Source organism: Streptomyces sp. NPDC016845 (assembly GCF_044332585.1).
Classification (GTDB): Bacteria; Actinomycetota; Actinomycetes; order Streptomycetales; family Streptomycetaceae; genus Streptomyces.
In genome coordinates this window covers 1-54,224 of record NZ_JBIRPI010000022.1, presented here as the reverse complement: position 1 = coordinate 54,224, position 54,224 = coordinate 1, and the positions used below count along the sequence as shown (strand labels likewise).

The window sequence follows — 54,224 nt, the reverse complement described above, 5'->3', positions numbered from 1 at the left end:
CCGTGGTGGCCGTGGCGGTTTCGAGCGCCGCGACAACGACCGTGGTGGTTTCCGCCGCGACAACGACCGTGACAACCGTGGTGGCGGCTTCAACCGTGACAACCGCGGTGGCGGCTTCAACCGCGACAACGACCGCCGTGACGACCGTGGTGGCCGTGGCGGTTTCGAGCGCCGCGACAACGACCGTGGTGGTTTCCGCCGCGACAACGACCGTGACAACCGTGGTGGCGGCTTCAACCGCGACAACCGCGGTGGCGGCTTCAACCGCGACAACGACCGTCGTGACGACCGTGGCGGTTTCCGCCGCGACGACCGTCCGTCCGGCGGCCACCGTGGCAGCGACCGCCCCTTCAACCGCGACCGTCAGGGCGACCGCCCCGCCACCGGCCACCGCCCCTACGGCCGCCGCGACGACCACCGCGGCGCCGGCTCGGGTTCGGGCTCGTCCTTCGGCCGCCGCGACGAGAAGCCGCGCTGGAAGCGCAACGGCTGAGGCCAGGCAGTGAACTGAGGGCCCGGGAGACGTACTTCGTCTCCCGGGCCCTTCGCCGTCCTGGCCGACTGTTAGGCTCCGAATGCCCTGCATGTCAGGGACATGTACATATCGAGGGGCCCCACACCCTCCGTTCCTGTGTGACTTGGTGAGGGGTCCTTTTCGTGCGTCGACGTACTGTGCGCAGATCTGTCATGGCGGCCGGTGCCGCGCTGCTGCTGGCGGGGACGGTCAGTCCGCTGGTGGGTTCCGCGGCCGCGCAGACACCGGGTGAGGCGGTTCTCGCGCCGTACGGCGGCACCATCAAGCGGGAGTACGTGGCCGCGGCCGGCCGGACCGGGTTCCTGCACAAGGCGTCCGGTGGCCAGTACCTGTGGACGGAGTACGCGAGCGGGCGGTCCGTTCCCTTCCAGCCACCCGCGGGAACAGTCCGGATCATCGACACACACCTGGACACCGTCGCCTTCACCACGGCCACGGCCGGCGAGGTGCTGTTCGTCGCGCCTGCCACGGGGGCGTCGCACAAGGTCCAATTGCCCGCCGGTTTCGGTCTGCGGTCGGTCGCGGGCGACACGGTGCTGGCGAGCGCGGGCGACACCTGCCACCTCTTTAGGCTCGACGCCGAAAATCAGCTGACGGACCGCACGGTGACGGGGTTGCCCGAAGGAGCACGCTGCACATGGCTCCCCGGCAGCGGGATCCCGTCGGACGCCGGGGACGGCACCAACGCTGTGCTGCGGTATTCCACCGACGAACCCGCGGGCGCGTTCGGCTTGGTCGACCTGCGAAGTGCCGAGGTCGCTCCGTTGCCCGTACCCGCAGGCGGTTACCCCGTAGGCCTGCAGATCTCCTCTCGGGCCGTAGCCTGGCGCGACCAGTCGACGAACGTCGTCCACGTCGTACCGCGGGACGGTTCGAAGCCCGCATGGACGGTGCCGACCACCGCGGACGGGCTCTCCAAGACGTTCGGCCTCGTCGGTGACCACCTGCTGTGGCTCAACGGCGGCAACGGCCCGGTCACCGCGGTCGCCCCGGACGGGACGAGGACACAGGTACTTCGTTTCGGCTACGGCGACAGCCAGGGAACGGTGCCCGGCCCCGACGGGTCGCTCCTCGTGTTCGGCGTCAAGGGCGTCGGCGGTGACTATGCCATCCACCGCTTCGACGAGAACACCGACGGCACGCTGACCGACGAAGCAGTCGTGACGGCGCCCTGGTACAGGTCGAGGACCAGCTCCCTCGCGCTGTCGCACGGCCGGCTGGCCACCTCCGACACGTACGACGGAGGCAGTTCATCGCTGCATGAACGCAAGCTGGCGCTCACCGGCGTCCCGAAGGCGGTGACCCAGGAGGTCCTCGGGTCGCTCGGTGTCTGCTCCTCGGGCGGCTGCCCCACTCCGTACCCGACGGGCGACGGCCGTGTCCTGTATCAGGTGGACGGCGACACCCTGGGGCTGGTCAGCAAGGCCAAGCCCGTCCCCGGCACCACGATCGAGCTCGGCACCGAGGCCACCGTCCTGGATGTCTCCGGCCGCTACGTCGCCTACCGCACCGCCACCGCGACCGAGGTCCGTGACCTCGACACGGGGAAGGTCGTGCGTACCGGCTCCGGGTCGGGCCCCGCAGCACTGTCGGGCAGCACCCTGTGGCGGCCGGCCGGCAGCGGCAAGGTGTCCGCCGCCGAGGTAGCCACCGGCACGGTGTCGCGCACCCTGTCCCTCGGTACGTCCTGCTCGCTCGGCTCGCTGCAGGTCGCGGGCCGCTATCTGTACTGGGAGTGCGCCTCGGCCGCCGACGGCGCGGGCGTGATAGCTCTCGCCGACGGCAAGGCGCGCCCCGTGCGGGTCACGGGGCACGGGATGCTCGGGGACGGGTTCGTCGCATACGTCGGGGCGGACCGCGCGGTGAGCGTCGTCGACATCACGGCGGCGACGCCCACGGTCCGTACGGTCGGCACCGCACGAGGCACCACCGCTTCCCGGGACTGGACGGCGGACGCGAGCAGCGACCGGGTCGCCTTCGTCGACGCCGACGAGAACGTCCATGTCGTGCCCACCGGCACCGGGGCGGCCCCGCTCGCACAGACCGACGCGGCGGTGCCGACCAGCTCCCGCGTCGAGATCGACAACGCGTTCTGGCGGCCTCGCTGGTGGGTCTCCAAGCCGGTCGCGTCCTGGACGCTGACGCTGAGGAACAAGGCCACCGGCAAGACGGTGCGCACCCTTGAGGGCGGCGAGAGCCGGGGCATGATCACCGCCGAGTGGGACGGATGGAACGGCGGGAGCTCCACCGATGTGCCCGGAGTGCCCGACGCCCCGTACACCTGGACCCTGACCGCCCGCCCGGCCGACGGCCAGGGCGCCGCGCTCACGAAGACCGGCACCGTGGCGGTCCACGGCGCTCGCGCGGCCCTGCGCGACATGGTCGGCCGGGACGGCACCGGCGACCTCCTCACCATGAACTCCTCCGGCGCCTTCACCTACCAGCACGGCACCGGCAACGGCACCTTCTCCGGCAAGACCGCGGCGAGCGGCTGGCCGACGGCGACGGTCGCGGTGCCATTCGGTGATGCGGACTCCGACGGCGCCAACGAGACCCTGGTCAGAACCGCCTCAGGCGAACTGCGCTCCTGTCGCACCAGCGGCGGCGCGCTCAAGCCCACCACCCCGTACACCAAGATCGGCCCCGGCTGGAACAACTACGACAGTCTCGTCTCCCCCGGTGACCTCACCGGTGACGGGCTGCCCGACCTCCTCGCCCGGAACATCTCGACCGGTGACCTCTACTCCTATCCCGGCAAGAGCGACGGAACGCTCGGCACGCGGAAGAAGATCGGGCCCGGCTGGGGCGGCTACACGATCATCGCCGCAGGTGACGTGGGCGGCGACGGCATCGGGGACGTCTTCGCGCGCCGCAAGGACGGGACGCTGTTCCGGTACGAGGGCGCGGGCGACGGCGCGTGGAAGCCGCGGGTCCAGATGTTCCGGAACTGGGGCAACTCGTACAACGTGATCGTCGGCGCCGGTGACCTCACCGGGGACGGGCGCGGTGACGTGATCGCCCGGGACACGTCCGGGAACCCGTACCGCTACGACGGGATCGCGGGAGGCTCCTTCAACCCCCGGGTGAAGATCGCCAGCGGCTGGAACGTCTACAAGGGCGTCTTCTAGGGCGACAAGCGGCGTCCCGCCCGGCTCCGTCCGCATGGTGTGCCCCCGGCGAGGGAATCGCTGGGAGCATGACAAGAGAAGCGGATGGCCTCGCCGGCCGGGGAGCCGCGTCCAGCGCGCCCGGTACGGACGAGGAGCGGCTCGCTCAGCTCGGGTACACGCAGGTGCTCGCCCGGCGCATGTCGGCGTTCTCCAACTACGCCGTCTCCTTCACGATCATCTCGGTCCTGTCCGGCTGTCTGACGATGTACCAGTTCGGCATGGACACCGGCGGCCCGGTCCTCATCACGTGGGGCTGGGTCGCCGTCGGGCTCATGACCTTGTTCGTGGGGCTCTCGATGGCCGAGATCTGTTCGGCGTATCCGACCTCGGCGGGCCTGTACTTCTGGGCGCGCCAGCTCGCGCCCGAGCGTTCCGCGGCCGCCTGGGCCTGGTTCACCGGGTGGTTCAACGTGCTCGGCCAGGTCGCCGTGACCGCCGGTATCGACTTCGGCGCGGCGTCCTTCCTCGGGGCCTATCTGAATCTGCAGTTCGGGTTCGAGGTGACCCCCGGGCGGACCATGCTGCTGTTCGCCGCCATTCTCATCCTGCACGGCCTCCTCAACACCTTCGGCGTCCGCATCGTCGCCGTCCTCAACAGCGTGAGTGTGTGGTGGCACGTGGGCGGGGTCGTCGTCATCGTCGCCGCCCTCGCCTTCGTGCCCGACCGGCATCAGTCCGTCTCGTTCGTCTTCGGCGAGTTCGTCAACAACACCGGGTGGGGCAGCGGCGCGTACGTCGTCCTCATCGGGCTGCTCATGGCCCAGTACACCTTCACCGGCTACGACGCCTCGGCCCATATGACCGAGGAGACGCACGACGCCTCGACGGCCGGCCCGAAGGGGATCGTGCGGTCCATCTGGACGTCGTGGATCGCCGGGTTCGTGCTGCTGCTCGGCTTCACGTTCGCCATCCAGTCCTACGACGGCGCCCGTGAGACGGCGACCGGCGCGCCCCCGGCGCAGATCCTGCTCGACGCCCTCGGCGCGACGGCGGGCAAGCTGCTCCTGCTCGTCGTCATCGGCGCCCAGCTGTTCTGCGGGATGGCCTCCGTCACCGCCAACAGCCGCATGATCTACGCCTTCTCGCGCGACGGGGCGCTCCCGTTCTCCCGGCTCTGGCACACGGTCAGCCCCCGTACACGGACGCCGGTCGCGGCGGTGTGGCTGGCGGCCGGGGGTGCGATGGTGCTCGGGCTGCCGTATCTGATCAACCGGACGGCGTACACGGCGGTGACCTCGATCGCCGTCATCGGGCTCTACATCGCGTACGCCGTCCCGACCTTGCTGCGGCTGCGCAAGGGAAGCTCCTTCGAGCGGGGGCCGTGGCACCTGGGCCGCTGGTCGGGCGTGGTGGGCGTGGTGGCGGTGGTCTGGGTCGGGGTGATCACCGTGCTCTTCATGCTGCCCCAGGTGTCGCCAGTGACCTGGGAGACCTTCAACTACGCGCCGGTCGCCGTCCTCGTCGTGCTCGGTTTCGCCGGGGTGTGGTGGGGGGTGTCGGCCCGCCACTGGTTCCTGCGCTGACGCTCTGACACCCCGTGTTGGCGATACCCGATCGGAGTCCCGGCGCCGTCCGGCTATGCTCGGGGGTGCGTCGGCCGCGGCCGGCGTGTGGACCCTTAGCTCAATTGGCAGAGCAGTGGACTTTTAATCCATTGGTTGTGGGTTCGAGTCCCACAGGGTCTACCGCATGAGAAGCGCCCCCACCTGCGGCGAATGCCGCGGGCGGGGGCGCTTCGGCTTCGGCCTGGAGTCAGTTCTGCTCGCAGTTGTTGCCGAAGGCCGGGTTCAGCAGACCGACCACGTCGATCGAGTTGCCGCAGACGGCGACCGGGACGTTCACCGGAACCTGGATGTTGTTCCCGGAGACCACACCCGGGCTGTTCTGGGCGTTGCCCGCGGCGGTGGAGCCGCCGCCGGGGCCGTCCTCGGCGGAGGCCATGGCGGCGGAGCCCAGAACCGTGGTGCCGGCCAGAACAGCGGCGGCGGCGAATACGCGGAGTCGCATCGAATCTCCCTGAGAGATGAGGAAAAGGGGATGACTCGACTATCACACCGGTTATAGGTGCCCAGCCCGTTCTATTGGTCCATATGAGGACATGTCATGAATGGGGGCTCCCGGCGCGCGGTCAGTCCTTCTGCAGCGCGCGTGCGATCCGCGGTCCGAGCCAGCGCTTCAGCGAGCGCAGCGCCTGCGTCCGCTCGATCGCCCGGTCGACGCGGTAGTACAACTGCGGCGGTACGTACGGGAGCAGCGGCGAGTGGCGCTGGCCGAGCAGCGCGAACATCTGGTGCGGTGCCAGGCCCACATAGCGCGGCAGGTTCTCGTACCAGCCGGCGCTGTGCCGCGCCGCGCTCTGCTGCGGGAGCAGGGCCCGCTTGCGCTCGCGCTCGTAGGCGCCAAGGGCCGCGGGGAGGGGGGCGGGGGTCCGCAGGGCGGCCGCCAGGGACATGGCGTCCTGCATCGCCAGGGTGGTGCCCGCGCCGATGGAGTAGTGGGTGGTGTGGGCGGCGTCGCCGATGAGGACGAGGTTGTCGCGGGACCAGACGCGGTTGGTGACGGTGGGGAAGGTCTGCCACTGCGCCGGTCCCGCCACGTCCGTACGGCCGATGAGCGGGTGCCCTTCCAGCGGCGCGGCCAGGAGCTTCTCGAGCAGCCGCAGCGCCTCGCCGCGCTCCATGGTGTCTAGGCCGAGCCCCGACCACGTGTCCGGGGCGCACTCGACGATGCAGGTGCTGTGCTCGCCGTCGAAGCCGTACGCGTACGACCAGAGCCAGCCGTGCTCGGTCTCGGCGAAGGCGAAGGTGAAGGAGCGGAAGACTCTGGTGGTGCCGAGCCAGATGAACCGGTTGCGGCCCGCCGCGATCCGCGTGCCGAAATGTGCGGCGTGCTGGTCGCGCAGGGCGCTGCGGGCGCCGTCCCCGGCCACGACGAGGTCGGCGTCGAGCAGCGGGTCGCCGGGGGCGACCGTACGGCCGAAGTGGACGGACACGCCCAGGTCGACGGCGCGTTCGGCCAGGATACGGAGGAGTTCGTGGCGGCCGACGGCGAAGCCCTCGTCGCCGTGGTGGACGGTGACGAGGTCGCGGACGTGCGCGACGCCGTCGCTCCAGCGCGCCGAGTGCTGGGCGATCGCGCGGGCCGACGGCGCGTCGTGCGCCATCAAGATGTCGAGCATCGCGGGCCAGTAGGTGACGCCCCAGCCGTACGTCGAGCCCGCCGGGTTCTTCTCGAAGACGCTGATGTCGCGGGCGGGGTCCTGGGCCTTGAGGAGGATGGACAGGTACAGGGACGCGGGCCCTCCGCCCACGCAGACCACCTTCATACGGTTCCTCTCGTCGGGCGCGCCCGCGGCTTGGGCGCACTTGTTCTCCTTTTCAGGATGTATCCCGGTATAGCCCGTTACTGGCTCCGCGCCGCGCCGTTGAACAGGTGACGGCTGCGACCACGTGGCCGCACCTGCCAAGCAGAAGGAGAACGTGATGTCTCGCATCGCGAAGGCCGCGGCTGTCGCTGTCGGTACGGGTGCCATGGTGCTCGGCGGAGCCGGGCTGGCCATGGCCGACGCGGACGCCGCGGGCGCCGCCGCCAACTCGCCGGGCGTGCTCTCGGGCAACCTGCTCCAGGTCCCGGTCAACATCCCGCTCAACGTCTGCGGCAACACCGTGGACGTCATCGGCCTGCTGAACCCGGCGTTCGGCAACAGCTGCGCCGACGACGGCCAGGACGACGACGACCACGGCCACCACGGCGGCGGTCACCACCATGGCGGCCACGACGACGGCGGCCACGACGACGGTGGCAACGGCGAAGGCGAGAACGGCGGCTACGGCGACTGAGCCCGACGCCTTCCCGACGGCCCTCGGCGCGGCGGTGCCGGGGGCCGTTCGCCGTGCCGCGCGCGCATGGCCAAGGGCCCGCTCACTCGTACGCGTACCGGGACCGGTGCTCCAGCATGTCCCTCAGGGGCGTGTCCCACGGCGGCATGGTGTCGCCCACGGCGAGAACGTGACGGTGGTGCTCACCCGGCAGGTACGGGTCCGCCTCCGGATGGCGCTCGCACCAGCGCGACCAGCACAGGTCGACGAAGGCGTGGTGCAGCCAGAAGACCGGGTCGTTGACGGAACCGGCGCCCAGCATGTGGCCGCTGACCCAGCGGTGCACCCGGTTGTGGTTGTACCAGGTGCGGTCGCCGCGCCGGGTGGGCCAGCCCTCGAACCTGTTGCGGAACCCGGAGGACGCGACCGAGTTCCACGGGTCCGCGTCGTACACCGGCTCCCGCATCGCGCCCTCCAGCTCCGCCTTGGACGGCAGGTCCACGGGGTCCTTCGGGCGGCCGAAGTCGCGCATGAGGAAGTCGCCGTCCGTCACGGCCACCTTGATGTCCCAGTGGCCGTGCTGGTGGGCGAAGGGGCCGGTGGTGACCTGGTGGTCGGAGCGGCGGCCGTTGCCGCCCAGGAAGCCGGCGCCCCACAGCGACGCGCCCGGCGTACGGTCCACGGTCCAGTCCCAGTACGGCACCGTGACACCCGGATCGGCCTTCCGCAGGGCCGACTCGAAGTCGAGCAGGAACTTGCGGTGCCAGGGGAAGAAGGACGGAGTCATGTGGGCCACGCGCAGAGCGCCGTCGCCGTCGCCCCGGTAGAAGTCGATGTGCGTGCCCACGAAGTCGTCGTAGCGGCCGGTGCGTTTGAGCGTGAGCACCGCGTCCACGAAACGCTTCTTCTGGCCTTTGCCCAGCGTGCGCTGGTTCTGGCGGGTGTGCGTCACCGCTCACGCCTTCCGGGGGTGCGGTCGCAGGGCCTGGCCGCCCAGCTCCGCGACCGCGCCGCGCGCGGCGGCCAGCGGGCCGTCGTACGCGTCGTAGTGGTCGACCATGGACAGGTACGAGCCGTCGGCGCGGCGCATGAGGTGCAGCGGGCGGCCGTCGACGGTGACGTGCCAGGCGCCGTCCTCGCCGGGCTGCCGCCTCCCGGAGATCCGGCGGCCCAGATGCACCTCGTCGAACGAGCCGGACGAGCCGGACGAGTCGGACGCGTCGGACTCGGGCCGCGAGGCGGCGGACAGCACGCGCGGCAGGGCCGTGGCGGTGGTGGCGGTGCCGAGGAGGATCAGGGCGGCGCTGCGGCGGGTGAGATAGGTCCTGGGGTTCATCGTCGGCTCACCCGTCAGCTCGTCCAGAAGTCCCACCAGCGCGTGAGGACCAGCATCCCCACGGCGCCGATGTGCACGACGGGCAGCACCCAGGGGAACTCGGCGCAGAAGGAGCGGGCCGAGGACGGGGCGGGGAGCCGGCCCTCGCGGACGTTGACCGCGGTCACCGACCAGAACAGGGTGATCGTCGCCGACCAGGCCAGACAGCACCACAGGCACAGCGAGTTGATCCGGTACAGCGACTCGAACTGCAGCCAGGTCACGAAGGAGACGCCGAAGCCACAGCCCGCGTTGAGGGTCAGCCAGTACCAGCGGGGGAAGCGGGCGCCGGTCAGCAGGCTCATCCCGACGCAGATCACGGCCGCGTAGGCGGCGAGCCCGAGCATCGGGTTGGGGAAGCCGAAGACGGCGGCCTGCTCGCTCTTCATGATGTTGCCGCAGGACACCACCGGGTTCAGGCTGCACCCGGGCGTGAAGTCCGGGTCCTCGAGCAGCTTGAACTTGTCGAGGGTGATGACCCAGGACGCCAGGAGACCCGCGGCGCCGGTGACGACGAGGACCAGCGCGAAGGCCAGGCCGCGCGTCCGGCCCGGCAGGGGTGACGGACCGTTTCCGCCGCCGGGCCCGGCCTGGGCCGGTACGGACGCGGCGGCCCGCTGGACGTGGGTGCTCACTGGGCCTCCTCGGCGCTAGGCACGGATCCGGCGGACGGGCAGCAGGCAGTGCGCCGCGGCCGTGAGGGTCGCCTCGTCACCGGCGAACGCCGTCAGCTCCTCCTCGGTGACGGCCTGGCCGGGCACGGCGGCGGGCCAGGGGCGCGTGGTGCAGACGAGGTAGGCGACGCCCTTCTCCTCCGCGGCCGCGAGCCACTCGGGCGGCGCCGGGCACTGAGCCTTCAGCGGCGGCATGGTGAGGACGGCCTGGCCCGCCTCGACGAGCAGGGAGACGGGGAAGCTCGGCCGGCGCACACCGCTGTGGACGGCGTCGCCCACGGTCAGCCCGTTGTTGCCGAGGAGCGCGCGCAGGGCGGTCTCGGCGGCCTCGGGCCCCGCCGGGGAATCGCCCGTGGAATAGGCGAGGAGGAATGGCGTGTCGCCTTCGCCCTCGGCGCTTTCACCGCTCCAGGCGAGCACGGCCACGGTTCCCAGATCTGCCGCGCGGAACGGGGCGGCATCAGTCGGCGTAGAAGTCACCGGGCAACCCTAGCCATACGCTTTCGGGCCCCGGCCGATATCTCACTCGTACGGTCGAAAGCGAAAGCCGGTTCGAGAAAGGGAATTCTCGAACCGGCTTTCGAAGTGCGCTTTTCTCGGTGCGTTCCGGGCGGCCCGTCACTTACCGAGCGGGAGACCGCCGAGCAGTCCGGACGGAGCCCCGGGCGCGCTTCCCGGGTTGAGGACCTTGGTGGCCCCGGTGAGGCTGCCGACCAAGCCCTTCTTGTGCTTCGGGTCGAGCAGGTTGGTGTCCACCGGCGAGCTGAGCGTCGGCGTGTTGGTGATCTGCGTCAGCGCGTCGTTCAGGCCGCCGTTCAGGCTCATGGGAGGGAGGTCCGACGTGTCCGCGGCGAACGCGGGAGCGGCGGCACCGGCGATCACCAGGGAACCGGCTGCGACAGCGGCGGCCTTCAGAGCCTTCATGGTTTTCCTTCTTTCGACGGAACTGGGTCTTCACCTGCTTCAACGAGCGGCTTCGCCGACGGAAACGGAGGTCAGGGCTTCTGGGCGCCGTCGAGCCACTGCGAGGTGATGGACTCGACCAGGTCGGACACGGCGCTGCGCAGGTCGGTGCTCGCGTCGGCGGTGTCGCCCGTCACCGACGCCTTCACGTACTCGTTGATCGCGTCCCGCAGGCCGGCCATGGCCTCGCTCTGGTCCGCGGTCGCGTTCTTCGGGAGCGCCTTCTCGATCGCCGTGGTCTGCTCCTGCGCCTGCGCGTCCAGCGGCTTCAGCTGGGGACTCTGCTCGGCCGGCTCGGCCGGCTCGGCGGCGAGCGGGGCGGGCTCCGCGGCCTGCGGGGCGGGCGCGGCGGCCTGCGGCGCGGGCTTGGCGGGTTCGGCTGCCTGCGGTGCGGGCTGGGCGCCGCCGAGCAGGCCGCCGAGCAGGCCGGTGACCGGTGCGAGGAGGGTGGCCAGGCCACCCTCCGGCGGCGCCGGATCGGCGGCGGCCAGGCCGGAGGTGACGAAGGTGGAGCGGGCGGGCGCGGCGACGGTGTCCGCCGCGAGCGCGGGCGCCGCGGCACCGATCAGGAGGGACGCGCAGAGTGCGGTGGTCGCGAGACGCCGTACGGGCAGAGCGGACATGTTTTCGCCTTTCGAGGAGGGTGTGGCTTGAGATCACCGTGGGACGCCCCACACCGCCCTGCAACCGAACCGCCCTCATACGGGCCAAACGGCGACGGCCGCCCCCCGAACGGGGAGCGGCCGTCGCGGAAGAGCCGACTGGTCGTCAGTCGTTGACGCAGGTGTTGCCGAACGCCGGGTTCAGCAGACCGATGACGTCGACGGTGTTGCCGCACAGGTTGACCGGGATGTGGATCGGGACCTGGACGGCGTTGCCCGAGATGACACCCGGGGAGTTGCTGGCGGCACCCTGCGCGCCGGCGTCGGCGGCGGCGATTCCGGCGCTGCCGGCCATGGCGGCGGCTGCCACCGCGGAGAAGACGACTGCCTTGGCGGTACGCGACATGAACATGCTCCTTGGGGGTCGTTCTGTTCGGCCGGGGCAGGTGCCCGGCTTGTGGTGCAACGGAGCGGCGATGGTCGGGGTTGCGGCTCCGAACGGGTGAATAAGCGTTAGGGCATTGAAGTGCGTCACGGAGCGTCCCCGTGAGTCGGGCAGTAATTTCACAACTCCAACACACATCGTGTATCAAGTGAAATCCGCATTCCGGTCGCGACGTGACTGCCCTCGTTCGGGGGGCTTGGTTCTGTGCGGCTTGACGGATAAGTATGACTTTCTTATGTGCTCCGTGAAAGGGAAGTCGGCCGTGCGAAATGCCGTGCGAAATGTCAAAGGCTGTTTCCTGCGTCGGATGATCGTGGGCCTGCTGTCCCTCGCGGCCGTGGCCCTGCCCTGCCAGGCGACCGCGACCGGGACGGCGCCGGTGGCCGAGAAGCCCCGCGCCCCGTTCACCACGCGCTACGAGGCCGTCCTGCACGGCGGGATCGTGCGCGCCGCCAACGCGTCGGTCACGTGCAGCGACGCGAAGCCGGAGAAGACCGCCGGGACGAAGACCGGCTGCACCGGGGCGCGTGCGGGCGCGGCGGCGGCCAACGGCAACTTCGCCATGGCCTACACGGACGTCGACCGCGACCCGAACACCTACAACTCGTCCCGGGCCGAGCTCCGCGTCCCCGGCGGCGCGCGGATCACCTACGCCCGGCTGTACTGGGGCGGGAACCTGCGCGTCGGGGAGCGGAAGCCGCCGCGCGACAACGGGCGGGTGCTCGTGGCCGAGCCCGGCGGGCGGTACAAGGAGGTCCTCGCCGACCGCGCGATCGGACACCGGGCGGCGGGCGGCGCGGACGCGTTCCAGGCCTCCGCCGACGTCACCGACCTGGTGCGCGGCGCGGGTCCGGGCCTCTACACCGTCGCGCAGATGAACATCGCGAAGGGGCGCTCCGACGCCGGGGCCTGGGGCGGCTGGACGCTCGTGGCCGCGTACGAGAAGGAGTCCGCGCCGCTGCGGCACGTGTTCGTACGGGACGGCTTCGACCTCTTCGACAAGAAGCACCCGAGCCAGGGGCTCCGGGTGCGGACGGCACCGGCCACCGGCACGGGCGGCTACCTCGGGCTCGTCGCCTACAACGGCGACCGCGGCCGGACCGGCGACTCGCTGACCGTCGCCACCGGCCGGCACAAGCCGGTGGCGCTGACCGACCGGGCCAACCCCGCCCACGACGTCCTCAACTCGACCGTCAGCGAGCCCGGGAGGCGGCCCGCCCGGCGCGTCCCCGCGCACGGCAACACGCTCGGCTACGACTCCGACGTGTTCCCGCTGGGCCGCGCCGTCACCCGCGGCGCGAAGGCGCTGGACATCCGCCTCGTCTCCCGTACGGACGCGGCCTGGACCGGGGTGTTCTTCGGCACCGTCGACGTCGCCCGTCCCTGATCGCCCTCCCTACTTCAGCCAAGGACGCTCCTCTGTCAAGGAAAAGGCGATGCTCGTGACGTCCGCACCCCCGCCGCCGCACGTTCTGCATGTGACGCAGCCGGTCGACGGCGGAGTCGCGCGCGTGGTGGCCGACCTCGTGCGCGGGCAACTGGCGGCCGGGATGCGGGTCTCGGTGGCCTGCCCCGCCACCGGTGACCTGCCACGCCTGCTGGCCGCCACGGACTGCGACGTCCTGGCGTGGCAGTCGGCGCGGTCCCCGGCCAAGGGCCTGCTCGGGGAAGGGCGACGGCTCGCCCATCTGTTGGCGGCCGTCCGGCCCGACGTCGTCCACGCCCACAGCGCCAAGGCGGGCCTGATCACCCGGCTCGTCGTACGGGGCCGCGTCCCCACCGTGTTCCAGCCGCACGCCTGGTCCTTCGAGGCGGTGCGCGGGGCGGGCGCGCGGGCGGCCCTCTTCTGGGAGCGGCTCGGCGCCCACTGGGCCTCGCGCGTCATCTGCGTCTCCCGCGCCGAGCAGCGCGCGGGGCAGAGCCTCGGCATCAAGGCGGAGTGGCGCCTCGTGCCCAACGGCGTCGATCTGGAGCGGTTCCGGCCGGCTGATACGGGCTCGACCCCGTACGGCGACGGGCCGCTCGTCGTCTGCGTCGGCCGGCTGTGCCGCCAGAAGGGGCAGGACCTCCTCGTCGAGGCGTGGCGGGACGTGGTGCGCGCGCTGCCGAAGGCGCGGCTCGTCCTGGTCGGCGACGGGCCGGACGGGGAGCGGCTGCGCGCCGCGGCACCCGGCTCGGTCACGTTCGCGGGGGCCGTCGACGACCCGGCGCCCTGGTACCGCGCGGCGGACCTCGTCGTCATGCCCTCGCGGTGGGAGGGGATGGCGCTCGCCCCCCTCGAAGCCATGGCCTGCGGAAGTCCGGTGCTCGTCACCGACGTGGCCGGGGCCCGCGAGAGCCTGCCGCCGCACTTCGCCGCCGCGTGCGTGGTGCCGCCGGGGGAACCGGCGGCGCTCGGCCGCGCCCTCCTCCGCCTGCTGCGCGACCCCGAAGGGCTGCGCGTGCGCGGCCGGGACGGCTACCGCCACGTGCACGCGCACCACGACGTACGGCGCGCCGCCGCGGCGGTCGCGGAGGTGTACGGCGAACTTCTGGGCCCGGGGGACACCGCCTCCGCGGTCCCGGGCCCGGCGACCACCGCAGACAGAGAGCCGATCACCACGTGACCCAGGACCAGACCGTTGCCTCCGCCGCCGTGGTCGTCCCCCGGCGGACGACCGAGAGCGGCCCGCTCGCCCTGATCGGCGGGCCCGCCCGGGACCACTCGCCGCGCACCCTCCTGCTCGCGGCCGACGCCACGGCGGCCCTGCTCGGCACGGTCGCGCTCACCTCGCTGCAGCGCCAGCCCCTGCTCGTGGCCGCCTTCGTCGTCCTCGTCCTCGCCCTGCACCGGGCCGGCGGCCTCTACCGGCGCCTGGACGGGCGGCACATCCTCGACGACTGTCCCGCCCTCGTCGCGCGCGTGGCGCTCGCCTGGTGCGTGCTGACGGCGGCCGCGGCGAGCCTGCCCGGGCTGCACGAGGTCCCGCCGCGCGCGGTGTTCACGGGCTGTGCCGTGCAGGGCGCGTGCACCGTCGCCGCCCGCGCGCTCATTCTGCGGCGGCACCGGACGGCTCTGCTCCGCAGGCCCTGCGCGACGCTCCTCGTCGGCCCCGAGGCGACCGCGACCCGGGTCGCCGCGGCGCTCCAGCGCCACCGGCCGAGCGGCATCCGCCTCGTCGGCATCGTCGGCGGCGACACGGCCGACCGGCGGACCGACGCCGGGGAGCCGCCGGTGCCGGTGCTGACGAGCGCCGCCGACGTACGGCGCGCGGTGATCCAGAACGGGGTGCGGCGCGCGATCCTGCTCGGCGGCTCCAGCGCGCCGGAGCACCGGCCGTGGCTGCACAGCCTCGCCGAACTGCGCTGCGAACTCTGGGAGCTCGACCCCGACCCGTCGGTGTACGTGCCCGAGCACCGCGGCGCCGAGACCCACCTGGCCGGCTTCCGCTGCCGTCCGCTGACCGGGGCGGCCCACCGGCTGCACCCCGGCAAACGCGCCCTGGACCTGGCCGTCTCTGCGGTCCTGCTCGTCCTCGCCGCCCCGGTCCTCGCGGTCTGCGCGGTCTGGCTGCGCGTCAGCGAGGGGCCGGGCGTCGTGTTCCGGCAGGAACGTGTCGGCAAGGACGGGCGGCCCTTCACGCTCCTGAAGTTCCGTACGCACCGCCCGGCCGACCCGCTGGAGTCAGCGACGCGCTGGAGCGTCGCGGGCGAGCACCACATGCCGTGGTTCTGCCGGTTCCTGCGCCGCACCTCGCTCGACGAGCTGCTCCAGCTGTGGAACGTCTTCCGCGGCGACATGAGCCTCGTCGGACCCCGCCCGGAACGCCCGTACTTCGTCATGAAGTTCAGCGAGACCTACCCGGGCTACGGCGACCGGCACCGCGTGCCGACCGGCATCACCGGGCTCGCCCAGATCAACGGCCTGCGCGGCGACACCTCCATCGAGGACCGCTGCCGCTACGACAACGCCTACATCGACAGCTGGTCGCTCTGGGGCGACCTCACCATCTTGGCGCGCACGGCGACCGAGTTCTTCCGCCCTACGGGGAGTTGACGCAGTGACCGCAGCACCCGCCCTCACCGGCGCGCGCACCACCTGGACCGCGGCGCCGCTGCCGCGGGCCGTGCGCCGGGCGGGCCCCGTCCTCCCCCTCCTGCCCCTCCTGTCCCTGATCGCCATGCTGGCCCTCCCGCTCGGCCCCGGCGGCCAGGACGGGGGCGGCGGCCTCACCCCGGCCGACGCGGTCTCCGGGCTCGTGGTGGCCGTCTGCGCCGTGCGGGCGGTGCGCGGCGGACAGCGCCCGCTGACCCGGACCGCGTACGTGGTCCTCGCTCTGCCCGTACCGGCGATCGCGGTGGCCGCCCTCGGCGCGGGCTCGGCGTCGGACTCCCTGCAAGGGATGGTGCGGTACTGCCAGATCTTCGTCCTCGTCCCGGCCGCCGTCCTGCTGCTCGTCCGGGACCGCCGCGACTTCCGCCTCGTCGGCTGGGCGCTTGTCGCGCTCGGCCTGTACCAGGGGACGATCGGCGTCTATCAGTACCTGACGGGGACCGGCGCCTCGTACGCCGGGGAGGACGTGCGGGCCGTCGGCACGTTCGGGGCCACCGATGTGATGGGCATGTCGACCGTGGTCGCGTACGGGCTGATCTGCGCCGTCGCGCTCGCCCTCGGTGACGGCACCCGGCGCGTCCGGCTCACCGCCCTGGCCTGCGCGCTCGGGCTGCTCGTCCCGCTCGCGCTCTCCTTCAGCCGGGGCGCCTGGATCGCCACGGCGGTCGCCGTCCTCCTGCAGATCGTGCTCGCCGGTGTGCGGCGCGCGGCCCGGCTGCTCCTGGTCGGAGCCGCCGCGGCGGTCGTCCTGGTCGGCGGGTTCGGCGTCGGGACGTCCATGCTCCAGGAGCGGCTGAGCAGCATCACGCAGGTCACGGCCGCCCCCGACCAGTCCGTGACGGACCGGTACACGCTGTGGGCGGCGGCGGCCGACATGTGGCGCGAGCACCCCGCGACCGGCGTCGGGCTCAAGGACTTCCCCGCCCACCGCGACGGCCACGCCTCGATCGCGCTGTCCGCGGGGAGCGATGTCGCGGGCGCGGGCGCCGCCTTCCACCGGCAGCCGCTCCTCTCCCCGCACAACATGTACCTCCTGGTCCTCAGCGAACAGGGGCTGCTCGGGGTGTGCGCCTTCGTGGGCGCCTGGGCCGCGCTCCTCGTCCGCGGCCTGCGACGGCTCGGCGCCGCCCACCGCACGGGGCGCGGCCTCGACTGCGCGCTGCTCGCGTGCGCGCTGCTCACCTGGCAGCTCATCGACTTCGCGTACGCGGACATCGGCGGGCCCTCGACCGTACTTACTGCCGTGGTGTTCGGCCTGGTCGCCTGGTGGGCCCTGGCCCCGGCCGCGCTCGACGCCGAGCCGGGGGCCGGGCGATGACGGCCGGCCCACCCGTCGACGGGGACGAGACCGTACGGCCGTCCACCGTGCCGGCCCAGCAGGCGCCTGCCCTCAAGACGGCCCACGAGTCCACGTCCAACAGCTTCCTCGCCCGCGCCGCCCTGCTCACCGCCGTGCTCTCCGCCGCCGGATCGCTGCTCGGCCTCGGCCGGGACCAGGCGCTCGCCCACCTCTTCGGGGCGGGCAGCGAGACGGACGCCTTCCTGGTGGCGTGGACGGTGCCCGAGGTGGCGACGACGCTGCTGATCGAGGACGGCCTCGCGTTCATGCTCGTCCCCGCCTTCAGCGCCGCGATCGCGGCTCGCTCGGCCGCACCGGAGCTGACCCACGACCCGGTGCGGGCCCTGGTCGCGGGCTCGCTGCCCCGGCTCACCCTCGCCTTCCTGGCCTCCGCCGTGCTGCTGATGATCGCCGCGCCCCAGCTCGTCACCCTGCTCGCGCCGGGCCTGCCCGACCCGCGACTGGCCGTCGACTGCACCCGGCTCACCGCGACCTGCCTGCTCACCTTCGGGCTCACCGGGTACTGCAGCGCGGCCCTGCGCGCCCACAGCAGCTACCTCGCACCGGCCGCGATCTACGTCGCGTACAACACCGGGATCATCGCCACACTGGTGCTGCTCGCCGACCGGTGGGGGGTGCGCGCCGCCGCCGCGGGCGTGGCCGTGGGCGGTTGTCTGATGGTGCTCGTGCAGGCGCCGGTGGTGCGCCGCAGGCTCCGGGGCGAGGCCCCGGCCGACCGCGCGGCCGACGGCAAGGCGGCCAAGCGGCAGTCCATGAACATGGCGCTGATCGCGACCGTCCTGCTGTTCGCGCTCTGCCGCCAGTCGCAGGTCTTCGTCGAGCGCTTCCTCGCCTCGTCGCTGCCGTCCGGCGCCATCTCGCACCTAAACTACGCGCAGAAGGTCGCGCAGTTGCCGATGGCGCTGTCCCTGATGCTGTGCACCGTCACCTTCCCGGTCGTGGCCAAGGCGCTGGCGCGTGGTGACACCGAACGGGCCCGCGACCGGGTGGAGCGCGACGTCGCGCTCGCCGCCTGCATCGTCCTGTGCGGCGCGGCCCTCGTCTTCGCCTGCGCCCCGCAGATCATCGAACTCCTCTTCCAGCGCGGCGCCTTCACCGGCCGGGACACCGCCGCCACCGCGTCGATCATGCGCGTCTACTCGCTCGGGCTGCTCGGACACTGCCTCGTCGGCGCCCTGGTCCGCTCCTACTTCTCCGCCGGGCTGCCCACCTGGTACCCGGTCGCCACGATGGCCGCGGGCATGGTCCTCACCGCGGGGACGGGCACCTGGGCCGTCGCGTTCTGGGGCGTCGGGGGCATCGCCGCCGCCAACGCGCTCGGCATCACCTTCACCGCCGTACTGCTCCTTGCCGGAATGGACGGGCGCAGCGTCCCCGTACGCCTCTCCGTGGTGCTGCCCGAGCTCGCCAAGACGCTGCTCGCCGCCGTGGCCGCCACCGGCGCGGGCCTCGCGGCGGCGCTGCCGTTCGCGCACCCTCTGGCCGGTCTCGGCGTGGCCGCACCGGCCATCGCGGCCGTCTTCCTCTTCTCCCTGTGGGCCCTCAACGTCCGGGCCTTTCTGCCCGCCGTCCGCATCGCGACCAGAAAGCTCCGCAATGTCAGCTGAAACAGCGGTCCAGGAGTTCCCCGGGCCCGCCGCGCGAGGCCGGCCGTCAGGGCCGTCCCCGTGGGTGGCGATGTACCACTCCGTGGACGACTGCCCCGACGACCCCTACAACGTCACCGTCACGCCCGAACGGCTCGGCCGGCAACTCGGCTGGCTGCGCGCCCGCGGCCTGCGCGGCGTGAGCGTCGCCGAACTCCTCGACGCACGCGCGCGTGGAGCCGGTCGCGGCCTGGTCGCCCTCACCTTCGACGACGGCTACGGCGACTTCGTCGACAACGCCCTCCCGCTCCTGCGCCACCACGGCTGCACGGCGACCGTCTTCGTCCTGCCCGGCAGGGTCGGCGGCGACAACGCCTGGGACGCCGAGGGCCCCCGCAAACCGCTCCTCACCGCCCAGGGCATCCGTACGGCCGCCGCGGCGGGCATGGAGATCGGCTCGCACGGCCTGATGCACGTCGACCTCACGCGCGTGGGCGAGCACGAACTCCGCGCCGAGGTCGAGGACAGCAAGGCGCGCGTCGAGGAGCTGACCGGCCGCGAGGCGCGGGGCTTCTGCTACCCGTACGGCCACGTGGACCAGCGGACCGTCCGGGCCGTGCGCGACGCGGGCTACCGCTACGGCTGCGCCATCTCCCCGGGCCCGCTCACCGGCCTGCACGCCATGCCGCGCGTTTACGTCGGCCAGCGGGACACGCCCTTGCGGCTCGAACTGAAGCGCCGCCTGCACCGGGTGCGAAGACGGGAGTGGCAGCCAGGGGAGGACGCGCGGTGAAGGTCCTCCACGTCATCACGGGCCTCGGAGCGGGCGGCGCCGAGCAGCAACTACGCCTGTTGTTGCGCCACTTTCCGCCGGGCCACGACGTCGTGACCCTGACCAACCCCGGGCAGGTCGCCGAAGGGCTGGTCCGCGACGGCGTACGCGTCACCGACCTCGGCATGGCCGGCAACAGGGACGGCCGCGCGCTGCCCCGCCTTGCGCGCATCGTCCGCGGCGGCCGCTACGACCTCGTCCACACGCACCTCTACCGGGCCTGCCTGTACGGGCGGGTGGCGGCGCGGCTCGCCGGTGTACGGGCCGTCGTCGCCACCGAGCACTCGCTCGGCGACGCGCAGATCGAGGGGCGCCCGCTCACGCGCGGGGTCCGCGCCCTCTACCTGGCGGGGGAGCGCCTCGGCCGCGCCACCATCGCGGTCTCCCCGGCCGTCGCCGAGCGGCTGCGCGGCTGGGGCGTCGCCGCGCACCGCGTGCACACCGTCCCGAACGGCGTGGACGTGGCCCGGTTCGCCTTCGACGAGGCGGCCCGCGCCAGGGCGCGGAAGGCGCTCGGACTGCCCGCGGACGCCTTCGTCGTCGGCGGTGTCGGACGCCTGGTGCCCGGCAAACGGTTCGACGTCCTGGTCACCGCCTTGCGCGACCTCCCGGCGGACGTGCGCCTCCTGCTGGTCGGCACAGGACCCGAGGAAGCGGCCCTGCGCCGCGCCGCACAGCAGGCGCACGTCCTCGACCGGGTCGTCTTCGCCGGGGAGCGCCCGCACACGGCCGAGGGCGCGCACGCCGTGGACCTGCCCGCGCTGCTCTCGGCGATGGACGCGCTCGCCTCCCCGTCGGCCGACGAGGCCTTCGGCCTCGCGGTCGTGGAGGCGCTCGCCGCCGGACTGCCCGTCCTCTACGTCGCCTGCCCGGCCGTCGACGACCTGCCCGCGGACCTGACCGGCGGCGCGGTCCGCATCCCGTGCCAGGCCGCCCCGTTCGCGCGCGAGATCCGAGAACTCAGCACAGCACGACAAGCCCGCGACCGGCCGCCGTCGCGGGCCGCCCTGCAGTACGACATCGCCCGCAGCGCAGCCCGCCACCTAGAGGTGTACGCGGCGGCCATGGGCGCCCCGAACCCCCAGGAGTGAGTACGCGATGACCGAAGCCGCCCAGGAGAGGGCCACCGCCCCCAGGCCGCTGGCCGCCCGCATCGGCACCCGCACGAGGAGCGCGCCGCACTGGTGGCCCCTGCCCGCGGCCCTTCTGCTCGGCGCGCTCGTCGGCGGGGTGTACGGCGCGGCGAGCACCCCCGAGTACACGGCGACCAGTTACGTGATCGCCGTGCCGACCTCGCAGACCGACCCCACATCGGCGGCGGGCTTCGCCCAGGCCTACAGCCGGGTCGCCACACAGGTCGCGGTGTTGAGCGACGCGCAGGTCGCAGCGGGCGTCCCGGTCGAGACACTGCGATCGGGCATCCGCGCGGAGACGTCGCCGGACGCGCCCATGGTCGCGATCTCCGCCTCGTCGCAGAAGCCGGACACCGCGATGGAGATGGCCAACGCCGTCGCCCGCGCGCTGACCGCCAACGCCGCCCACGTGAAGAAGGACACCCACGTGGAGCTTCTGCGCTTCACGCGCGCGGTGCGGCCGGCCGAGCCCTCCTCGCCCTCCACAGGCCTGACGACCCTGGTCGGCGCCTGCGCGGGCGGCCTGCTCGGCGGCCTGGCGCTGCTGCTCCGCCCCCGGCGGGAGGCGACGCACGCGACGCCGACCGTGCCCGCGCCCGCCGCGGCCGCACAGCGGGGCGGTGCCTGATGGCGAGCCTCGGACCCGCCCCGGCCGTCCTGACGCGGCCGGACCCCGTCGCGCCCGCCCCGGCCGTCACTGTCTGCACGGACTCCGCCGAGTTCGGGCGGCTGCGCGAGGAGTGGAACCGCCTGCACCGCGCGTGTGCGGCCGCGACCCCGTTCCAGAGCCACGCCTGGCTGCACTCCTGGTGGCTCTCCTACGGCCGCCCCGGGCGGCTGCGCGTCGTGCTCGTACGCCAGGAGGGCCGCCTCGTGGCGGCGGCGCCACTCATGCTGCGCCCGCTGCCCTTCCCCACGCTGACGCCGCTCGGCACGGAGATCTCCGACTTCAGCGACGTTCTCGTCGAGGACGCCCCGGCGGCCTCGCCGTCGCGGGCGGTCGACGCGCTCCGTGCCGGGCTGTGGCGCCTCGCCCGGACCGCAGTCGTCGACTTCCGCGAGGTGCGCCCCGGGAGCACGGTGGAGGCCCTTTACGCCCGCTGGCCGGGTCCGCGCCGCCGCCTCGACGACTCGCCGTGCCTCGAACTGCCCGCCCTGCCCATGGATGAGCTGGTGGGGCGGCTGCCGCGGCCCCGCGCCCAGCGCGCCCGCGCCAAGCTCCGCAAGCTGGACGCGCTGGGCATCGAGCGCCGTGTCGTGCCGGCCGCCGACGTGGACGAGTCCGTACGCCGCCTCCTCGACCTGCACCGGCTCCAATGGCAGGACCGCAAGGTGACCACGGAGCACGTCAGGCCGCGCTTCGCCGAGCACCTCACGCGCGCGGTGGCCCAGATGGCGCGCACGGGCGACGCCGTCGTCACCGAGTTCACTCTCGACGGCTCGGTGGTCGCCGCCGATCTGACGTTCCTGTCCCCGCGTCTCGCGGGCGGCTACCTCTACGGCGCCCACCCGCAGCTCAGGGAACGCAAGGTCGACGTCGCCACGATGCTGCTCCGCTCCTGCGCGGAACATCTGCAAGGCGGCTCGCGGGACAGCGTCCTGAGCCTGTTGCGCGGCACCGAGCCCTACAAGCTGCACTGGCGCCCCGAGCATCGCGTCAACCAGCGCTACCTCCTCGCCCGCCACGCCACCGCCCCGCTGATCGGCGCGGTCCTCGCCGACGTGCGGGCCCGCTCCTGGGCGAAGCGGGCCCGCACGGCGTGGAAGGAGCGCGGTGCGGGCCCCGGCTAGAGCGGGCGCCGCCTCAGGGCCGGTGCACCCAGTCCCTGAGCCGCACGCACACCTTGCCGCCGATCCAGCGCTCCACCCACTGACCGAGATCGACGGTCGAACACTTCGGCGGCTGAGCGGGCTGAGCGGGCTGAGCGGGTTGTGCCGGCTGCGTGGGCTGCGCGGGCGTGGCCGCCTTGTCGCGTCCGGTCAGCATGGACCGGTAGACCTTCGCCGCCCTCGGGTTCTGCCGGCACTGCCACACGCCGTGCGGGCAGTAGTCGGTGAGCGTGTTGTAGAGCGCCTTGTGCTCGTCCATCCAGGCGAGCATGCGCCGCATGTACTCCGCGTTGTCCCCGTTGCGGAACAGCCCCCACTCCGGGTACGAGACCGGCTTGCCGTGCTCCTTGGCGAAGTCGACGTGCTTCCGCAGCCCGTACGGCTCGGACACCTGCTGTTCGAAGGGGAGCCCCTCGGGCTGGTCGTACGCGTCCATGCCGATGATGTCGACCACGTCGTCACCGGGGTAGCAGTCGGTCCACGGCACGGCGTCCCGGCCCCGGCTCGGTGTGAAGTCGAAGCGGAACTCCTGCCCCGGCACGGACCGCATCGCCGTCACGATCCGCGTCCAGTACTTCTTCCACGCCTCGGGGTCGGGCCCGCACCGGTGCGTGTAGGTGATGCCGTTCATCTCCCAGCCGAGCACGAGGACGGTGTCCGGCACCTTCAGCTCGACCAGGCGCTTGGCCAGGGTGCGGAAGTGCTCGTCGAAGTCGCCCGCGGCCCCCTTGTGCAGCAGGCCGCGTACCTCCGCGTCCGGCACCCGGCCCTCGTTGCGCTCCAGCATCGGTACGTTCAGTACGAAGAGCCGGTCATCGCGGTAGCGACGCCACTTGGCCCAACTGTCGAGGAACGTCGGGGCGCCCTCGATGTTGCTCCACCTGTCACCGGGAAGATAGGTGTGCCCCACGCGCAGGTCGGCGCCGCCGAGCCAGTCCGACAGCCGTGTCATCCGCGTCACCCCGCGCGGCCCGAAGTCCAGGTAGGCCCCGAACGAGGGGAACCTGGCCGCCTCCACTTCCGGGAGCGGACTCGGGGACGCGGCCGGCGGAGTGGCGGACGGTGTCGGTGTCGGGATCGGTGCCGGTGTTCCGGTCGGCGTCGGTGTCAGGGTCGGCGTCGGTGTTCCGGTCGGCGTCGGGTCGGGCACGTTCGCGGCGGCCGGGATCCGTTCGGCGCGCGGCGTCGCGTCCGCGTACTCGATGGACACGGAGCCGCCCGCGACCACCGCCGAGACCAGGGCCCCCACCGCGATCAGCGTCAGGCGTCCGCGTTTCCCGCTCCGGCGTTCTAAGACCATCTCTGCTCCTCGTCCCGCGCTCGCACCATTCCTGACACTCAGTCACACGAACGGTCGCGGCGCCAATCGTGGAACAGCCGATGGCCGCCCTCTCACCCGCACGGGTCAGTCCCTCCTGGTCCGCCTCCTAGTTCCTCGAAAGGAACCGACACATGCTCGATCCCTGTGTCCCGGTCGTGCTGCTGCGGATCGACCCCAACCCGTTCCACCACGGGACGCTGGGGGCGGTCCGCTCCCTGGGACGCTGCGGGGTGGAGGTCCATGTGGCGGCCGCGCCGGACGGCTCTCCCGTGACCCGTTCGCGCTACGTCACCCGGACGCACCCCGCGCCGCGCCCGGGGGCGCCGCTGCACGAGATCGCCGCCGGACTGCGCCGGACGGCGGCACGGGTCGGCAGGCCCGCGGTGCTCATCCCGGTGGACGACGCGGGGGCCATCGCGGTGAGCCGGCTGCGCGAACCGCTGACCGAGTCGTTCCTCCTGCCAGAGCAGCCCGAACACCTGGCCGAGTACGTCGCCGACAAGGCGCGCCTGCCCGAACTCTGCCGCGCCGTCGGCATCGACCACCCCCGCACCCTGCTGCCGCGCGACGCCCACGACGCCTACACCGCGGCCGAGGACCTCGGCACCCCCGTCGTCGCGAAGTGGAGCCACCCCTGGCTCCTCCCACGCGACGCGGGCCTGCGCAGCACCTGCCTCCTCCGCTCGCCCGAGGAAGCGATGCGCCTCTACGAGAAGGGCGCGGCCACCGGCGCCGAACTGCTGCTGCAGCAGTACCTGCCCGCACGCCCGGGCGGCGACTGGTTCTTCCACGGCTACGCCGACCGGCACGGCGCCCTGCACGGCGGCGGCGCCGGGACCAAGCAGCGGGCCTGGCCGCGCGGCGCGGGCCTCACCGCGGCCGGCCGCTGGGCCCCCGCCCCGGAGCTGCGGACAACCGTCCGGCAGCTCATCGACGCGCTCGGCTACCGGGGCATCTTCGACATCGACTTCCGGGTGGACGCCACGACCGGCAGTCACTACCTGCTGGACTTCAACCCCCGGCCAGGAGCGCAGTTCCGGCTCTTCGCGGACGGCACGGGCCTGGACGTCGTACGCGCCCAGTACCTCGACCTCACCCACCAGCCGCTGCCCGCGGGGCGCGCCCTGCCGGGCCGCACCTTCGTCGTCGAGAACTACGCGCCGCTGACCGCGCTCCGCGCCCTGCTGCACCCGTCCGCCGCCCCGGAGTTCGCCTGGCACGCCCAGGACGACCCCGCGCCCACGCGCGCCATGGCGGCCGCCTGGTCCCGGCACGTGGCAGCGCGGCTGCTGCGCCGGGCGCGGCCCGCCCCCGTCGGCGTGCCCGCCCAGGCGTCGGGCGACCCGACCGAATCCGCGACCGCCGCCCCGGCCGCGACGGCTGAACGAAAGGCAAGCTGCTGATGCACGACCTGATGGTGGTGGGCGCAGGCCCCTACGGCCTGTCCATCGCCGCACACGCGCAGGCGCGCGGACTCGACACCCGGGTCCTCGGCCGCCCGATGGCGTCCTGGCGCGACCACATGCCCCACGGCATGTTCCTCAAGTCGGAGCCCTGGGCGTCCCACCTCTCCGCGCCGGGCGGCCGGTTCGGGCTCGACCGGTACTGCGCCGGCGTCGGCGTCACCGCCGAGCACGGCCGCCCGCTCCCCGTACGGACGTTCGCGGACTACGGCCTGTGGTTCGCGCGCGAGGCCGTGTCGCAGCTGGACGAGCGGATGGCCGAGAGCATCGACGCGGCGCCCGACGGCTTCGACCTGCGCACCCGGGACGGAGAAGTCCTGCGCGCCCGCGCGGTCGCCCTGGCCACCGGACTGCTCCCGTACACGCACCTTCCGGAAGCGCTGCGGAAGCTGTCGGACGAGCACGTGTCGCACAGCAGCCACCACAGTGACCTGAGCCGCTTCCGCGACGCGGACGTCACCGTGGTCGGCGGGGGCCAGGCCGCCCTGGAGATCGCCGCGCTCCTCGCCGAGCAGGGAACCCGGGTACGGATCGTCGCGCGCGCCGCCGGGCTCGCCTGGAACACGGTTCCGCCGCCCTGGGTACGCCCCTGGCGCCAGAGCCTGCGCGCCCCGCACAGCGGCCTCGGCAGCGGCTGGCGCAACTGGTTCTACTCGGAGCGGCCCGGCGCCTTCCGGCGGCTGCCCGAGCGCACCCGGGCCGCCGTCGCGGAGACGGCGCTCGGCCCGGCGGGCGCCTGGTGGGTCAGGGACCGCGTCGACGCGGCCGGCATCGACCTCCGCATGGGCCGCACCATCGTGGACGCCCTCCCGTCGGCGGGCCGGCTGCGGCTGCGCACGGTCGGTACGTCACAGGGCCTGGAGGACTTCGAGACCGATCACGTCATCGCGGCGACCGGGTTCCGGGCGACCTGCGCGCGGATGACGGTCCTCACGCCCCGGGTCCGCCACATGCTGGCACCGAGCCCCGCCCACACCCCGCGCGTCGGCCGGGGCTTCGCCTCCGCCTACCCGGGGCTCTTCCTCGCGGGCCTGGTCACGACCCCCGACTACGGTCCCGCGATGCGGTTCGTGCACGGGGCGACGTACACGGCGCCCGCCCTGGTCGCCGGGGTCGAGCGGTACCTGGCGCGGCAGTCGGGCCGGGGCCGCGCATATGCCGCCTACGGCCCCATTGGGGTGAAATGCCTGGCAAACGGGTGAACCGGTGCATCCAAGGCGCCGGTTCGGTGGTCGACTGTCGGCTGTCATGAGATGGGCCGCGCTGCCTCCCTCCCAGCCGTCGGCGTCACGCCGTTGGTAGGCAGCGTTCACCGCGGCCTCCTCTGTGGGCCGGGAAGAGCGCCGAGGCTGCTCTTCCCGGCCCGGCCTCACCGCCGCAGCGCGCCCGTCCGGGTCCTGCGGTAGAGGACCGCGCCGCCGAGCACGAGCGCGGCCCCGGCCCCCGCGGCGGCCGGCAGGTTCTCCCCGGCCCCCGACTCGGCGAGCCGCTCCCCGTCCGCCCGCGCGCGTACCGCCGTCTCCGGCGCATCCTCGCGTACGTCTTCGGCGGCGGGCGGAACCGACCGCGGCTGGGACGGCGGCGCGCCCGGAGCCTCCCGCGGCTCACGGGGCGGCTCGTCCGGCCGCTGCTGTTCATGCTCCCGCGCGTTTTGGGGAGGGGACGGCAGGCTCGGCTTCGCCCCATTGCCGCAGCGGTCACCCGTCGCCGGGTTCAGCCCACCGACCGCGTCGACGGAATTGCCGCACGCGTTGGCGCCGATGGTGACGGGAATCGACACCGAATTGCCCGACAGCACACCGGGAGAACCGCTCGCTCGTCCCTGATCGCCCGACAGGGCGAGGGCGCCCGTCGCCGGCACGGACAGAATGCCGGTCGCCGCGACGACCGTCACGGCCCCGATTCTCAGTGCCTGCCTCACTGTTCTTCCTTTCCCGCTTCAATTCGAAGCCGACCCCGGTGCCGGAAGGCACCGGGGTCGGCCGGGAGAAACACCGCGCGGTCGCGCGTCAGTCGTTGGCGCAGGGGTTGCCGAAAGCGGGGTTCAGCAGACCGATGACGTCGACGGTGTTGCCGCAGAGGTTGACCGGGATGTGGATGGGGGCCTGCACGTTGTTGCCCGAGAGCACACCCGGGGAGTTCACGGCCGCACCCTGCGCACCGGCGTCGGCGAATGCCGGGGCCGCGATACCGAAGGCCATGACGGCACCGGCCGCGATCGTGACGCTCTTCTTGAGAGACATGCTTTTCTCCTTCTTACCGAGGAAAATTCTTGGGACTCCGCAAAGCAAACGAGCCGGCACCGGCTGAGGAAACTGTGCCGACCGGGCGACGAAGCGGACCGACGCCCGGTAAAAAGGCCCGAACCGCCCGCGGTCGAACGATGCGGGCGGCCCGGACCGGGTGCGCAGCTGAATCAGTTGTTCTGCGTGCCGTTGGAGGAGAGAACCGGGATGTCGTCGAGGACGTGCGACAGCGGCTCGTCGCCCTTCGCCTGCGTCGAGTTCTCGACACACTGCTGGTTCTGCGGGGCCGACAGGATCGGGATGTCCTGGATGCCGACGTTGACCAGACCCACGATGTTCTGGATGTTGGCCTTGACCGGCAGGCCGACACAGGGCTTGTTCAGGGAACCCTGGACCAGGCTGAGCTGCGGGCTCATGTCGCCGTCGGTCGAGGAGTTGCCGAATGCCTGCTGCGCGCCGTTGCCGCTGGCCGAGGTGGTGCCGTTGTCGTCGCCGTTCGCGAGCGCCTGGGGCGCGGCCGCCGCGGAGATGCCGACTACGGACACGGCGACTGCAGCTGCAGCCATTGCCTTCTTGAGCATTTTTTCTGTTCCTTTTCTGACAGGCACCGGTTACTGCGAAAAGAACAACTCCCCGGGAACGCGATGGTTCCGCAGATTCACCCGTTGTGCCGAGAGTCTGATTATCCGCATGGCGTGCGGTTCCCCGTCCGAGTGAATTCGGGCAACCAAACCGGCTCGCGCGTAGTTGATACGGATGCTCTCGGAAACAACTGAAGGGGAATCTCTCATGATGAAGAAGGCTGTGGCGGCTGCCGCCGTCACCGCGTCTCTCGTCGGCATCTCCGCGGCGGCCGCGCCCCAGGCGCTGGCGAACGGGGACGACAGCCCGACGACCTCGTTCAGCGGCAATGGCGCGTCGCAGGCGTTCGGCAACTCGGCCACGTACGGCAACATGAGCCCGCAGATGGCGCTCATCCAGGGTTCCCTGAACAAGCCCTGCATCGGCCTGCCCGCCAAGGCGAACATCCAGAACATCGTGGGCCTCGTCAACGTCGGCATCCAGGACATCCCGATCCTGTCGGCCCCGCAGAACCAGCAGTGTGTCGAGAACTCGACGCAGGCGAAGGGCGACGAGCCGCTGTCGCACATCCTGAACGACATCCCGGTTCTCTCCTCCAACGGCACCGGTAACAACTGATCCGTACGCCGCACGCGTTGGGCCGCCACAATCGGCGGCCCAACTTTGTTTTACCGGGGCGCATGACTAACCCGAATGGGTCAGGGTTCGCAACCGTAGTAATTCTGGCCAGTTGTCTAACCGTGACTCCGTCAACGGAGTTCGGTCATGAAGGGAATTCACATGAAGAAGCTGTGGGCAGCCGCAACGATCGCCGCCTCCGTCGCCGGCCTGTCGGCGGTGGCCGCTCCCCAGGCTCTGGCCAGTGGTGACGACAACGGCACCAACTCCGCCAGCGGCAACGGGGCTCAGGACGCGTTCGGCAACTCCTCCGCCGACGGGGACCAGAGTCCGCAGCTCACCCTGGTGCAGGGCACGCTGAACAAGCTCTGTGTCGGCCTGCCGGTCAAGGCGAACGTCCAGAACATCGTGGGTCTGGTCAACGTCGGAGTCCAGGACATCCCGGTCCTGTCGGCGCCGCAGAACCAGCAGTGTGCGGAGAACGCCACGCAGGCCAAGCAGGACGAGCCGCTGTCGCACATCCTGGACGACATCTCGGCGCTGTCCGCCAACGGCACGGGGAACAGCTGACACACCTGAGGGGCAGCTGCTGAGCGCAGCTGCCCCTCTCGTGTGTCCGGATACCTCGCCGGGAGCCGTTACGCCCCGAGCAGGCCGGTGACCGGCGCCACCAGGTCCGTCAGCTGGTGCAGCTCGCTCAGCTTGTTCAGCTGGTTGAGGCCCTGGAGCTGTTCGGCGGTGCGGGGCACCTCGTCACGGTGCGCGGCCGGGATGGCCATGGTGGTGACCGCGTCAAGCGTGGCGGTCGGGGAGATCATGTTGCCCGCCGCGTTGGGCGTGGTGTCGGCCTGCGCCGCCGGGGCCACGATCGCGGTGGCGCCGACAGCGAGCAGGACAGCGGTGAGGGCTCGTCGTGTTGAGGTCATGTCCTCTTAACGCCACTCGGGAGGCGCCGGACACGGGCGCGATTGGCATTCATCGTCCCTGATGGCGTAGTGTTGTGTTCACCGACGCGGGGTGGAGCAGCTCGGTAGCTCGCTGGGCTCATAACCCAGAGGTCGCAGGTTCAAATCCTGTCCCCGCTACTGAAGGCCGAGGCCGGAATCTTCCAAGATTCCGGCCTCGTTCCGTTTTCGGCGCGCCTGCGCGGCCCTTCCCGCATTCCCGCCCTGACCCGGACGGAGCAGTACCGGTCGCCCCCCGGCCTCCTCCCCGGGAACCCTTTGGTGAGACGCCGGACAGCGGGCGCGGACGGCAGGAGACACGTGGTGGGGCAGCGAGGAGGGCGGCACAGGCATCCGGCGGACGCCCCCGGCACGCCCTTCTTCCTGCGGATCCTGCCCCTGCTGCTGATCATCGGCGGCGCGGTCTACGAGTACTGCACGCCGTCCGGGTTCGCCGGCTCGCCCCTCTTCAGCGCGGCGCCGCTGGTCGCCGCCCCGTTCTTCTCGCTGGGCAGCACCATCGCCGCCGGAGTCGCCTCGATCGCCGCCATCGTCGCCGTACACCTCAGATACGAGCTGTTCCACAGCGGCGTCTACACCGAGATGGCGACCGTCGCCACCGTCTGCCTCCTGGCCTGTTTCATCAACCGGATCAAGCGCCGCAGCGACGAGGAGCTGGCCTCCGCGCGGCAGATCGCGGCGGCGGCCCAGTTCGCGGTGTTGCCGCGCCCGGCCGGACGGATCGGGGGTCTCGCCATCGCGGCCCGCTACGAGGCGGCGCAGGCCGACGCGTTCATCGGCGGCGACCTGTACGCGGTGCAGGACACTCCGCACGGCGTACGGATGGTCGTGGGCGACGTACGCGGCAAGGGCATGGGCGCGGTCGCCGCCGTCGCCGTCGTCATCGGGGCGTTCCGGGAGGCCGCCGAGCAGGAGGACAGCCTGGAGGCGGTCGCCCAGCGCCTGGAGCGGGCGCTGGCCCGGGAGGGGTCGCGGCGGCGCGGCATCGACGACTTCGAGGGGTTCACCACCGCCGTGCTCGCCGAGATCCCGCACGGCGGCGATCTCCTGCGCATCCTCAACCGCGGCCACCCCGAGCCGGTCGTGCTGCACGGCGACGGCCGGGTCCGGGTGATCAGCCCCGCCGAGGCGGCGCTCCCGCTCGGCCTCGGCGAGCTCGGCTCCTGGCCGGACCGGGCGACCGAGGCGGAGTTCCCGCCCGCGGCGACGCTGCTGCTCTACACGGACGGGCTCTCCGAGGCGCGGGACGCGAAGGGCATCTTCTACGACCCCGCGGCCCGGCTCACCGGACGCGTTTTCCCGGGGCCCGACGAGCTTCTCGCGACGCTGGCCGACGAGGTGCGTCTGCACACCGGGGGAGGGGCCAGCGACGACATGGCGCTGCTGGCCGTCCGCCGTCCTTGATCGACGTCACCAGGGGTGACCGAACGGCGTCGCTCCGCATAACAATTGACACTAGGTCAGAAACTGTGAGGTTTAACGGGGCAGGAACGGCTTGGAATTACTGTCCGCTGTCTATTAACGTTCGATAACGCAGCGCGGTCGTCCCAGCCGTCACAAGCGACGGCTCCGTGCGCACGCGCCTAATCCCGCAAGGGAGCCGGGGAACCACCAACTTGGGGTGAATCAGGCATCGTTCCGACGCTTTCCGGGCGCCGGACCGTGCTCGTAGGAGACCTTCCTGCTCCGAACCCGTCAGCTAACCCGGTAGGCGAGAAGGAAGGAAAGGAGAGCGCCCCCGTGGCGTCGAACCGTCCTGCCCCCGAACTCTCCGGGTACCCCGCCCAGCCGGCCGACGACGGCGGCTTCGGTGCCCCGCGCACGAGCTTCGACGAGTGGAACCCCACCGAGGAGTCCGTCCGCCCCGTCCGCGGCAAGCACCGCGTGGCCCGCCAGCGCGGCGGCCTCGCGCGCAGCTCCACGGTCCTCGGCGTCGGCGTGATCGCCGCCGTCGGCGCGGGCGGCATCGCCACCGCGCAGGGCGGCAAGCCCGCCGTCCAGATATCCCTGCCCGACCTCTCCGCGGTCACGGACTCGCTGCCGGAGGCCACGTCGCTGCCCGGCGTGGGCGCGCTCATGGCCGACGACCCCGCCCCCTCCGCCGACACCGCCGAGACCGCCCCGCTCACCGCCATGAGCGGCGGGCAGGCGGACGCCGGTGAGGCGCTGCGCACCCGCATCATGCAGCAGGCCGAGACGCAGCAGGACGCCGCCGACGCCAAGGCGCAGGCCGCCGCCGAGGAGGCCGCGGCGAAGAAGGCCGCCGAGGAGGCCGCCGCGAAGCGGGAGAAGGCCGAGGCCAAGGCCGCCGCCGACAAGAAGAAGGCGGAGGAGGAGGCCAAGAAGAAGGCCGAGGCCGAGCGCCTCGCCAAGCTGGCCAGGAGCTTCAAGCTCCCCGTCGCCTCCTACACGCTCACCGGAACGTTCGGGCAGCCCGGCTCCATGTGGTCCTCCGGCTACCACACGGGCCTGGACTTCGCCGCCTCCACCGGTACGCCGATCTACGCCATCCACGGCGGCACCATCACCGAGGCCGGCTGGGCGGGCGCGTACGGCTACCGCACGATCCTCACCCTCGACGACGGCACCGAGCTGTGGTTCTGCCACCAGTCCTCGATGAACGTCAGCGTCGGCCAGCAGGTCTCGACCGGCGACGTCATCGGCCGCGTCGGCGCCACCGGCAACGTCACCGGAGCCCACCTCCACCTGGAGGTCCACCCCGGCGGGGACGCGACCGGCGTCGACCCGGCGGCCTGGCTGCGCGGCAAGGGCCTGGCACTCTGACGGCCGTATGACCGAACACTCGCTTCCGCGGGGGCGTTGAATGACCACATGACTTCTTCTCCCCTGCGCAAGCTCGGCTCCTGCGACCTGGAGGTCTTCCCGCTCGCCCTCGGCGGCAACGTCTTCGGCTGGACCGCCGACGAGGCCACCTCCTTCGATGTGCTCGACGCCTACACCGCCGCCGGCGGCAACTTCCTCGACACGGCCGACTCGTACTCGGCCTGGGTCGAGGGCAACCACGGCGGCGAGTCGGAGACGATCATCGGCAAGTGGCTCAAGGCCCGGGGCAGCCGCGACGATGTCGTCATCGCCACCAAGGTCGCCCGCCACCCCGACTTCAAGGGCCTGCGCGGCGCCAACATCAAGGCCGCCGCCGACGCCTCCCTCGGCCGCCTCGGCACCGACCACATCGACCTGTACTACACGCACTTCGACGACGACGAGACCATCCCCGTCGAGGAGATCATCGGCGCGCTCGACGAGCTGGTGAAGGCCGGCAAGGTGCGCGAGATCGCCGTCTCCAACATCTCGCCCGACCGCCTCCAGGAGTCCCTCGACTTCTCCGAGCGCGAGGGCCTCGCCCGCTACGTCGCCATCCAGCCGCACTACAACCTCGTCTCCCGCGACACCTACGAGGGCCGCCGCCGGGACATCGCCTCGCGCGCGGGGCTCGCGGCCGTCCCGTACTACGCGCTCGCCTCCGGCTTCCTGACCGGCAAGTACCGGCCCGGCGTCAGCGTGGACAGCCGGCGCGCGGGCGGCGCCGCCAAGCACCTGGAGACCGAGCGCGGCCAGAAGGTCCTCACCGCCCTCGACGAGATCGCGCAGGCGCGCGGCGCCGAGATCGCCACCGTCGCCCTGGCCTGGCTCGCCGCGCAGCCCACCGTGACCGCGCCGATCGCGTCCGCACGCACGGTCGAGCAGCTGCCCGCGCTCCTCGCGGTGGCGGACCTGACCCTCACGGACGAAGAGGTCGGCCGCCTCACGGACGCCTCCGCCTGAGAACCGCTCAGTAGCGGTACGGGGGATACGCGGCGCCGGGTGCCATCGGCGCCGCGTACACCGGCGGGCGCCACATGGGAGCGGCTATCTGCGAGGCGTACGCCAGCGCCGCGCGCGCGTAGCCGCGCCGCTCCCACAGCGCGTCGAGCAGCTCCCGCTCCCGTACGGCGAAGTCGGCGCCCGCCCCGCCCTTGCGGGCGCGGTGGCGCAGGAGCGCGAGCGAGGTCGCGTACGCCTCGTACTCGGTGACCGCGCGCTCCGCCTCCTTGCCGCCGTAGTGCGCGGCGAACTCTCTGGCCAGGCCGCGCGCCTTGAGTGAGCCGAGGGCGAAGGGCTCGGGCGGGGCCAGCCACCCCGCGCCCACGCAGAGCGTGAGTTCGGTCCGCACGGTGCGCAGTTCGCGGTGGCGCAGATAGATCGCGAGCCACGTGACGAGGCCGAACACCGGAACCATGAAAGCCGCGTACACAGCGAAGAAGCCGTACTCGCCGAAGGACGACGAGCCGTTCCAGAAGGCGTGCATGGCCATCGCGACGAGCAGCCCGGCGAGCGGCATCAGGATGCGGCGGACCTTGCCGCGCTCGGGCGCGCGGACGGCGGCGATCCCGAAGCCGATGCCGGTGAGCACGGTGAAGAGCGGATGCGCGAAGGGCGACATCACGACGCGGACGAAGAAGGTGGCTGCCGTCACCGAGCTGAGACCCGGGCCGGTGCCGGTGAGCTGGTCGGTGCCGAAGGCGTTGCCCAGGTAGAGGATGTTCTCGGTGAAGGCGAAGCCGGTCGCGGTGACCCCGGCGATGACGACGCCGTCGACGACACCGGTGAAGTCCCGTCTGCGGAAGAGGAAGACGAGCAGCACGGCGGCGGCTTTGGCGCTCTCCTCGACGACGGGGGCTATGACGGTGGCACCGAGGGTGTCGGCGCCGGTCGGGTCGGCGGTGGCGGTCTCTATCCACCGGGTCGCGAAACTGTTGGCGACGATCGCTATCAGGGCCGCCGCGCAGGCGCCCCAGGCGAAGGAGAAGACCAGGTTGCGCCAGGGTCCCGGCTGCACCCGGTCGAGCCAGCGGAACGCGGCTATCAGCAGCGGTACGGGCACCAGGGCCAGGCCGAGCCCGACCAGGAACCCCTCCGTGCCGGTCTGCTCGCGGACGAGCGCCGCGATGACGGCGCCGGACACCGCGAGCAGTGTGGCCAGTGCGGTGGCCCGTACACCTTTCCGCTCCCACCAGCGCGGATGCGGGACCGCGCCGTGCGGCCGGGGGCCGGGGGCGTGGTCCTGGTGCGGCGGACTACTGGGGTACGAGGCCACTCATTGACCCTAACGAGGGATGCGCGGCGCCGCGACGGGGCCGGGCCCTAGCGCCGCCTGAACAGCAGGTCGTGCACCACGTGCCCCTTCTTCAGGCCCTGACCCTCGAAACGGGTCAGCGGCCGGAAGCCGGGCCGTGGCGCGTACCCGCCGTCCGGCTGCGTGTTCTCGTAGTCGGGATGGGCGGTGAGCACCTCGAGCATCTGCTCGGCGTACTCCTCCCAGTCCGTCGCGCAGTGCACGAGCGCGCCGGGCTTGAGCGGGGCCGCGACCTGGGTGAGGAACTCCGGCTGGATGAGGCGCCGCTTGTTGTGGCGCTTCTTCGGCCAGGGGTCGGGGAAGAAGACGCGCAGTCCGTCGAGGCTGTCGTCGGGGAGCATCGCGCGCAGCAGGATGATCGCGTCGCCGTTGGCCACCCGTACGTTCGTCATGCCGCCGCGGTCGGCGAGGCCGAGCAGATTTCCCTGGCCCGGGGTGTGGACGTCGACGGCGAGGATGCCGGTCGTCGGGTCGTCCGCGGCCATCTGCGCCGTGGCCTCGCCCATGCCGAAGCCGATCTCCAGGACGACGCGGTCGACCCCGGGGAACATCTCCGCCAGGTCGAGCACCCGCTGCCCGTCGATGTCGAGGCCCCACTTCGGCCACAGCCGCTGCAACGCCTCGGCCTGCCCGGTCGTGACCCGGCTGCGGCGCGGCTGGAAGCTGCGGATGCGCCGCTCGAAGTGCGACCCGGCGGGGTCGGGCTTGGGCCCGTCCGGGAACCGCGGCTCGTTCGGGCGCGCGGGCGGGGCGGGGTTCTGGGGGCTCTCGGACTCAGACACAGTGGGGCGATTTTACGTGTTCCGCGGCCACCGGCGGCCCCGCCCGGGATACCCCTGACGGGCGTGCGAACACGGTCCGGCATGCCTGCGGCTCGCGGGGGCCGTACGAGGGCGTCCCGCGAGCCGCCAGGGAACCGTACGGAAGCGGGAGATCACCGCGCCAGGGGAACAGGGCCCCGGGCCGACATCGGGTCGGGCGCCCGGCCTGGTGAGAGGCAGGGCCAGGGGGTACGGTCAGGGGGTACGGCCAGCCTTCAAGATCAATGGCGGCTGGAGCTGGCAGACCCTAGGCGTCGGCCAGCGCGGCGAGCGCTCGCCGGGCCACCTCTCTGCCGATGGGCAGGGACGCGGTCGCGGCGGGCGACGGCGCGTTCAGCACATGGACCGTGCGGGCGCCCTCGCGTATCAGGAAGTCGTCGACGAGCGTGCCGTCCCGCAGCACCGCCTGCGCGCGCACCCCGGCGGGCGAGGCCACGAGATCGTCCGGAGTGACGGCGGGCACCAGGCGCCGCACCGCGTCGGTGAAGGCGCGCTTGGACGCCGAGCGCCGCAACTCGCCCGCCCCGTACCGCCAGTGGCGCCGCGCGATCCGCCATGAGCCGGGCCAGGCCAGCGTCTCCGCCAGCTCGCGGGGGCGGACCGTCGCCCAGTCGTAGCCCTCGCGGGCCAGCGCCGGCACCGCGTTCGGCCCGACGTGGACCGAGCCCTCGATGCCGCGCGTCAGATGCACCCCGAGGAAGGGGAACGCCGGGTCGGGCACCGGGTAGACGAGGCCGCGCACCAGCTCGGGTCTGGCCAGGTCGAAGTACTCGCCGCGGAACGGCACGATGCGCATCCCGGGATCGTCCCCGGTGAGGCGGGCGATCTGGTCGCACTGGAGCCCCGCGCAGTTCACCAGGACCTTGCCGCGCACGACGTCCCCGGCGGCGGTCCGCACAGCGACGCCCAGCTCGGGCCGCCGGTCGATCCGCACGATGTCCGCCCCGTACCGGATCTCGGCACCGGACGCCTCGGCGAGGTACCGCGCGACCGCGCGGTAGTCGGCGATCCCGGTGCTGGCGACGTGGATGGCGGCGAGGCCGCGCACCTCCGGCTCGTACTCCTGGATCTGGGCGGGGCCGAGCTCCCGCACCGCGATCCCGTTCTCCCGCCCTCGCTGGGCCAGGGCGTGCAGGCGCGGCAGCTCGTCCCGCCCGGTGGCGACGATGAGCTTTCCGGTGACCGCGTGCGCGATCCCGTACTCCGCGCAGAACTTGACCATCTCGGCGGCCCCGCGCACCGCGAAGCGCGCCTTGAGCGAGTCCGGCCGGTAGTAGATCCCGCTGTGGATCACGCCGCTGTTGCGCCCCGTCTGGTGCCGGGCCGGGCCCGCCTCCTTCTCCAGGACGACGACGCGCGTGCCCGGAGCGGCGCGGGTGACGGCATAGGCCGTGGCGAGCCCGACGATCCCGCCACCGACCACCAGCACATCCCCGTCATACGCGACCGCGCTCACCGGGCCTCACCTCCATGTCCTGCATCTTGCCCGACACCACTGACAATCCATGCGGGACTTACTGACAATCCATGCGGGACTTGGGGTCCGGGCCCCTGCGAGCGTCCGGATCACGCCGGTGCCATGAGCAGCGGACGGGCCCGCTCGCGCAGCTCGGCCACCCGCGGCTCGTCACCGTACGGCTCGAGGCGATGCAGCAGGTCCTTCACGTACTCGGTGGTCCGCGCGGAGGAGATCCGGCCCGCCACCTCCAGGGCGCGGGTGCCCTGCTCGCAGGCGGCGTCCAGGTTGCCCGACTCCAGTTCGGCGACGGCGGACACGACGAGGCGCAGTCCGTGCGAGCGCACGAACTCCTCGGTGGGCCGCGACAGCGCCTGTTCGGTGAACCTGCGGACCTGGCGCGGTGCCTTCAGGTCCCGGTAGCACTCGGCGGCGTCCGCGGCGAACCGGTCGTAGGAGTAGAAGCCCAGCCAGGAGGGGTCGCTGTCGCCCTCGCGCGAGCGCTCGAGCCACCCTTCGGCGGCCCGTAAGGCGGCGCCCGCCGCCTGCGCGTCACCCGCGCGTGCGTGCGCGCGTGCCTCGACGAGCCGGAAGAAGCTCATGGTGCGGGCGGTCGCGAGCCCCCGGTTGCGCTCGACGGCGGCCTGGGCGAGATCGACGCCCTCGTCCCCGAATCCGCGATAAGTGGCTTGAAGCGACATGGAGGCGAGTACGTAGCCACCGAGCGGCACATCAGCCGCCGCCCGCGCCAGCCGCAACGCCTGGATGTAGTACCGCTGCGCCGCCTCCTGCTGACCGGTGTCGAACGCCATCCACCCGGCGAGCCGCGTCAGTTCGGCCGACGCGCCGAACAAGGAGCGCCCCACGTCGTCGGAGTACGAGCCGAGGAGCAGCGGCGCCGCCTCGACCCGCAGGCACTCGGGGACCATCGACGAACGCCAGTCCCCGCCGCCGTACTTGGAGTCCCAGCGCCGCGCGTCCTGCGCGGCCTCCCGCAGCTTCACCACGTCACTGTGGCCCACCTTCTGCGGCGAGCCCTCCTCGCTGAGATGCGCCTCGCGCGCGACCGACGAGTCGGCCGGGGTTATCAGCCATCGCGACGCGGGCGTCGCGTAAGCGCTCACCGCGAAGGATCCGGCCAGGGACTGCCAGATGCCGCCGCTGCCCGCCCTGCGCCCGGCGAGGTCGAGCCGGTACAGCTCGGTGGCGGCCTTCACCGCCGCGCGTACGTCGCGCGGGAAGGCGAGGCCGACCTCGGGCGCGGGGTCGGCGTCGGCCAGACCGATCTCGTGCAGCGGCACGGGCCGGCCGAGCTTCTGCCCTATGGCGGCGGCGATGAGGTGCGGGGCGGCACCCTGCGGCACCATCCCCTTCGACACCCATCGCGCCACCGAGGTCTTGTCGTAGCGAAGGGTCAACCCGCGCTGCGCACCTAGGTCGTTGACGCGTCGCGCCAGTCCCGCGTTGCTGATTCCCGCGAGGGCGAGGACGGCGCCGAGCTTCTCGTTCGGTCCGCGTAGCTCCCTGGACATGCGCCACCCCTCGACACAGACGGCTGCCGCCGCAACACCTCGCCGGCCCTGTGGACTGGCATAACCGCGCGGCATTCGTACACCCAGCGTAGTTCGCCGAATCCCAAGCGTTAAGTGGCGCAGATCCGGATGGCGGGATTCTTGTTCGGACCGGAGGAGGGCGCACGCCACGCCCTGTGACCGTGTGCTCCGGTTGTGGCGCCGTGCGCCTGTGTGTGCGCTCTTACCCGTGCACAGGCGGAGCGCTTCGATGAGAACTGCGTGGGTCGGCCCGCTGTACTGGATCCAGTGGGCTGGGGGACACCGCCGCCTACATCCCCGCGGGCGGCGGACCGGTCCGGGAGGCGATGGGTGCCTCCCGGACCGTGCGTTGCGCGCTGTGGCCGAAGCGGGGTGTCCGGCTCCGGCCACCGGCAGCCGATTTGGCCGAAACCCGCCCCCGCATTCCTCCCCTTCCGTGGTGGTGCGGCGGTTCAACCACGGCTCGAAAGGGGCGCATTGGGGGGAGCGCACATCATGGCGCGCTCCCTACTTGCCCCCTCTGTCCCGCCTCCTTCGTGGCAGCATGTAGAGCCTTGGTTGTCCACAGCGCGTGGAGGCGGCGATGCGGTGGTTGGTGGGGTGGAGCAGTACCACCGCAGGGTCCGTTGCCTTCGAGTCCGCGGGAGCCTACGGAGCGGACGGCGAAACGGTACATCCGGTCGGCTCCCACCTCCTGTGGGGCGACCCGGATCCGCTCTGGGCGGTAGGCGACTGGCGCCCCGACGAAGTCCGCACGCTGAAGGTCGACGACCAGACGCGCATCGCCGTCCTCGGCGTGTGCGGAGCGACCGACGAACAACTCCGCCTCGGACTGCTCACCGCGCGCGGGGGCGCACTGCGCCACCTCACCAACTGGCCCGGCAGTTACACGGCTGTCGTCCAGGTCGGCCGCCGCGTCATGGTCATCGGCGACGTGGCGGGCGCCCGCCCCGTCTTCTACACGCCCTGGGCGGGCGGCACGGCCTACGCGACCGCCGCCCTGCCCCTCGCGGACCTCATCGAAGCTCACCTGGACGTCGGCCACCTCGCCGCGCTACTGGCCACCCCGGACGTCCCCGAGGCGCTCCAGGACTCGACACCGTACGAGGGCGTACGCCGCATCCCGCCCGGCCACGCGCTGATCCTGCGCGCCGGCGCCCGCGAGATCGCCGGCTACGAGGCCGTGGCGTCCCTCGCGGTGGGCGCGGCGCCCGTGGACCCGGACACGGCCGTGGCGGGCGTCAGGGACGCCCTGGTGGACGCGGTACGAGCCCGGCTCGCGGCGCCCCGTCACGTACCCGGCACCGACCTCGACCCCGGCCCGGTACCCGGCATGGGCCCGGCCGAACGCCGTGCCGCGCGCGGGATGCCCGTGCCCGGCATAGGAGCGGACCTCTCGGGCGGCCCGGCGTCCGGCACGCTGGCGCTCCTTGCGGCGGGGTTGCCCGGCATGCCCGGCACGGTCCTGGGCCACGGCACGGGGGCGGGCGAACGCCTCCTCGCGGTCACCTTCAACGACATCTCCTCGACGACGGCCACGCGCGAGGCGGAGCTGGAACGGGCGGGAGCGATCGCGGCCAACCCCCGCCTGCACCACGTTGTGGTGGCGGCGGGCGAAGAGGCGCTCCCCTACGCGGACCTGGACGGCCCGCTCACGGACGAACCCAGCGCCGTCCTCGTCGCGGCGGCCCGGCACCGCGCACGCCTCGCCTCCGGCAGCGCCGACCACTTCACGGGCTACGGGGCACGCCAGGTCCTGGACGCGCACCCGGCCCGCCTCACCGACCTCCTCATGGACCGGCGCCGCCGCCACATGGTCCGCCCCATGGCGGCGCTCACCAAGGCGGACGGCGGCTCGCTCGCGGTGCCCGCGCGCGTGTACGGGGCGGCCCGCAAGTTGGCCCGCACGCCGTACAAAGCGGGCCTCGCCCAGCTCGCGGACCGCCTGCTCCACCGCGGCTTCGACGAGCCGGGCGGCCCCGTCGGAGCGTCCCTCGCGGCGCTGAGCTGGGCCAGGCCGGGTCCCGCCGCGCGCTGGCTGACCGGTGAGGCGCTCGCTGAAGTATCGGTTCGCCTGCAGCTGGGGACGACGCGGCCCGGGACCAGCCCCGCGCAGCGCCCCGGCGAGTTCCGGGCCCGAGCGGCGCTGGCCCGCCACGCCGCGGATCTCCGCATCCTCGAACAGGCCGCGGAGATCCGCTTCCAGCGCCTGCACGCACCGTTCCTGGACAACCAGGTAGTACGCGCGAGCAGGCTCCTTCCGGAGGCTCTGCGCGTCCAGCCCGGGGCCCGGGCGTCCATCCTCCGTACGGTTCTGGAGGGGGCGGGGGTCGCGGACCTGCCGCCCGGCTGGGGGGCACCGTCGCACGCGTCCTCGGCGGCGGCGGCCCGCACGGGCCTGAGGGTGTCGGCGGACCGCCTGATAACCCTCTTCGACACGCCGCTCCTGGCCCAAACGGGACTGATCGAGGCCCGCACGGTCCGCAAGGCGCTCCGCGCGGCGGCGGACGGCGAACCTCTGCCCCTGGACGGCCTCGCCGATCTGGTCGGCCTGGAACTCTGGCTGCGCCGCCTGCTGTCGCGCCGCGGCACGTGCTGGACGGGCACGCCCGCGCGGGCCCGCGCGGTCCCCACAGGCAGCGTCGTCCCAGACCGCGCCCTGGGCGCCGGCCCGCTCCGCTAGACACCGGGGTACCCGTACGGGCCAGCTCGCATGGCGCCCCGGCGCTGAGCTGCCGCCCGTCCGGGGGAGGCAGACCGCCAAAGGCGGGACGGGTCCGCAGGCCCCAAAGGCAGGTAGACATGGCCGCGCCCGGCGACATGACGGGCCACCGGGTTGCACCCGCGTGTCGACGGGAGGGGACGTGTCGGGGTGCCCCCGCAGGACTCCGCTGGAACACAGCTCAGGACGACGCGCCCATGGCGGACAGCGGGCAATGAGACCAATCCGGCCGAGGAGGCACCCCGGCACGGCCCCGCCCCACGATCCGACGGACAGCGCACCACAGCGCCCTGGCGCTGCGCCGGGCCCGCCGCACCCCCGACGCACCGCCGCCGAGAAGGCGCCCCCGGCACGGCCCCGCTCCACGATCCGACGGACAGCGCACCACAGCGCCCTGGCGCTGCGCCGGGCCCGCCGCACCCCTGACGGACAGCCGCCGAGGAGGCACCCCGGCACGGCCCCGCCCCACGATCCGACGGACAGCGCCCTGGCAGGTCCACCCAAGCAACCCCGCCCCACCCCGCCAACGAGGCGCGGCTCCGAAGCCGAACCAGCGACAATGTCCGGGTGCGGTACTCGATTCTGGGGACGACCCAGGCCCACGACGACGAAGGGGCGCCCATACCCGTGGGCGGCCCCCGGCTCCGCGCCCTGCTCGCCTCCCTGGCCCTGCACACCCCTCGCACGGCCCCCACGGACGCCCTCATGGACGACGTCTGGGCCGACACCCCACCCGCCGACGCCCCGGCCGCACTCCAGGCCCTGATCGGCCGCCTGCGCCGAGCCCTCGGCAAGGACGCGATCACCTCGGAGCCCGGCGGCTACCGCCTCACCGCGACCCGCGCCGACATCGACCTGTACGTCTTCGAGGGCTTGGTCCGCGAAGGCACGGACGCCCTGACCGCCGACGACCCGGCGTCAGCCGCCCGCATCCTGCGCGAGGCGCTCGCCCTGTGGCGCGGCCCCGCCCTGACGGACCTCCCCGACCACACGGCGGCAACCCGCCCGGAGGCCCAGCGCCTGGAGGCGACCCGCGCGCGTGTGACGGCGGAGCTCCGCCTGGGCCGCGCCGCGGACCTCGTACCGGAGTTGCGCGAACTCACGACGACGCACCCGTACGACGAGCCCCTGCACGTACTCCTGATCAGAGCGTTGCGCGACGCAGGACGAAACGCGGACGCCCTGACGACGTACGAGGAGATCCGCCGCACACTGGCGGAAAGCCTGGGCGCGGACCCCGGCCCGGAACTGAAGGCCCTGCACGCGGAGCTGCTGACAGCCACACAGACCCCGCGCGCGCCCGAGCCCGCGCCAAGAGAAACCCCCGCTCCACGGACCGGCAACCTCCGCCCCCGCCTGAACTCCTTCGTGGGCCGGGAACCCGAACTCACCGCCATCCGTTCAGACCTGAAGGCCGCACGCTTGGTGACCCTCACGGGCCCGGGCGGCTCCGGCAAGACCCGCCTGGCAGAGGAGGCCGCCGCCCCGCTCCCGAACGCCTGGCTGGTGGAGCTGGCCCCGCTCGACGGCCCGAGAGCCGTCCCGGGCGCGGTGGTCAGCGCGCTGCGCCTGCGCGAGACGGTCCTGATGACGAGCGAGATGTCGACGGGCCCGCAGGACGACCCGACGGCGCTCCTGATCGAGCACTGCGCGAACCGCAGCCTGCTCCTGCTGCTCGACAACTGCGAGCACGTGATCGACGCGGCGGCGCAGCTGGCGGAGACCCTGCTCACGCACTGCCCGGACGTGACGATCCTGGCGACGAGCCGAGAACCCCTGGGCGTACCGGGCGAGTCGGTGCGCCCGGTGGAGCCGCTGCCCCCGGACCCGGCGCACCGCCTGTTCACGGAGCGCGCACGGGCCGTGAGCCCGGCCTTCGACTTGGACGCCGACCGGGAGGCGGTCGCGGAGATCTGCCGCCGCCTCGACGGACTGCCGCTGGCCATTGAGCTGGCGGCGGCGCGGCTGAGGCTGCTCACACCGCGCCAGATCGCGAACCGCCTGGACGACAGGTTCCGCCTCCTGACGAGCGGGAGCCGCACGGTCCTGCCGCGCCAGCAGACGCTGCGGGCGGTGGTGGACTGGTCGTGGGACCTGTTGGAGGAGAAGGAGCGCACGGCGCTGCGCGAGCTGTCGGTGTTCTCGGGTGGCTGGGACCTGGAGGCGGCGGAGGCGGTGTGCGGCGACGAGGGCACGGCCGCGGACACGATAGGCGCGCTGCTGGACAAATCCCTCCTGGTGGCGACGCCAACGCAATCGGTGACGCAAACGCAATCCGTGACGCCACGGCAATCGGTGACGCCACGGCAATCGGTGACGCCACGGCAATCGGCGACACCACCGCGAACAACAAACCCCCCAACACCCACCACCATGCGCTACCGCATGCTGGAGACGATCCACGAGTACGCGTCGGAACGCGCCGCCGAGACCCCCGACCTGCACCTGGCGGCCCAACGCCGCCACATCGCCCACGTACGCGCGATGGCCGCCCAAGCGGCGCCGAAGCTGCGCTCGGCCGAACAACTCCCGTGGATCGACCGCCTGGAGAGGGAGCTCGACAACATCCGGGTGGCACTGGCGCGCGCGACGAGCGACTCCGCCCTGCTCGACGAGGAGAGCGCGATCGCCGTGGCCCTGGACATGGGCTGGTTCTGGTGGCTACGCAACTACCGCTCGGAGGGCAGCGCTTGGGTCGAGGCCATCGAGCGGATCATGCCGGACCGCACGGCCCCGGGCGACCCGGACGACGCGCTGTACTGGCCGCGGCTGAACCTCCGCCTGCTCTCCCTCTTCCTGATCGCCGACTCACGCCCGCACGAAGCGCTGACCACCGAGGCGGACGCGGAGTACGTGGAGCGGGTGCGGTCGGCGTTCGAGCCGCCGAACCCGCAGGGCGCCCGCTTCCCCGGCCTGATCTGGCCGTTCTCCCTGTACCTCCTGGGCAGCACCAGATGGGCGGACGTACGCGGCGCACTGGACGCGGCGGTCGAGAACTGCCGGCGCTACGGGGGCGACTGGGAGCTGGGCGTGACGCTGATGTTCCGTACGCACGCCGCCGTCGACATGCCGGGCAACATGGAAGGGGTCGACGGCGACCTGCTGGAGCTGCGCGCCATCAGCCGCCGGGTGGGCGACCGCTGGATGCGGGCGCAGGTGTGCAGCGCGGCGGGGGAGGCCGCGATCGGGCGCGGACGCCTGGCGGAGGCGAAGGGCGAGTTCGAGGAGGCGCTGCGCCTCGCTCATGAGGTGGGGGCGTTCGCGGAGACACCGTTCCTGATGGCACGGCTGGCGGAGATCGCGTACCGCGAGGGCGACCGGGACACCGCGGAGAAGGCGCTCGATGTGGCGAGCGAGGAGGCGGAGCAGCACGGGACGGTGGACACGACGGCGTTCGTCGCGCTGCTGCGGGCGCAGCTCGCGCTGGCGGACGGGGAGCTGCCCCGCGCGCGTGAGCTGTGCGAGCGGGCCCGCGGGGCGTCGCTGGCGGGCACGCCGCCGCCCCAGTTCACGGCGGCGCTCGGCCTGGCCGACACCCGCGTCACGGCGGCGGAGAAGGGCCCCGAGGCGGGCCTGGCGCTGCTTGTCGACGTACTCAAGGACGCCGCGCTGGAGCGCTGCGCGGAGACGGTCATCACGGGCCTGATCGACGTGGGCGCGGAGCTGCTGGCCCGCGGCGGCGACGTGGCGGGCGCGGTCCGCCTGTACGCGGCGTCGGACGTGCTGCGCGGCGGCACGCCCCGCCCGATGCCGGAGCGGGGCGAAAGCGAGGCACTGGCGGCCAGGGCCCGCGAGGAGCTGGGCGAGGAGCGCTACGGGGCGGAGGAGACGGCGGGCGCGAAGCTGACCCACGAACAGATCCTGACGGAACTGACCCGCACGTGAGCGACGCTCAACCCCCACCCGCCGCTCACCCGCACGCACCCCGAACTCATCCACCGCTCACCCGCACGTGAACCGCTCACCCGCACGTGAACCGCGACTCCGCCCAGTCCGCCACCCCCACCGCCCCCAACGGCGCGTGCGGCTCGGCGACCAGCCGGATCGTCTTGTGCCCGGCCAGACCGACATGCACGGGCACGGCCGCGTCACGCCCCCGGAGCACCGGCGAGCTCCAGGCCCGCACCCCGTCCACGTAGACGGAGAACCGGACGGCGCCGAGCCCGAGCGTCATGTCGTCGACGCCGACGGAGGCGTCGTAGGCGGTGCACGCGCGGTTGAGGTCGATGGTGACCGAGGACCGGGCATGTACGGAGACACCGTGCGCGTACCGCTTGCCGCCGATCGACATGCCGTACCGCTGCCAGACCCAACTGCTCTCACCGAGCCGCATCTCGGGCCCGGTGCCGTCGCCCGTGATCCCGTACTTCAGCTCGTTCCACTGATAGACGGCGGGCGGCGGCGGCGTCGGCGCGGGGGCCGGTGGTTCCGAGGCGGGCGCCGACGGAGGCGCGGGCTCGGACGGAACCGGCGCGGCAGGCGAGCCCGAGCGCTCAGAGGACGGAGACGGAGACGGTTCCGTAGCCGGTGACGACGACGACGGCGACGGCGACGACGACGGCGACGGCGACGGCGACGAAGGCGGGGCGGAAGCCGGCACCGAGGACGATGGCGGGGTGGCCACAGGCTCGGACGCGGGCGGCTCCTCCGAAGGCACTCGGGAAGGAACCGGCTGAGAAACCGGCGGCTTCACCGCCTTCGCCTCCTCCTTGGGCTTCGGATCACCGGCGAGCGCGATGGCCACGGCGACGGCGACCCCGGCGGCCACGACACCCGCCGCGATCCCGGCTTTCGCGGGCCCCCCGAGCCCTTCGGCCGCGGCCCCGCCGGCGGCGCCACCGCCGGACGAACCGCCACTGGCCGCCGCGGCGGCCCCCGCCCCCGCACCCGCCGCGCTCGCGCCGCCACCACCGATGAGCGCGGCGACCTTCGCGTACCCGGCGGCGCCGAACCAGCCGATGACGGCGATCGGCACGACGCCCGGGATGCCGCTGGCGACTTCCTTGATCTGGCCGGCCGCGAGGCGGCACTTGGCGCACTCCTCCATGTGTTTGCGCAGGCCGCGCTCGGCGCGCGTACGGAGGCTGCCGCGCGCGTAGGCGCCGAGCCGGTCCGCGTAGCGGGCACATTCCTCGGACTCGGTGAGGGTGGCGGAGACGTGCGCCTGGAGGTAGGCCTCCTTGAGCCCTTCGCGGGCGCGTTTGGCGAGGACGCGCGTGCCGTTGGCGTCGAGACCGAAGAGGGTGGCGACCTCGCTGGGCGACTCGTCCTCGACCTCGGTGTGCCAGAGCACGGCCTGCCAGCGCTCGGGCAGCGAGCGGAAGGCCTGCATCGCCATGGACTGTTCGGCCTCGTGCATGGCGAGGACGTCGGCGCCGAGGTCGAGGGTGTCGTCGTCGGAGACCTCGTTCGACCGGGCGGCCTGGGTGGCGAACACGGCGAAGTCGTCGACCAGCTGCTCCCGCCTGGCGGTCTTCGTCCAGTTGGCGGCGGTGCGGCGCACGGTGGTGAGCAGATAGGCGCGCACCGCGTGCTCGGGCCCACCACCGCCGCGCACGGCACCGAGCATGCGTGCGAAGACCTCGGCGGTCAGGTCGTCGGCGGTGTGCGCGTCGCGACAGCACGTACGGGCATAGCGGCGAACGGCACCTGCGTGCCGCCGGTACAGCTCCTCGTAGGCGCTGTCGTCGCCCGCGCGCATCCGCGCAATGAGATCAGCATCAGCCGAAGACCCACCGCCACGCTGAGCGGGCACGGACACGTGGGCCTTGTCGTCTACGTCAGCCACATCAGCCACATCAGCCACATCAGCCTCATCGGCCACGTCCACCCGCTGCCCGGTGTCCTCTTCGCCTTCGCCCCGCCCCGCAACGCTCATCGCGGAAAGCCCCCGCCCGCACACTCTGACCCGAACACCGGGAAAGAGTGACACGCCGGGGGCTCATGAGCCCGGCCCCTGCACAGCAACCACTCATCCGTGGAGATCCGCCGTACCTGAGCACTACCGTTCACTCATACGGGGTAGATGCACCGGGTTGAACCGACGCACCGCGCACGGCAGTTGACCGCGGGGGACGACGAGAGAACGCCCCGCCACCACCCGCGGCCACCACTCGCACACGCTCGCAACAAGCTCGCACAAGGCCGAAACGGCCCACGGCTACGGCCGAGACCGCAGCCCCTCGAGCAGGATGTCGAGCAACCGCGCCGACGCCGCCGCCTGCTGCGCCGCGTCCGGCAGCGAGGGCGCCGCCGTGGCGATGACCAGCAGAACGTCCGACACCGTCACGTCGGCACGCAGCTCACCGGCCGCACGCGCGCGGTCCACGAGCCGCCCGACGACCTCGAGCAGCGCCGCGGCCCCGGTGTCGTCCGCGCTCACCTCCGCGTCGAGCACACTGGACCGCTGCTCGACGAGGCGCAGCTCGGGCGCCCCGCTCCGCTGCTCGGGCACGCGCGTCTCGTCCCGTACGCCCTCGGAGCGCTCGTCGGCGACGCCCACCCGCAGTACCTGCGGAGGGAGCAGCCGGCCCGCGCCCGAGGCGACCGAGGTCCGCAGGAAGCGCGAGAGCGCCGACCACGGTTCGTCCTCCTGACCGAGGGCGGTACGCGCCTGATCCGTCAGCCGGGACGTCTCCTCCTCGGCTATCCGTCGCACCAGTACGTCCTTGCTGGGGAAGCGCCGGTAGACCGTGCCCACACCGACGCGGGCGCGGCGCGCCACGTCCTCCATGGGCGCCCCGTACCCCAGCTCGCCGAAGACCTCGCGGGCCGCTCGCAGCACGTGTTCGAGATTGCGCTGGGCGTCCACCCGCAGCGGCGTGGAGCGCGGACCATCGCCCGCGCCCCGCCCGCTCGCGCCCCCCGACACGCCTGTGGGCGCGACGGCGGACGCTGAGGACCATTGCTGTTCCTGAATGTGCATATGTGTTCCCCCGGTAATGACGTCTCCCCCCGGAGACACTCCCCGTCATTGTCAGCCGGAACGTGGGGAACAGAACAGCGTTTTCCGGGCCGCCCCTGCGACCCGACAGCGCATCCCCCCGACACCCCGACAGCACACGAACATAGTTGAGCAAGGGTCAATTCAGAAGGGTTTGGTTCCGCACGGAGCGTCCCTCGAACGGGGTACGCGGGGATTCCGCCCGCAATGCCCCCCGGGCGCGTGCGCCCGCCCCACGCGCTGACCTGCGCACCTGTCCGACACCCCGGCGACACGCCGGGACGGTGCGCGCGCCCGCGCCCTGTCACACAAATTGCCGGGGCTGTGGACAAACGCCGGAGGGCGGTGCGTCATGGGAGGGTGAGGGAACCTGCGCGCATTCTCGTTGTCGGCGGCGGTTACGTCGGGATGTACACCGCCCTTCGCCTCCAGAAGAAGCTCAAGGCGGAGCTCAGAAGCGGTGCCGTGGAGATCGTCGTCGTCTCCCCCGACCCGTACATGACGTACCAGCCGTTCCTGCCCGAGGCCGCCGCCGGTTCCATCTCCCCGCGCCACGTCGTCGTGTCGCTGCGCAGCGTCCTGGAGCACTGCCACGTGATCGTCGGCGAGGTGCTTGCCGTCGACCACACCAAGCGCACCGCCACGTACACCACGCTGGCCAGCAAGGACGAGGGCACGGGCGCGGCCACGCTCACCTACGACGAACTGGTCCTGGCCCCCGGCTCCGTCTCCCGTACGCTCCCGGTCCCCGGCCTCGCCGAGCACGGCATCGGGTTCAAGACGGTCGAGGAGGCCATCGGTCTGCGCAACCACGTGATCGAGCAGCTCGACATCGCCTCGTCCACGCGCGACCCGGCGGTCCGCGACGCCGCCCTCACCTTCGTCTTCGTCGGCGGCGGCTACGCGGGCGTGGAGGCGCTCGGCGAGCTGGAGGACATGGCCCGGTACGCGGCGAAGTACTACCACAACGTCAAGGCCGAGGACCTGAAATGGATCCTCGTGGAGGCGTCCGACCGGATCCTGCCGGAGGTCGGCCCCGAGATGGGCCAGTACACGATCCGCGAACTGCGCGGCCGCAACGTCGACATCCGCCTGGGCACCCGCCTCGAGTCCTGCGAGCACCGCACCGCCGTCCTCAGCGACGGTTCCCGCTTTCCCACCCGTACGGTCGTGTGGACGGCCGGCGTCAGACCAAGCCCGCTGCTCGCCGCCACCGACCTGCCGCTGACCGAGCGGGGACGGCTGAAGTGCACCGCCGCCCTCGCCGTCGACGGCGCGCCGCACGCCTGGGGCGCGGGGGACGCGGCGGCCGTCCCCGACCTCACCTCGGCCGAGCCCGGCGCCGTGTGCGCGCCCAACGCCCAGCACGCGGTGCGCCAGGCCAGGACGCTCGCCGACAACGTCGCGGCGTCCCTGAGCGGCCGGCCGCTCACCGACTACGAGCACGCGTACGCGGGATCCGTCGCCTCATTGGGGCTCCACAAAGGTGTCGCACACGTCTACGGACGCAAGCTGAAGGGCTACCCTGCCTGGTTCATGCACCGCGTCTACCACCTCAGCAGGGTGCCCACCGTCAACCGGAAGGCCCGCGTCCTGACCGAATGGACCCTCTCCGGCCTGTTCAAACGGGAGATCGTGTCCCTGGGCTCGCTGGAGCGACCGCGCGCCGAGTTCGAACTCGCGGCCGGAACCGTCCCCCCTGAGGACCCTTCTCCCCCCTCGAACGGAACCTCGAAGAGCACTCCTTGACCTGTCCGGTCGTCATCCGCTGCCCCCCACGCCCCCCAGGCCCCCCATGCCCCTCCGTGTCCCCCTCAGGCCCCCCATGCCCCTGCGTGTCCCCCCACGACGACTGCCGGTGACGACGACCGGCGTTCGAACGCACGCCTGAATCTGATGCCCGAAGACTTGTTCCCCCGTCGCGCCTTCGGCCGGACTCCGGTCGCGGGACACACCAACTCCCGCCATCGGACCGGCACCTGACGTTTGTCAGTACGGTCGGCCAGACTGGTCCATGAACCCAGGCGGGCACCGCCGCCCGCCGTCGACCCCACGAGGCTTGCCCCACAGTGAACTTCACGCGCTGGAGCGCCCGGCTCCCCGGAACGCAGCGCCGCGCCGCATCGCGGGCCGAACACGGCCTGCCCCCGCGAGGCGAGAGCGCCGTGCCCGCGGCCCGCGCCGAGCACCTGCCCGACGACCCCGGGCAGGACGGCACCGGCGGCGGCGTGGACGAGCTGCCCGTCCGCGACGTCCTCGACCGCATCCCCGGCCTGGTCGCCCTGGTGCACGGCCCCGACCACCGGATCGCGTACGTCAACGACGCGTACGTGGCCGCCTTCGGCGACCGCCCCGTCGGCGAACCCGCCCGCGACGCCCTGCCCGAACTCGACGAGCTGAGCCTGCTGCCCCTCCTCGACCAGGTGCTGCGCAGCACGAAGCCCCGTACGGTCAAGTCCCGCAGGACCGCCGCGGGCCGCTCCTACACCGTCACCTGCACCCCGCTGGAGACCGCCGAAGGACCCGGCGTCCTGGTCTTCGCCGCCGACGTCACCGACCACGCGGAAGCGGCCGAGCGGCTGCGCACGAGCGAGCGCGAGCACCGCCGCACGGCCGTCACCCTTCAGCGCTCCCTGCTCCCGCAGGAGCTGGAGGAACCCGACGACCTGCGCATCGCCGCCACCTACCAGCCCGGCGGCACCGAGGCCGCGGTCGGCGGCGACTGGTACGACGTCATCACCCTCGGCGGTGGCCGCACGGCCCTGGTGATCGGCGACGTGATGGGCCGGGGCGTGCGCGCCGCGGCAGTGATGGGCCAGCTCCGCACGGCCGTACGCGCCTACGCCCGTCTCGACCTGCCTCCGCACGAGGTACTGCAACTGCTCGACGGGCTCGCCATCGAAATCGACCCGCAGCAGATCGCCACGTGCGTCTACGCCGTCCACGACCCGAACGAGGGCCGCCTCGTCTACGCGTCCGCGGGGCACCTCCCCATCCTCGTACGCGACGAGAACGGCACGATCCACCGCGCCGAGGAACCGACAGGGCCACCGCTCGGTACGGGGGGCTGGCTGCACACCTCGGGCTCCGTGCCGCTCGGCCCCGGCTCGACGGCCGTCATGTACACCGACGGCCTGGTGGAGCGCAGGGACGAGGACATCGACGAGGGGGTCGCGGCGCTCGAGAACGCGCTGTCGGGCGCGACCGGCACACCCCAGGTGATCTGCGACCGCTTGATCCGTGCGGCGGGCGTCACCGCCGACCACGACGACGACGTCGCGGTCCTGGTCCTCCAGCACCCGGCGCGCAAGGGCGCCGACGGCGAGCGCTTCCGCAACGCCGCCCTGGAACTGCTCGGCGGCGTCGAGGCGGCACCCCGCGCCCGCGCCTTCGCCTCCGGCGTCCTGACCAGCTGGCGCTTCCCCACCGACCTGCACGACCTGGGCGTCCTGGCCGCCAGCGAGCTCGTCGCGAACTCCTTGCAGCACGGCACCCCGCCGATGCGGCTTCGCCTGCGCCGCACCGACCGCCGCCTGATCATCGAGGTGACCGACGGGGACGACCACCTTCCGCGCCGCCGCCGTGCCGAGCCCGCCGACGAGACGGGCCGCGGCATCGCCATCGTCGCCACGATCGCCTCGAACTGGGGCGCGCGCCGCACGCCGGGCGGCGGCAAGGCGGTGTGGTGCGAGTTCCTGCTCCCGAAGGACTCAGTTCAGCAGTGAGCGGGGTCGGCCCCGGCCCCTGGTGAACAGGGGCCGGGGCCGACCGGCGCTCACGCCTCCGCGGTGGCGTGAGCCGGTGAACCCTGCGCCACGACACGGCTCCCGGCCAGCGACGGCTGGTCCTGTATCGGCGTGAGCCGCTTCCCGAGCCGCAGGGCCAGAGCGGTGATGCCGAGCGAGAACAGCAGGAACGTCACGATGTACGGCCCGTGCAGGGAGGCCCCCATCGGCCCGCCCACCGCGGGGCCGACCGCGAGCGCGAGCTGCTTCACCAGCGCGAACGCCGAGTTGTACGAGCCGACCGACCCGGCCGGGGCGAGATCGGCGACCAGCGGTGCCACGGTCGGCGACAGCATCGCCTCACCGAGCCCGAACAGCGCGTACGTGGAGATGAACGCGGCGGTCGCCATGGCCTGGCTGCCGTGCCCGAGGCCCGCGTACCCGGCGGCGATCCACGCGACGGCCCAGATGAGCCCCACGGCGGCGATCACCCGGGTGCGCTTGCGGCGCTCCACGAACTTCAGCACGGCGAACTGCGCGATGACGATCATCGCGGTGTTGGCGGCCAGCGCGATCCCGAGCGTCGACGCCGAGATACCGGCGGCCTCGACCCCGTAGGCGCTCAGACCGGACTCGAACTGCCCGTAGCAGGCGAAGAACACCACGAACCCGAGACCGCACAGCTGCACCATCGCCCGGTGCCCGAGCAGCGCTCGCAGGCCGCCCTTGGAACCGTCCTTCGGTATCGACTCACCGAAGCCCGGGGCGTGCGGCATCCGCACGCTCAGCACGATCGCGGCGAGGACCAGGAACATCACGGCCTCGATGCCGAAGAGCAGCAGGAAGCTGTCCGGCCGGCTCTCGTCCACGATCTGGCCGCCGATGAGGCCGCCTATGCCGAGCCCCAGGTTCTGCAGGAAGAACTGCATGGCGAACGACCGCGTCCGCGTCTCCGGCGCCGAGCACCAGACGATCATCGTCGCGAGCGCGGGCTGCAGGACGGCGGTCCCGGCACCGAGCACGGCGGCGGCGCCGATGGCGGCGGGCTCACTGCTCGCGAGCCCGAGACCGATCGCGCCCACGGCCGCCACGACCGACGCCACGAGGAGGACGGGGAGCGGGCCGCGCCGGTCGATCGCGCGGCCGGTGAAAGGCAGGACGACGAGAGCGGCCATGGCGAAGGCGGCCAGCACGATGCCGGCCGCACCAGCACCAAGATCCCGGACCTCCGCGACATAGACGTAGAGGAACGGAACCGTGAAGCCGATGCCGAACGCGCTCAACGCGCTTCCCACCTGAACCCGGCGCATCGCAGCGCCCATCGCCCTGGTCACTTTCACCTGCCCTTTCGCAGTCAAGACTTCGAAGCTAAAGTTAGAAGCTAAACAATACACAGAGAAGGACTTCAACGCCAACCACTTCTGTGCCAGACTGCGCGGCATGGCCGACACTCCCGGCAAGCCGCCAGCCGAGCCGACGCTCGACGAGCAGATCGCCGCCTACCAGCGCGAGTTCCAGGACCTCGACCCGCAGGTCGAGGCGATCGTCTCGGCGCTCGGCAGGCTCAACCGCCGGATGAACGTGGCGTACGGCCGCCAGACCGCCGAGATCGGCATCAGCAACACGGAGTGGGAGGTCCTCAAGGCCCTCGTGCTCTCCGGCTCCCCGTACCGGCTGGGCCCGGGGGAGCTCGCGAGACGGCTCGGCCTGACGCCCGCCGCGATGACCCACCGCATCGACCGCATGGTCCAGGAGGGCCTGGTCACCCGCGACCGAGACGAGAACAACCGGGTCCGCGTCATCGTGGAGCTCACCCCGCAGGGCCGGGAGAAGTGGCTGGCGGCCATGCGTCTCGCGTCCGTCTTCGAGGAGGACCTCCTCCAGGACCTGACGGCGGTCGAGCGCGGCCTGCTGGGAGAGGTCCTCATCCGCCTCCTGCGCCGCGTCGAGGAGGCCCAGCCGGACGCCGGCGGCCGTCTCACCGACCTCGACTGAGAACCCAGAGCCCTTGCGCTGTGCGGGGGTTGACACTGCCCTCGTCGATCCGTAATGTTCTTCGGGTTGCCACGGAGCCGTAACGGTTCTGCGACAGCACCTCCCGCCGCTTGAAGCGGCACCCACACATCAGCACGATCTCCCCCTGGGATTGTTTTCGGCGTGCCCGAATTCAATTCGACTCGGCCCGATTGGGAACGAGAGCGGGAATCAGCTAATGTCTGGGACGTCGGAACGGCCCAACAGCCGGAATGACACTGC

45 protein-coding genes, 2 tRNA genes, 1 pseudogene and 1 riboswitch are annotated in these 54,224 nt (G+C 72.5%); of the genes and pseudogenes, 27 read left to right on the top strand and 21 right to left on the bottom strand.

Annotated elements, in window-relative coordinates; all coding sequences use genetic code 11:
- From ACH4RC_RS34245 to ACH4RC_RS34230, 4 genes and pseudogenes are all read left to right on the top strand, one after another.
- A pseudogene (locus ACH4RC_RS34245) lies at positions 1 to 493 on the top strand (RNA helicase); the annotation flags it as partial.
- A gap of 194 nt (positions 494 to 687) precedes the next feature.
- Positions 688 to 3,663 (top strand): FG-GAP-like repeat-containing protein, encoded by a 2,976-nt coding sequence (locus ACH4RC_RS34240; RefSeq protein ID WP_398207823.1) that lies wholly within the window; start codon positions 688 to 690, stop codon positions 3,661 to 3,663.
- A gap of 68 nt (positions 3,664 to 3,731) precedes the next feature.
- Entirely contained in the window at positions 3,732 to 5,228 is a 1,497-nt protein-coding gene (locus ACH4RC_RS34235) for an amino acid permease (RefSeq protein WP_398207821.1), read from the top strand.
- An 89-nt stretch (positions 5,229 to 5,317) separates the two neighbouring features.
- A tRNA-Lys gene (locus ACH4RC_RS34230) sits at positions 5,318 to 5,390 on the top strand.
- Positions 5,391 to 5,457: 67 nt separating this feature from the next.
- On the opposite strand, the gene ACH4RC_RS34225 is transcribed toward ACH4RC_RS34230, so the two are convergent.
- Together ACH4RC_RS34225 and ACH4RC_RS34220 are read right to left on the bottom strand one after the other, a co-directional pair.
- Positions 5,458 to 5,712 carry a chaplin gene (locus tag ACH4RC_RS34225; RefSeq protein WP_398207819.1) on the bottom strand — a complete coding sequence of 85 codons (255 nt, stop codon included), beginning with the start codon at positions 5,710 to 5,712 and terminating at the stop codon, positions 5,458 to 5,460.
- 121 nt (positions 5,713 to 5,833) lie between these two features.
- Complete coding sequence (locus ACH4RC_RS34220; RefSeq protein WP_398207818.1) at positions 5,834 to 7,030, bottom strand: FAD-dependent monooxygenase; 1,197 nt, start codon at positions 7,028 to 7,030, stop codon at positions 5,834 to 5,836.
- 157 nt (positions 7,031 to 7,187) lie between these two features.
- Here ACH4RC_RS34220 and ACH4RC_RS34215 point away from each other — a divergent pair, with 157 nt between their 5' ends.
- Positions 7,188 to 7,544, top strand: a complete 357-nt coding sequence (locus ACH4RC_RS34215; RefSeq protein WP_398207816.1) for a chaplin — start codon at positions 7,188 to 7,190, stop codon at positions 7,542 to 7,544.
- Positions 7,545 to 7,626: 82 nt separating this feature from the next.
- Here the strand turns inward: ACH4RC_RS34215 and ACH4RC_RS34210 are convergent, their stop codons facing one another.
- From ACH4RC_RS34210 to ACH4RC_RS34180, 7 genes are all read right to left on the bottom strand, one after another.
- The gene (locus ACH4RC_RS34210) at positions 7,627 to 8,475 is read right to left on the bottom strand and encodes a tyrosinase family protein (RefSeq protein ID WP_398207814.1); all 849 of its coding nucleotides are present in this window, start codon (positions 8,473 to 8,475) and stop codon (positions 7,627 to 7,629) included.
- Positions 8,476 to 8,478: 3 nt separating this feature from the next.
- Positions 8,479 to 8,895 carry a tyrosinase family oxidase copper chaperone gene (locus ACH4RC_RS34205; RefSeq protein ID WP_398207813.1) on the bottom strand — a complete coding sequence of 139 codons (417 nt, stop codon included), beginning with the start codon at positions 8,893 to 8,895 and terminating at the stop codon, positions 8,479 to 8,481.
- Entirely contained in the window at positions 8,874 to 9,455 is a 582-nt protein-coding gene (locus ACH4RC_RS34200) for a vitamin K epoxide reductase family protein (RefSeq protein WP_398207948.1), read from the bottom strand. Before ACH4RC_RS34200 ends, ACH4RC_RS34205 begins: the two co-directional genes overlap by 22 nt.
- Before the next feature lie 93 nt (positions 9,456 to 9,548).
- Positions 9,549 to 10,052: a DUF5949 family protein gene (locus tag ACH4RC_RS34195; protein WP_398207811.1), complete on the bottom strand. Its 504-nt coding sequence runs from the start codon at positions 10,050 to 10,052 to the stop codon at positions 9,549 to 9,551.
- A 138-nt stretch (positions 10,053 to 10,190) separates the two neighbouring features.
- Positions 10,191 to 10,496 (bottom strand): hypothetical protein, encoded by a 306-nt coding sequence (locus ACH4RC_RS34190; RefSeq protein ID WP_398207810.1) that lies wholly within the window; start codon positions 10,494 to 10,496, stop codon positions 10,191 to 10,193.
- Between the two features lie 71 nt (positions 10,497 to 10,567).
- Positions 10,568 to 11,158 (bottom strand): hypothetical protein, encoded by a 591-nt coding sequence (locus ACH4RC_RS34185; protein ID WP_398207808.1) that lies wholly within the window; start codon positions 11,156 to 11,158, stop codon positions 10,568 to 10,570.
- 145 nt (positions 11,159 to 11,303) lie between these two features.
- Complete coding sequence (locus ACH4RC_RS34180) at positions 11,304 to 11,543, bottom strand: chaplin (protein WP_398207806.1); 240 nt, start codon at positions 11,541 to 11,543, stop codon at positions 11,304 to 11,306.
- A gap of 346 nt (positions 11,544 to 11,889) precedes the next feature.
- On the opposite strand from ACH4RC_RS34180, the gene ACH4RC_RS34175 reads away from it, so the two are divergent.
- The 9 genes from ACH4RC_RS34175 to ACH4RC_RS34135 are packed head-to-tail and all read left to right on the top strand — an operon-like array spanning position 11,890 to position 22,377.
- The gene (locus tag ACH4RC_RS34175; RefSeq protein ID WP_398207805.1) at positions 11,890 to 12,969 is read left to right on the top strand and encodes a DUF3344 domain-containing protein; all 1,080 of its coding nucleotides are present in this window, start codon (positions 11,890 to 11,892) and stop codon (positions 12,967 to 12,969) included.
- A 49-nt stretch (positions 12,970 to 13,018) separates the two neighbouring features.
- A complete protein-coding gene (locus tag ACH4RC_RS34170) occupies positions 13,019 to 14,188 on the top strand; it encodes a glycosyltransferase (RefSeq protein WP_398207804.1) in 1,170 nt (389 codons plus the stop codon).
- Positions 14,185 to 15,618 (top strand): sugar transferase, encoded by a 1,434-nt coding sequence (locus ACH4RC_RS34165; RefSeq protein WP_398207802.1) that lies wholly within the window; start codon positions 14,185 to 14,187, stop codon positions 15,616 to 15,618. The genes ACH4RC_RS34170 and ACH4RC_RS34165 overlap by 4 nt, the downstream gene beginning before the upstream one ends.
- Positions 15,619 to 15,622: 4 nt before the next feature.
- Positions 15,623 to 16,993, top strand: a complete 1,371-nt coding sequence (locus ACH4RC_RS34160) for an O-antigen ligase family protein (protein ID WP_398207800.1) — start codon at positions 15,623 to 15,625, stop codon at positions 16,991 to 16,993.
- A complete protein-coding gene (gene murJ / locus ACH4RC_RS34155) occupies positions 16,990 to 18,642 on the top strand; it encodes a murein biosynthesis integral membrane protein MurJ (RefSeq protein WP_398207798.1) in 1,653 nt (550 codons plus the stop codon). Before ACH4RC_RS34160 ends, murJ begins: the two co-directional genes overlap by 4 nt.
- Complete coding sequence (locus ACH4RC_RS34150; protein ID WP_398207796.1) at positions 18,632 to 19,414, top strand: polysaccharide deacetylase family protein; 783 nt, start codon at positions 18,632 to 18,634, stop codon at positions 19,412 to 19,414. Before murJ ends, ACH4RC_RS34150 begins: the two co-directional genes overlap by 11 nt.
- Positions 19,411 to 20,544, top strand: a complete 1,134-nt coding sequence (locus ACH4RC_RS34145) for a glycosyltransferase (RefSeq protein WP_398207794.1) — start codon at positions 19,411 to 19,413, stop codon at positions 20,542 to 20,544. The genes ACH4RC_RS34150 and ACH4RC_RS34145 overlap by 4 nt, the downstream gene beginning before the upstream one ends.
- A gap of 7 nt (positions 20,545 to 20,551) precedes the next feature.
- Complete coding sequence (locus ACH4RC_RS34140; protein ID WP_398207792.1) at positions 20,552 to 21,214, top strand: lipopolysaccharide biosynthesis protein; 663 nt, start codon at positions 20,552 to 20,554, stop codon at positions 21,212 to 21,214.
- Positions 21,214 to 22,377 carry a GNAT family N-acetyltransferase gene (locus tag ACH4RC_RS34135; protein WP_398207790.1) on the top strand — a complete coding sequence of 388 codons (1,164 nt, stop codon included), beginning with the start codon at positions 21,214 to 21,216 and terminating at the stop codon, positions 22,375 to 22,377. The genes ACH4RC_RS34140 and ACH4RC_RS34135 overlap by 1 nt, the downstream gene beginning before the upstream one ends.
- 13 nt (positions 22,378 to 22,390) lie before the next feature.
- Here the strand turns inward: ACH4RC_RS34135 and ACH4RC_RS34130 are convergent, their stop codons facing one another.
- Positions 22,391 to 23,716, bottom strand: coding sequence for a glycoside hydrolase family 26 protein (locus tag ACH4RC_RS34130; RefSeq protein ID WP_398207789.1), 1,326 nt, complete (start codon positions 23,714 to 23,716; stop codon positions 22,391 to 22,393).
- Between the two features lie 152 nt (positions 23,717 to 23,868).
- On the opposite strand from ACH4RC_RS34130, the gene ACH4RC_RS34125 reads away from it, so the two are divergent.
- Together ACH4RC_RS34125 and ACH4RC_RS34120 are read left to right on the top strand one after the other, a co-directional pair.
- On the top strand, positions 23,869 to 25,140 hold the full coding sequence (locus ACH4RC_RS34125; protein WP_398207787.1) for an ATP-grasp domain-containing protein: 1,272 nt from the start codon (positions 23,869 to 23,871) through the stop codon (positions 25,138 to 25,140).
- On the top strand, positions 25,140 to 26,402 hold the full coding sequence (locus tag ACH4RC_RS34120; RefSeq protein WP_398207786.1) for an NAD(P)-binding domain-containing protein: 1,263 nt from the start codon (positions 25,140 to 25,142) through the stop codon (positions 26,400 to 26,402). The genes ACH4RC_RS34125 and ACH4RC_RS34120 overlap by 1 nt, the downstream gene beginning before the upstream one ends.
- A gap of 167 nt (positions 26,403 to 26,569) precedes the next feature.
- Here ACH4RC_RS34120 and ACH4RC_RS34115 read toward each other — a convergent pair whose 3' ends face one another.
- The 3 genes from ACH4RC_RS34115 to ACH4RC_RS34105 form a co-directional block, all read right to left on the bottom strand.
- A complete protein-coding gene (locus ACH4RC_RS34115; protein ID WP_398207784.1) occupies positions 26,570 to 27,094 on the bottom strand; it encodes a chaplin family protein in 525 nt (174 codons plus the stop codon).
- Positions 27,095 to 27,209: 115 nt separating this feature from the next.
- Positions 27,210 to 27,443 carry a chaplin gene (locus ACH4RC_RS34110; protein WP_398207782.1) on the bottom strand — a complete coding sequence of 78 codons (234 nt, stop codon included), beginning with the start codon at positions 27,441 to 27,443 and terminating at the stop codon, positions 27,210 to 27,212.
- Positions 27,444 to 27,616: 173 nt separating this feature from the next.
- The gene (locus ACH4RC_RS34105; protein ID WP_398207780.1) at positions 27,617 to 28,027 is read right to left on the bottom strand and encodes a rodlin; all 411 of its coding nucleotides are present in this window, start codon (positions 28,025 to 28,027) and stop codon (positions 27,617 to 27,619) included.
- 208 nt (positions 28,028 to 28,235) lie between these two features.
- Between ACH4RC_RS34105 and ACH4RC_RS34100 the strand changes: the two genes are divergently transcribed.
- Both ACH4RC_RS34100 and ACH4RC_RS34095 read left to right on the top strand, forming a co-directional pair.
- Positions 28,236 to 28,646, top strand: a complete 411-nt coding sequence (locus tag ACH4RC_RS34100; protein ID WP_398207778.1) for a rodlin — start codon at positions 28,236 to 28,238, stop codon at positions 28,644 to 28,646.
- A gap of 162 nt (positions 28,647 to 28,808) precedes the next feature.
- Positions 28,809 to 29,216, top strand: coding sequence for a rodlin (locus ACH4RC_RS34095; RefSeq protein ID WP_398207946.1), 408 nt, complete (start codon positions 28,809 to 28,811; stop codon positions 29,214 to 29,216).
- 68 nt (positions 29,217 to 29,284) lie between these two features.
- On the opposite strand, the gene ACH4RC_RS34090 is transcribed toward ACH4RC_RS34095, so the two are convergent.
- On the bottom strand, positions 29,285 to 29,572 hold the full coding sequence (locus ACH4RC_RS34090) for a hypothetical protein (protein ID WP_394432723.1): 288 nt from the start codon (positions 29,570 to 29,572) through the stop codon (positions 29,285 to 29,287).
- 85 nt (positions 29,573 to 29,657) lie between these two features.
- Here ACH4RC_RS34090 and ACH4RC_RS34085 point away from each other — a divergent pair.
- The 4 genes from ACH4RC_RS34085 to ACH4RC_RS34070 all read left to right on the top strand — a co-directional run bounded on the left by ACH4RC_RS34085 (position 29,658) and on the right by ACH4RC_RS34070 (position 33,397).
- Positions 29,658 to 29,731: transfer RNA gene (locus ACH4RC_RS34085), tRNA-Met, on the top strand.
- 183 nt (positions 29,732 to 29,914) lie between these two features.
- Positions 29,915 to 31,015, top strand: coding sequence for a PP2C family protein-serine/threonine phosphatase (locus ACH4RC_RS34080; RefSeq protein ID WP_398207777.1), 1,101 nt, complete (start codon positions 29,915 to 29,917; stop codon positions 31,013 to 31,015).
- A gap of 166 nt (positions 31,016 to 31,181) precedes the next feature.
- A riboswitch (cyclic di-AMP (ydaO/yuaA leader) is annotated at positions 31,182 to 31,340 on the top strand.
- An 11-nt stretch (positions 31,341 to 31,351) separates the two neighbouring features.
- On the top strand, positions 31,352 to 32,395 hold the full coding sequence (locus ACH4RC_RS34075; protein WP_398207775.1) for a M23 family metallopeptidase: 1,044 nt from the start codon (positions 31,352 to 31,354) through the stop codon (positions 32,393 to 32,395).
- 48 nt (positions 32,396 to 32,443) lie between these two features.
- A complete protein-coding gene (locus tag ACH4RC_RS34070) occupies positions 32,444 to 33,397 on the top strand; it encodes an aldo/keto reductase (protein ID WP_398207773.1) in 954 nt (317 codons plus the stop codon).
- A gap of 7 nt (positions 33,398 to 33,404) precedes the next feature.
- On the opposite strand, the gene ACH4RC_RS34065 is transcribed toward ACH4RC_RS34070, so the two are convergent.
- The 4 genes from ACH4RC_RS34065 to ACH4RC_RS34050 all read right to left on the bottom strand — a co-directional run bounded on the left by ACH4RC_RS34065 (position 33,405) and on the right by ACH4RC_RS34050 (position 38,557).
- Complete coding sequence (locus ACH4RC_RS34065; RefSeq protein WP_398207772.1) at positions 33,405 to 34,709, bottom strand: PrsW family intramembrane metalloprotease; 1,305 nt, start codon at positions 34,707 to 34,709, stop codon at positions 33,405 to 33,407.
- 47 nt (positions 34,710 to 34,756) lie between these two features.
- Positions 34,757 to 35,530 (bottom strand): tRNA (guanosine(46)-N7)-methyltransferase TrmB, encoded by a 774-nt coding sequence (gene trmB, locus ACH4RC_RS34060; RefSeq protein WP_398207770.1) that lies wholly within the window; start codon positions 35,528 to 35,530, stop codon positions 34,757 to 34,759.
- Positions 35,531 to 35,816: 286 nt separating this feature from the next.
- Complete coding sequence (gene lhgO / locus ACH4RC_RS34055) at positions 35,817 to 37,025, bottom strand: L-2-hydroxyglutarate oxidase (RefSeq protein WP_398207768.1); 1,209 nt, start codon at positions 37,023 to 37,025, stop codon at positions 35,817 to 35,819.
- Between the two features lie 110 nt (positions 37,026 to 37,135).
- Positions 37,136 to 38,557 (bottom strand): MFS transporter, encoded by a 1,422-nt coding sequence (locus tag ACH4RC_RS34050; RefSeq protein WP_398207767.1) that lies wholly within the window; start codon positions 38,555 to 38,557, stop codon positions 37,136 to 37,138.
- A 604-nt stretch (positions 38,558 to 39,161) separates the two neighbouring features.
- Between ACH4RC_RS34050 and ACH4RC_RS34045 the strand changes: the two genes are divergently transcribed.
- A complete protein-coding gene (locus ACH4RC_RS34045; RefSeq protein ID WP_398207765.1) occupies positions 39,162 to 41,261 on the top strand; it encodes an asparagine synthase-related protein in 2,100 nt (699 codons plus the stop codon).
- Positions 41,262 to 41,867: 606 nt separating this feature from the next.
- On the top strand, positions 41,868 to 45,185 hold the full coding sequence (locus ACH4RC_RS34040) for a BTAD domain-containing putative transcriptional regulator (protein WP_398207763.1): 3,318 nt from the start codon (positions 41,868 to 41,870) through the stop codon (positions 45,183 to 45,185).
- Between the two features lie 76 nt (positions 45,186 to 45,261).
- Here ACH4RC_RS34040 and ACH4RC_RS34035 read toward each other — a convergent pair whose 3' ends face one another.
- Both ACH4RC_RS34035 and ACH4RC_RS34030 read right to left on the bottom strand, forming a co-directional pair.
- The gene (locus ACH4RC_RS34035) at positions 45,262 to 47,178 is read right to left on the bottom strand and encodes a sigma-70 family RNA polymerase sigma factor (RefSeq protein WP_398207762.1); all 1,917 of its coding nucleotides are present in this window, start codon (positions 47,176 to 47,178) and stop codon (positions 45,262 to 45,264) included.
- A gap of 282 nt (positions 47,179 to 47,460) precedes the next feature.
- A complete protein-coding gene (locus ACH4RC_RS34030) occupies positions 47,461 to 48,225 on the bottom strand; it encodes a TetR/AcrR family transcriptional regulator (RefSeq protein ID WP_398207760.1) in 765 nt (254 codons plus the stop codon).
- A gap of 378 nt (positions 48,226 to 48,603) precedes the next feature.
- Here ACH4RC_RS34030 and ACH4RC_RS34025 point away from each other — a divergent pair, with 378 nt between their 5' ends.
- Entirely contained in the window at positions 48,604 to 49,992 is a 1,389-nt protein-coding gene (locus ACH4RC_RS34025; protein WP_398207759.1) for an NAD(P)/FAD-dependent oxidoreductase, read from the top strand.
- A gap of 320 nt (positions 49,993 to 50,312) precedes the next feature.
- Complete coding sequence (locus ACH4RC_RS34020; protein ID WP_398207757.1) at positions 50,313 to 51,968, top strand: SpoIIE family protein phosphatase; 1,656 nt, start codon at positions 50,313 to 50,315, stop codon at positions 51,966 to 51,968.
- Positions 51,969 to 52,018: 50 nt separating this feature from the next.
- Here ACH4RC_RS34020 and ACH4RC_RS34015 read toward each other — a convergent pair whose 3' ends face one another.
- Positions 52,019 to 53,290: an MFS transporter gene (locus ACH4RC_RS34015; protein ID WP_398207755.1), complete on the bottom strand. Its 1,272-nt coding sequence runs from the start codon at positions 53,288 to 53,290 to the stop codon at positions 52,019 to 52,021.
- A gap of 118 nt (positions 53,291 to 53,408) precedes the next feature.
- On the opposite strand from ACH4RC_RS34015, the gene ACH4RC_RS34010 reads away from it, so the two are divergent.
- The gene (locus ACH4RC_RS34010) at positions 53,409 to 53,963 is read left to right on the top strand and encodes a MarR family winged helix-turn-helix transcriptional regulator (RefSeq protein ID WP_398207753.1); all 555 of its coding nucleotides are present in this window, start codon (positions 53,409 to 53,411) and stop codon (positions 53,961 to 53,963) included.
- Positions 53,964 to 54,224 lie beyond the last annotated feature (261 nt).

Excerpts from the sequence above, each read along its gene's own strand:
- ACH4RC_RS34240 (WP_398207823.1), top strand. The coding sequence starts at position 688 with ATGGCGGCCGGTGCCGCGCTGCTGCTGGCGGGGACGGTCAGTCCGCTG.
- ACH4RC_RS34235 (WP_398207821.1), top strand. The coding sequence starts at position 3,732 with ATGACAAGAGAAGCGGATGGCCTCGCCGGCCGGGGAGCCGCGTCCAGC.
- ACH4RC_RS34225 (WP_398207819.1), bottom strand. The coding sequence starts at position 5,712 with ATGCGACTCCGCGTATTCGCCGCCGCCGCTGTTCTGGCCGGCACCACG.
- ACH4RC_RS34220 (WP_398207818.1), bottom strand. The coding sequence starts at position 7,030 with ATGAAGGTGGTCTGCGTGGGCGGAGGGCCCGCGTCCCTGTACCTGTCC.
- ACH4RC_RS34215 (WP_398207816.1), top strand. The coding sequence starts at position 7,188 with ATGTCTCGCATCGCGAAGGCCGCGGCTGTCGCTGTCGGTACGGGTGCC.
- ACH4RC_RS34190 (WP_398207810.1), bottom strand. The coding sequence starts at position 10,496 with ATGAAGGCTCTGAAGGCCGCCGCTGTCGCAGCCGGTTCCCTGGTGATC.
- ACH4RC_RS34185 (WP_398207808.1), bottom strand. The coding sequence starts at position 11,158 with ATGTCCGCTCTGCCCGTACGGCGTCTCGCGACCACCGCACTCTGCGCG.
- ACH4RC_RS34180 (WP_398207806.1), bottom strand. The coding sequence starts at position 11,543 with ATGTCGCGTACCGCCAAGGCAGTCGTCTTCTCCGCGGTGGCAGCCGCC.
- ACH4RC_RS34175 (WP_398207805.1), top strand. The coding sequence starts at position 11,890 with ATGATCGTGGGCCTGCTGTCCCTCGCGGCCGTGGCCCTGCCCTGCCAG.
- ACH4RC_RS34170 (WP_398207804.1), top strand. The coding sequence starts at position 13,019 with ATGCTCGTGACGTCCGCACCCCCGCCGCCGCACGTTCTGCATGTGACG.
- murJ (WP_398207798.1), top strand. The coding sequence starts at position 16,990 with ATGACGGCCGGCCCACCCGTCGACGGGGACGAGACCGTACGGCCGTCC.
- ACH4RC_RS34150 (WP_398207796.1), top strand. The coding sequence starts at position 18,632 with ATGTCAGCTGAAACAGCGGTCCAGGAGTTCCCCGGGCCCGCCGCGCGA.
- ACH4RC_RS34140 (WP_398207792.1), top strand. The coding sequence starts at position 20,552 with ATGACCGAAGCCGCCCAGGAGAGGGCCACCGCCCCCAGGCCGCTGGCC.
- ACH4RC_RS34135 (WP_398207790.1), top strand. The coding sequence starts at position 21,214 with ATGGCGAGCCTCGGACCCGCCCCGGCCGTCCTGACGCGGCCGGACCCC.
- ACH4RC_RS34130 (WP_398207789.1), bottom strand. The coding sequence starts at position 23,716 with ATGGTCTTAGAACGCCGGAGCGGGAAACGCGGACGCCTGACGCTGATC.
- ACH4RC_RS34125 (WP_398207787.1), top strand. The coding sequence starts at position 23,869 with ATGCTCGATCCCTGTGTCCCGGTCGTGCTGCTGCGGATCGACCCCAAC.
- ACH4RC_RS34120 (WP_398207786.1), top strand. The coding sequence starts at position 25,140 with ATGCACGACCTGATGGTGGTGGGCGCAGGCCCCTACGGCCTGTCCATC.
- ACH4RC_RS34110 (WP_398207782.1), bottom strand. The coding sequence starts at position 27,443 with ATGTCTCTCAAGAAGAGCGTCACGATCGCGGCCGGTGCCGTCATGGCC.
- ACH4RC_RS34105 (WP_398207780.1), bottom strand. The coding sequence starts at position 28,027 with ATGCTCAAGAAGGCAATGGCTGCAGCTGCAGTCGCCGTGTCCGTAGTC.
- ACH4RC_RS34100 (WP_398207778.1), top strand. The coding sequence starts at position 28,236 with ATGATGAAGAAGGCTGTGGCGGCTGCCGCCGTCACCGCGTCTCTCGTC.
- ACH4RC_RS34095 (WP_398207946.1), top strand. The coding sequence starts at position 28,809 with ATGAAGAAGCTGTGGGCAGCCGCAACGATCGCCGCCTCCGTCGCCGGC.
- ACH4RC_RS34090 (WP_394432723.1), bottom strand. The coding sequence starts at position 29,572 with ATGACCTCAACACGACGAGCCCTCACCGCTGTCCTGCTCGCTGTCGGC.
- ACH4RC_RS34070 (WP_398207773.1), top strand. The coding sequence starts at position 32,444 with ATGACTTCTTCTCCCCTGCGCAAGCTCGGCTCCTGCGACCTGGAGGTC.
- ACH4RC_RS34050 (WP_398207767.1), bottom strand. The coding sequence starts at position 38,557 with ATGTCCAGGGAGCTACGCGGACCGAACGAGAAGCTCGGCGCCGTCCTC.
- ACH4RC_RS34045 (WP_398207765.1), top strand. The coding sequence starts at position 39,162 with ATGCGGTGGTTGGTGGGGTGGAGCAGTACCACCGCAGGGTCCGTTGCC.
- ACH4RC_RS34035 (WP_398207762.1), bottom strand. The coding sequence starts at position 47,178 with ATGAGCGTTGCGGGGCGGGGCGAAGGCGAAGAGGACACCGGGCAGCGG.
- ACH4RC_RS34030 (WP_398207760.1), bottom strand. The coding sequence starts at position 48,225 with ATGCACATTCAGGAACAGCAATGGTCCTCAGCGTCCGCCGTCGCGCCC.
- ACH4RC_RS34015 (WP_398207755.1), bottom strand. The coding sequence starts at position 53,290 with ATGGGCGCTGCGATGCGCCGGGTTCAGGTGGGAAGCGCGTTGAGCGCG.
- ACH4RC_RS34010 (WP_398207753.1), top strand. The coding sequence starts at position 53,409 with ATGGCCGACACTCCCGGCAAGCCGCCAGCCGAGCCGACGCTCGACGAG.